At 36.3% G+C, this 43,649-nt stretch carries 37 protein-coding genes and 1 tRNA gene; 13 read left to right on the forward strand and 25 right to left on the reverse strand.

Annotation, left to right across the window (positions count from 1 at the left end):
- Positions 1-456: IS3 family transposase (locus SVZ03_09600; GenBank protein ID MDY6934461.1), on the forward strand; the 456-nt coding region annotated here is incomplete at its 5' end.
- A 405-nt stretch (positions 457-861) separates the two neighbouring features.
- Complete coding sequence (locus tag SVZ03_09605; GenBank protein ID MDY6934462.1) at positions 862-1,035, forward strand: hypothetical protein; 174 nt, start codon at positions 862-864, stop codon at positions 1,033-1,035.
- Positions 1,036-1,064: 29 nt separating this feature from the next.
- On the opposite strand, the gene SVZ03_09610 is transcribed toward SVZ03_09605, so the two are convergent.
- The 5 genes from SVZ03_09610 to rfaD all read right to left on the reverse strand — a co-directional run bounded on the left by SVZ03_09610 (position 1,065) and on the right by rfaD (position 4,899).
- Entirely contained in the window at positions 1,065-1,406 is a 342-nt protein-coding gene (locus SVZ03_09610; GenBank protein MDY6934463.1) for a hypothetical protein, read from the reverse strand.
- An 88-nt stretch (positions 1,407-1,494) separates the two neighbouring features.
- Entirely contained in the window at positions 1,495-2,355 is an 861-nt protein-coding gene (locus SVZ03_09615) for an HDOD domain-containing protein (GenBank protein MDY6934464.1), read from the reverse strand.
- A 140-nt stretch (positions 2,356-2,495) separates the two neighbouring features.
- Positions 2,496-2,981 carry a chemotaxis protein CheD gene (locus SVZ03_09620; protein ID MDY6934465.1) on the reverse strand — a complete coding sequence of 162 codons (486 nt, stop codon included), beginning with the start codon at positions 2,979-2,981 and terminating at the stop codon, positions 2,496-2,498.
- Between the two features lie 221 nt (positions 2,982-3,202).
- Positions 3,203-3,922, reverse strand: coding sequence for a lysophospholipid acyltransferase family protein (locus SVZ03_09625; GenBank protein ID MDY6934466.1), 720 nt, complete (start codon positions 3,920-3,922; stop codon positions 3,203-3,205).
- A gap of 11 nt (positions 3,923-3,933) precedes the next feature.
- Positions 3,934-4,899 carry an ADP-glyceromanno-heptose 6-epimerase gene (rfaD, locus tag SVZ03_09630; protein ID MDY6934467.1) on the reverse strand — a complete coding sequence of 322 codons (966 nt, stop codon included), beginning with the start codon at positions 4,897-4,899 and terminating at the stop codon, positions 3,934-3,936.
- Positions 4,900-5,296: 397 nt separating this feature from the next.
- Here rfaD and leuC point away from each other — a divergent pair, with 397 nt between their 5' ends.
- Positions 5,297-6,553 carry a 3-isopropylmalate dehydratase large subunit gene (gene leuC / locus SVZ03_09635; GenBank protein MDY6934468.1) on the forward strand — a complete coding sequence of 419 codons (1,257 nt, stop codon included), beginning with the start codon at positions 5,297-5,299 and terminating at the stop codon, positions 6,551-6,553.
- 12 nt (positions 6,554-6,565) lie between these two features.
- A complete protein-coding gene (leuD, locus tag SVZ03_09640; GenBank protein MDY6934469.1) occupies positions 6,566-7,060 on the forward strand; it encodes a 3-isopropylmalate dehydratase small subunit in 495 nt (164 codons plus the stop codon).
- An 87-nt stretch (positions 7,061-7,147) separates the two neighbouring features.
- Here the strand turns inward: leuD and SVZ03_09645 are convergent, their stop codons facing one another.
- Together SVZ03_09645 and SVZ03_09650 are read right to left on the reverse strand one after the other, a co-directional pair.
- Positions 7,148-9,217, reverse strand: coding sequence for an AsmA family protein (locus SVZ03_09645; protein MDY6934470.1), 2,070 nt, complete (start codon positions 9,215-9,217; stop codon positions 7,148-7,150).
- Positions 9,195-10,412 carry a cyclic nucleotide-binding domain-containing protein gene (locus tag SVZ03_09650; GenBank protein ID MDY6934471.1) on the reverse strand — a complete coding sequence of 406 codons (1,218 nt, stop codon included), beginning with the start codon at positions 10,410-10,412 and terminating at the stop codon, positions 9,195-9,197. The genes SVZ03_09645 and SVZ03_09650 overlap by 23 nt, the downstream gene beginning before the upstream one ends.
- An 815-nt stretch (positions 10,413-11,227) precedes the next feature.
- Here SVZ03_09650 and SVZ03_09655 point away from each other — a divergent pair.
- From SVZ03_09655 to SVZ03_09675, 5 genes are all read left to right on the forward strand, one after another.
- Positions 11,228-11,968, forward strand: a complete 741-nt coding sequence (locus SVZ03_09655) for an MBL fold metallo-hydrolase (GenBank protein ID MDY6934472.1) — start codon at positions 11,228-11,230, stop codon at positions 11,966-11,968.
- A gap of 156 nt (positions 11,969-12,124) precedes the next feature.
- A complete protein-coding gene (gene miaB, locus SVZ03_09660; protein ID MDY6934473.1) occupies positions 12,125-13,444 on the forward strand; it encodes a tRNA (N6-isopentenyl adenosine(37)-C2)-methylthiotransferase MiaB in 1,320 nt (439 codons plus the stop codon).
- Positions 13,425-14,570, forward strand: a complete 1,146-nt coding sequence (locus SVZ03_09665) for a hypothetical protein (protein MDY6934474.1) — start codon at positions 13,425-13,427, stop codon at positions 14,568-14,570. The genes miaB and SVZ03_09665 overlap by 20 nt, the downstream gene beginning before the upstream one ends.
- The gene (gene mutS / locus SVZ03_09670; GenBank protein ID MDY6934475.1) at positions 14,563-17,151 is read left to right on the forward strand and encodes a DNA mismatch repair protein MutS; all 2,589 of its coding nucleotides are present in this window, start codon (positions 14,563-14,565) and stop codon (positions 17,149-17,151) included. Before SVZ03_09665 ends, mutS begins: the two co-directional genes overlap by 8 nt.
- Before the next feature lie 516 nt (positions 17,152-17,667).
- Positions 17,668-17,880, forward strand: a complete 213-nt coding sequence (locus tag SVZ03_09675; protein MDY6934476.1) for a cold shock domain-containing protein — start codon at positions 17,668-17,670, stop codon at positions 17,878-17,880.
- A gap of 390 nt (positions 17,881-18,270) precedes the next feature.
- On the opposite strand, the gene SVZ03_09680 is transcribed toward SVZ03_09675, so the two are convergent.
- From SVZ03_09680 to ispE, 10 genes are all read right to left on the reverse strand, one after another.
- Positions 18,271-19,626, reverse strand: a complete 1,356-nt coding sequence (locus SVZ03_09680) for an FAD-dependent oxidoreductase (protein MDY6934477.1) — start codon at positions 19,624-19,626, stop codon at positions 18,271-18,273.
- 144 nt (positions 19,627-19,770) lie between these two features.
- Positions 19,771-20,361 carry a Holliday junction branch migration protein RuvA gene (ruvA, locus tag SVZ03_09685; protein MDY6934478.1) on the reverse strand — a complete coding sequence of 197 codons (591 nt, stop codon included), beginning with the start codon at positions 20,359-20,361 and terminating at the stop codon, positions 19,771-19,773.
- 120 nt (positions 20,362-20,481) lie between these two features.
- Positions 20,482-20,967, reverse strand: a complete 486-nt coding sequence (ruvC, locus tag SVZ03_09690; GenBank protein ID MDY6934479.1) for a crossover junction endodeoxyribonuclease RuvC — start codon at positions 20,965-20,967, stop codon at positions 20,482-20,484.
- Complete coding sequence (locus SVZ03_09695; protein ID MDY6934480.1) at positions 20,964-21,719, reverse strand: YebC/PmpR family DNA-binding transcriptional regulator; 756 nt, start codon at positions 21,717-21,719, stop codon at positions 20,964-20,966. Before SVZ03_09695 ends, ruvC begins: the two co-directional genes overlap by 4 nt.
- 105 nt (positions 21,720-21,824) lie before the next feature.
- Entirely contained in the window at positions 21,825-23,111 is a 1,287-nt protein-coding gene (locus SVZ03_09700; GenBank protein ID MDY6934481.1) for a hypothetical protein, read from the reverse strand.
- Positions 23,112-23,509: 398 nt separating this feature from the next.
- On the reverse strand, positions 23,510-24,124 hold the full coding sequence (pth, locus tag SVZ03_09705; protein ID MDY6934482.1) for an aminoacyl-tRNA hydrolase: 615 nt from the start codon (positions 24,122-24,124) through the stop codon (positions 23,510-23,512).
- 52 nt (positions 24,125-24,176) lie between these two features.
- On the reverse strand, positions 24,177-24,854 hold the full coding sequence (locus SVZ03_09710; protein ID MDY6934483.1) for a 50S ribosomal protein L25/general stress protein Ctc: 678 nt from the start codon (positions 24,852-24,854) through the stop codon (positions 24,177-24,179).
- Between the two features lie 58 nt (positions 24,855-24,912).
- On the reverse strand, positions 24,913-25,635 hold the full coding sequence (locus SVZ03_09715) for an NTP transferase domain-containing protein (GenBank protein ID MDY6934484.1): 723 nt from the start codon (positions 25,633-25,635) through the stop codon (positions 24,913-24,915).
- A 29-nt stretch (positions 25,636-25,664) separates the two neighbouring features.
- Positions 25,665-25,736, reverse strand: a tRNA-Gln gene (locus SVZ03_09720).
- 136 nt (positions 25,737-25,872) lie between these two features.
- Positions 25,873-26,778: a 4-(cytidine 5'-diphospho)-2-C-methyl-D-erythritol kinase gene (gene ispE, locus SVZ03_09725; protein ID MDY6934485.1), complete on the reverse strand. Its 906-nt coding sequence runs from the start codon at positions 26,776-26,778 to the stop codon at positions 25,873-25,875.
- A gap of 570 nt (positions 26,779-27,348) precedes the next feature.
- On the opposite strand from ispE, the gene SVZ03_09730 reads away from it, so the two are divergent.
- The 3 genes from SVZ03_09730 to SVZ03_09740 all read left to right on the forward strand — a co-directional run bounded on the left by SVZ03_09730 (position 27,349) and on the right by SVZ03_09740 (position 33,650).
- Positions 27,349-30,120: a response regulator gene (locus SVZ03_09730; GenBank protein ID MDY6934486.1), complete on the forward strand. Its 2,772-nt coding sequence runs from the start codon at positions 27,349-27,351 to the stop codon at positions 30,118-30,120.
- A gap of 41 nt (positions 30,121-30,161) precedes the next feature.
- On the forward strand, positions 30,162-32,150 hold the full coding sequence (locus SVZ03_09735; protein ID MDY6934487.1) for a PAS domain S-box protein: 1,989 nt from the start codon (positions 30,162-30,164) through the stop codon (positions 32,148-32,150).
- 243 nt (positions 32,151-32,393) lie between these two features.
- Complete coding sequence (locus tag SVZ03_09740; GenBank protein ID MDY6934488.1) at positions 32,394-33,650, forward strand: response regulator; 1,257 nt, start codon at positions 32,394-32,396, stop codon at positions 33,648-33,650.
- 115 nt (positions 33,651-33,765) lie between these two features.
- Here the strand turns inward: SVZ03_09740 and ccsA (SVZ03_09745) are convergent, their stop codons facing one another.
- From ccsA (SVZ03_09745) to SVZ03_09770, 6 genes are read right to left on the reverse strand one after another with little or no spacing between them, the layout of a single operon-like run.
- On the reverse strand, positions 33,766-35,952 hold the full coding sequence (gene ccsA, locus SVZ03_09745) for a cytochrome c biogenesis protein CcsA (protein MDY6934489.1): 2,187 nt from the start codon (positions 35,950-35,952) through the stop codon (positions 33,766-33,768).
- Complete coding sequence (locus tag SVZ03_09750; GenBank protein ID MDY6934490.1) at positions 35,952-36,323, reverse strand: cytochrome c maturation protein CcmE; 372 nt, start codon at positions 36,321-36,323, stop codon at positions 35,952-35,954. The genes ccsA (SVZ03_09745) and SVZ03_09750 overlap by 1 nt, the downstream gene beginning before the upstream one ends.
- Complete coding sequence (locus SVZ03_09755) at positions 36,313-36,729, reverse strand: CcmD family protein (protein ID MDY6934491.1); 417 nt, start codon at positions 36,727-36,729, stop codon at positions 36,313-36,315. The genes SVZ03_09750 and SVZ03_09755 overlap by 11 nt, the downstream gene beginning before the upstream one ends.
- A complete protein-coding gene (gene ccsA, locus SVZ03_09760; protein ID MDY6934492.1) occupies positions 36,719-37,387 on the reverse strand; it encodes a cytochrome c biogenesis protein CcsA in 669 nt (222 codons plus the stop codon). The genes SVZ03_09755 and ccsA (SVZ03_09760) overlap by 11 nt, the downstream gene beginning before the upstream one ends.
- A 5-nt stretch (positions 37,388-37,392) precedes the next feature.
- The gene (locus tag SVZ03_09765; protein ID MDY6934493.1) at positions 37,393-38,070 is read right to left on the reverse strand and encodes a heme exporter protein CcmB; all 678 of its coding nucleotides are present in this window, start codon (positions 38,068-38,070) and stop codon (positions 37,393-37,395) included.
- Positions 38,045-38,671: an ABC transporter ATP-binding protein gene (locus tag SVZ03_09770; GenBank protein ID MDY6934494.1), complete on the reverse strand. Its 627-nt coding sequence runs from the start codon at positions 38,669-38,671 to the stop codon at positions 38,045-38,047. Before SVZ03_09770 ends, SVZ03_09765 begins: the two co-directional genes overlap by 26 nt.
- A gap of 768 nt (positions 38,672-39,439) precedes the next feature.
- Here SVZ03_09770 and SVZ03_09775 point away from each other — a divergent pair.
- Complete coding sequence (locus tag SVZ03_09775; protein ID MDY6934495.1) at positions 39,440-41,392, forward strand: hypothetical protein; 1,953 nt, start codon at positions 39,440-39,442, stop codon at positions 41,390-41,392.
- A gap of 231 nt (positions 41,393-41,623) precedes the next feature.
- On the opposite strand, the gene SVZ03_09780 is transcribed toward SVZ03_09775, so the two are convergent.
- Both SVZ03_09780 and SVZ03_09785 read right to left on the reverse strand, forming a co-directional pair.
- Positions 41,624-42,751 carry an SEC-C metal-binding domain-containing protein gene (locus SVZ03_09780; GenBank protein MDY6934496.1) on the reverse strand — a complete coding sequence of 376 codons (1,128 nt, stop codon included), beginning with the start codon at positions 42,749-42,751 and terminating at the stop codon, positions 41,624-41,626.
- 140 nt (positions 42,752-42,891) lie between these two features.
- The gene (locus SVZ03_09785; GenBank protein ID MDY6934497.1) at positions 42,892-43,332 is read right to left on the reverse strand and encodes a hypothetical protein; all 441 of its coding nucleotides are present in this window, start codon (positions 43,330-43,332) and stop codon (positions 42,892-42,894) included.
- Positions 43,333-43,649 lie beyond the last annotated feature (317 nt).

Below are 43,649 nucleotides of genomic sequence, written 5' to 3' on the forward strand. Positions count from 1 at the left end.
TGGACAAATGAAGGTTGGCTTTACCTGTGTGTTGTAATAGATCTATATTCCCGGAAAGTAGTCGGTTATTCGCTTGATACTCATATTAGGGCTGAACTGGCAATGGATGCACTTAAGATGGTTGTAGCTCATAGAAATCCAGATGACAATTTAATATTCCATTCAGATCGTGGTGTACAATATGCTTCCCATGATTTCAGAAAAATAATAACTGAGTATAAAATGATTCAGAGTATGAGCCGTAAAGGAGACTGCTGGGATAATGCATGTGCTGAAAGTTTTTTCTCAACTTTAAAAATGGAAGAGGTATTTCATAAAAGATATAAAACGAGAGATGAAGCACGGCTTGCTATTTTTGAATACATTTCAGTATTCTATAATAGACAGAGAATTCATTCTTTTCTTGACTATAAAAGTCCGGAAGAATATGAATCATCTAATTCAATAATTAAATAAGTTGCTTAACTATGTGTCCGTAATTGCGGGGCAAGCCCAAAATGATCAGATCATTTACGGCTAATTAGCATATTAAAAACCGGACGAACTCAGTTACAATGCCAAAAATCTAAGATGTTATTAGGAAAGATTTTACCTATGGTGAGCGTCTTGTGCTGAGCGAAATCGAATTACATTTGCAAACAAGAAGCTTGTTGTTCGCAAGTTGGTAAAGACCAATAGCCTTATTGAGCGAGTTTGGCACTTAGCCCTTTTTTGTTGTACACCTGTCACAAACTTGTTGACAAGCAACATGCAAATATTTGAAAATATCATATCATTTTTGGTAAAATGCTATTAACAAGGATTGTTTTGTATCAATATAAATATTCCTGATCATATTACTAATATAAAATCGAGGTTAACATGGCGGAAGAGGAAATCCCTCAGAGTGAAGAGACATCTAAGAAGAATAAAAAGATAAATAAATTTACAATTGATGAAATAAATCAAAAAATTGAGGACCTGGAAAAATCAAATCAGGTTGGCTCTAAATATTATAAACATCTTCAGCTAAGAAAGAAGGAATTGCAGTCCTAGAGTTTTGATAAATCCTTTATCTTCTTATGCTAAATTATTGCTCCCTCATTATTGCTTTTAGGAGAGAGAAGAAGGTAGGCGATTAGGATTATCAAAAATGCTATAAAGATGAAAATTATTATTATTTTTTTCTGCTCTGATGATGGGAGGAGCTTATAGTTCTGAATCTTATATTTACCATCATATAAGATATTAATGCATCTTGTAAGTATTCCTTTTGCATCTATATCTGATATGATATTCTTGAGATTGGTTAATCTTTTTGATATGTGTGTTTTGTCATTATGTGGATGAAGATCAAATTCTGCGCTATTATATAAATTAGGGTCATCTGGGTCTGCAATAAAACTATAACCACAATTACATTTCACTCTGATATTCCCTCTGTTGATCGGGAATCGTAATTTTTTTTTGCAGGAGGGACATCGTTTTAATAAATACATATAAAGTAGTGGGGTATCATAGAATCTCAGCAGCCTGCCCCAAAACATCAGGTAAGTATGAATATAACTGTTCAAGTTCACGGTCATTCAGCCCGGCACGCTTTATGGCCGTCTCATTCATTTCATGATACAGCCCATCACTGCCGATTCCTATTCCTGCCATAAGGCATATTACATTAGCAATATGCACAATTGAGACAATAAGCTTGAATTCTTCAGGGGCATCATTTGGATTGTGATGATATCTAACAATAGCATTTAGGACAGGAGGGAACTGCCATTTTGTTAATATATTTTCACCAATTATCTGATGATCGTAGCCCATGATCTCCTTTTCTGCTTCCTGGAATGTTACACCAGTATTTTCAACAAAGCTTAGAATATCTTGAAAAGTCTTTTGTACAAACATAGCGAGAACGGTTTTCCCAACATCATGAATGATTCCGCCAGTAAAGGTTATGTCAGCAATTTCTTTCTTTTTTTTCATCAAAGCTATTCTCTTTGAGAGAATTGCTACGGCCAGGCCATGCTTCCAAAGTTCACCCTTCTCGAGGCTATACCCCATAATTTCCTTATCTAATATAGTCTTCGTGGTTACTACCATTACTATATCTTTCACTTCCTTCAATCCAAGAGTAACCACTGCCCTTTCAATTGATGATATCTCCTTGCCTCTGTTAAAATATGCTGAATTGCACAGTTTAAGTATGTTAGTTGTAATTGCTTGATCCTTTGCAATTTCCTCTGCAACAGACTTGAATGGTACATCAGGATCGCTTACCATCCTTACCACTTGACTTGCCACAACTGGTATTGAAGGTAAACTTTCAATATTATTGATTACTGATTCAATTCTCTGTTGAATAGTTGTTTGCATTTATTTACTCATTGGTTTTTATTTTCTTTTCGGTATTTCTAATATTTATATAAAAGTAATTATTAGAAATTAGAGTTTTTCTCCTAAAAAACATTCTATACATGATTAAATAACCGCTATAATGTTTAATAAAAAATCATTTAAGTTTTATAATAAACCTTCTCCTTGCCTGAAGCCTTTATCTTCAACCTCCCATCCTCAAGAAAAAAATCGATTACTCTGCCGGTATTTCCACCCAAATCTTCTATAGTAATTGGGATGCTATTCTCTTGAAGTACTTTTTTTGTCATCTCAATGTTCCTTTCCCCAATCTGAGCAAGGTGTGTATTGGATTTAAATTTGAACATGGATGCTCCGCCCGCTATTTTTGCTGACATGGATCCTTTATTGCACCCCTCTTTTTCTAACATCTGTATCAGTAGTGGAATTGCGGTGTTAGCATATTTTTCTGGTTTACCATCATTACTGCCGGAATCCTGCGGTAAGAGGACATGAGCTAGCCCACCAATTTTTTTTGTCTTATCATATATGCAGATGCCAACGCAACTCCCTAAGATTGTACGTAGTACACTGGGGGTAGATGAAATCTTTAATTGTGCAACACCAACATTTACTAATGTTTGCATATTATTCACTCTGTTATTGTATGATCCTGTACTTTATTATTAAGGAAAATTTTGAATATGTCAAGAAAAATGATATTTTTTTCTGTTGTTATGTACCTTACATTTTTGGAGTTATGCTGTTCATTGTAAAACAGCATCAATAGCTATAATACTTGCCTCCTCAAAATAAGGTAGAACATAATTCTTCCTCTGAGTAGAGGTAATACTCGCTTATGCGATTCTCATCTCCTTTTATGAAAAGATGAGATGTTCTGATTCCTTAATTTTTCATATCCTGTGAAGGATTCACGTTGTAACCAAATGCTATCAGTTTCTCTATACAGTTCATCTAATCTGCATTCCATTTGATTAATCATCTCTTCTAACCTTTCCTGATTGATGTCCTTGGGTATGTATACTTCTCTATCAAACCTTACAATAATTTTAGAAAAAGGTTTTGGGATAATAAAATTATCCCAACTGTTAAATGTCCATTTTTTCTCAGATGATACAATGGTTGGTAATAGCGGCATCCCCGAATGTTTTGCCATTGCAAAAAGTCCCGGCTTAATCTTGCCAAAGGGACCCCTAGGCCCATCAACGATGTGTCCAACTGCATACCCTTCCTTTAATAGCCTTTTTAATTTAATTAGGGCCCTCCCACCTCCCCTAGATGATGAACCCCTTACTGTGCGCCATCCGAGGATCTCTACAATTTTTGATATCAACTCACCATCAGTACTCTGACTAATCATAATTGCTATAGGACTTCGTTTTGCCATTAAGCATATTCCAGGGAAAAATCTCTGATGCCATGAGATGTAGATTGGTGATTCTCCTCTCTTGTAGATGGTTTCTTCAATTTTGGGGTCAATTATCCTGATTCGATATGATAAAAAAATCAACTTAATAAAGAAAAAAGCAAGATAGGGAAGTATGTATCTATAAAAAAAACTTTTCATGCTTTTCAATTCTATAGATGCTGATTGTCTTTTGTTAAATAGTTTGAGACATAATCTAGCACAGCCTCCTCTAATGTGCGAAACTGCGTGGTGTAGCCTGTATCCCTTAGCTTGTCCATCTGTGCCTTTGTGAAATATTGATAGCGATTTTTAATAGAGTCCGGCATGTCGATATACTCAATTGACAGATCATGTCCCATAGCAGAGAATATCGCAGCGGAAAGATCATTCCATGTTCGGGCTGTCCCAGTGCCAAGATTAAAAATTCCGTTTATTTCCGGATTCAGATAAAGCCACCACATAACGTCCGCACAGTCCTTGACATAGATGAAATCACGCAACTGCTCCCCATCCTGATATTCTTCCCGCAAGGATTTGAAGAGCTGAATTCGTCCTGTCCTGATAATCTGATGGTATGCCTTGAATACGATGCTAGCCATATTCCCTTTGTGATACTCATTGGGGCCAAAGACATTGAAAAACTTGATGCCCGCTATTTTATCATTTACCCTGTTACGAATTGCCCAGAGGTCAAAGATATGCTTTGAATATCCATAGATATTAAGGGGTTGAAGCGTTAATGTGTCCGCTTCATCATCAGAGAATCCTTGAGAGCCGTCGCCATATGTTGCAGCGCTGCTTGCATAAATAAATCGAATGTTATTGCTCAGCGACCACTCGGCTAACGTTTTCGTATAACGGTAGTTGTTTTGCATTAAATAATCTGCGTCAAGTTCGGTTGTGGATGAGCATGCGCCCATATGGATTATTGCGTTAATGTTAAGGGATATGTTGTTGATAATCTTTATGAATTCATCTTTATGAATGTAATCTTGAAAATTTTTATTAACAAGGTTTTTCCATTTATATGAACTTCCAAGCTCATCAACAATTAGTATATCGCTGATTCCCATGGTGTTCAACTTCCAGACAAAAGCGCTGCCAATAAATCCAGCTCCACCGGTTACAACAATCAACATTTACCCCCTGAATTATTTAGGATATTTTAAACTATATATTTTATCCTTTGTCAAGAAAAAGAGGGAGGGCGAATTGCAATAATTAAACAAATTGCATTATGTTTATTATTTGAGAATACCTCACAAACCCTTAATAATCAATTTAATCAAATTGAGTAGTTATTATATTTGTTTTTTCATTCTTTGAATATCATAATAGGCATATCCTTTGATCTCATATTTAAGATGGAGAAGACAAATAAGATCACGGATTAAATGGTGTTAACAAATTTATTTTTGTTGATATTATTCCTAATCTAACATTAATGGTTTAATAAATTTACAAAATCAATATTCAATATGATGAATAAATATAATCCTTTTTAGGAATGACTATGAATTAAAGGATATGCTAATGGGAAAGACAATTACAGAGAAAATTCTCGCTGCGCATACTGATCATGAGGCTGTTACACCGGGGGAACTCATTGAGGCTGATGTTGATATCATTCTTGGAAACGATATCACAGCACCCATTGCAATTCAGGAACTCAAAAAAAATGGTATTAAAAGGTTATTTAATAAGGATAGTATAGTCTTAACCGCAGATCATTTTACTCCTAATAAGGATATCAAATCAGCTGAACAGGTTAAAATTCTTAGAGATTATGCAAAAGAGAATGATATTGTTCATTTTTATGATGTGGGCAGGGTGGGAATAGAGCATGCATTTCTTCCTGAACTTGGTCTTGTTAGACCAGGAATGCTTATAATCGGAGCAGATTCTCACACATGCACTTATGGGGCCCTGGGGGCCTTCTCTACTGGGATCGGTTCAACAGATATGGCCGCTGCTATGGCTACAGGGAAAACATGGTTCAAGGTGCCTGAATCCATGAGGTTCGTTTTTGAGGGGAAATTCAATCCCTTTGTCACGGGTAAGGATCTTATTCTATATACTATCGGCGACATCGGCGTTGACGGAGCGCTGTATATGGCAATGGAGTTTACAGGAAGCGCAATCAAAGAGCTTTCAATTGAGGGACGATTAACCATGACTAACATGGCTATTGAGGCTGGGGGCAAGAATGGGATAATTGAACCTGATGAAAAGACCGTTAAATATATAGAACAAAGAAGCGATCAAGGTTATGATATTTTTACCAGCGATACAGATGCCAAATATATAACAATTAAAGAATATGATGTTTCCCGAATAGAACCCCTGGTTGCCTTCCCGCATTTGCCGGAGAATGTGAAGCCTGCCAGAGAGAGCGGTGTGGAAATAGATCAGGTGGTAATTGGGTCCTGCACTAATGGACGAATTGAAGATTTAAGGCAGGCAGCAAAGGTTTTAATTGGGAAAAAGGCTCATAGAGACGTTAGGCTAATTGTTATTCCTGCAACTCAAGAGGTATACAGACAGGCGCTAGATGAGGGATTATTAGAGGTCTTTATTGACGCACAAGGGATTGTATCAGCCCCAACCTGTGGCCCCTGCCTCGGCGGTCATATGGGAATATTGGCTCAAAGTGAGAGGTGCATAGCAACTACTAACAGAAATTTTGTTGGTAGGATGGGACATCCGAAGAGTGAAGTATATCTATCCAATCCTGCAATCGCCGCAGCCTCAGCAGTCGCTGGGAGGATTTGTCATCCTGATGAGTTATAATAAAGGTGAATTATGCAAGTAATAGGAAAAGCCTGGAAGTTTGGTAATGATATAAATACTGATGAGATAATACCTGCAAGATATCTGAATGTTTCTGATCCAAAGGAATTGGCAAGGCATTGCATGGAAGATGCTGATCCGGAATTTATCAATAAGATATCCAAGGGTGATATAATTGTTGCAGGAAGCAACTTTGGATGCGGTTCTTCCAGAGAGCATGCCCCTATATCTATTCTGGCTGCAGAAATTTCATGTGTAATAGCATCTTCATTTGCTAGGATCTTCTATCGCAATTGTATAAATATTGGGCTTCCGATTTTAGAGTCTCCTGATGCCGCGAAAGACATAGGGGAGGGGGATGAGATCGAAGTGGATTTTGATAGGGGTGAGATAACAAACATTTCAAAATCAAGGATATATGCGGTCACGCCCTTCCCCCCATTTATGCAGGAGATAATAAAAAAGGGCGGGCTTATGAATAAGATTAAAAGCGAGTATCAAGATTAGTAGTTTATAGATATAGGTCTGGTGAATATTATGTTGGTGTATTGGGGATTGATGTGCGAAGTAATAGATTATCCCTTAAGAATGTATTCAAAGTCTCTTGATACTTCTGCTATCAGCAATGTTTTCGCCAGTTGATTCAAATGGAATAATATACCAGTTCCCCTGCCTGTATTTCCTCAGTTGAAGAAAAAAGGCTGGATTTGGAAGATCCTGAACAAAATCCGGTGTGAACTCAAGGAGGATCTTTGTGCTTCCTGCCAGCTTTCTATTAAAATAACCGCTAACATTAAGCCTGATGTGGGGGGCATTAAATATAAAGGAATTAATATATAGATTTGAGCCTAAAATCTTACAATTGCCGTAGATCTTGTTAAATTCAAGGTCTCTTAGCTTATATTTAAGTTCCGAGAGCCACATGCCAAGCCCCTCTTGAATACCGGTATCAACAATTTTTCCTTTTTCTATAAAGAACTCCATTTCTCCACTGAGAGAATTGAGAATATTCATATTTTCTTCGATTCTACACTCTAGGTTCGCACTCCCATTAAGGACCCCAAAAAATTTATTATTCAATTTTTCATAATACCGCGACATGTTTTGTAGTTTCATGCTGTCGAAGGTTGTTGATATCTTGAGGGAAGGTATGCTTCTCGATAAATATACGATGCCTTTTCCATTTATATTACCTTGTGCAAATTGAGAGTATAATTTATTTAAGGAAAGATCATTATTTAATAATGAATAATTAAGTGATAGATTTGACAATTGATACATGTTATAGGTAAGGTTATCAATAGTAATTTTGCCATTAATTTCAAAGGGCAGGTTGATTTTTGAATAACGTGTTCCCTTTCTATTACCCCTCATCCTTTTTAAATTAATTTCCTCTGAATGAAGGTTTAGGAATATTTTTTTAAAATTTCCATCAGTTGTAGCGATTGAAGCCTTGCAGGGTTGTTTCCATAGCTTTAAGGGTACATCCTCATTTTGAAAAGTATTATTCTTTATTAATATGTTGGCGTTTATGTCACTAAGAAGCCCTGCCTTATAGATAACATTTTTCAAATTAAATTTTCCATTATATATTTCATTTAATCTATAAAAATCAGCCGAGACTCTTCCATTTAATTCAGCTGGCAGGATCTTTATAAAAGGCTTGAGATCATTTATAAGAATATCATTTCCAGCTACCCTAAGTTTTAATAGTTTTCCCTTGAATGACAATAGTATTTCGCTAATATTGATATTTGAATTCTTGGTAGACGCTTTTATGTCACTGATTAAAACACGCTTTTCTGGGATTTTAACGCTGCAGGCGCCATTAGCGTTAAGCGTTATGTCGCTTTTCGCGATAGACGATTTTCCTATTACATATCCATTAACTGATTTCTTAGTAATTTTGAGTCTTTTTATCTTTCCTGAAAAATCGTTGTAGGGTAAAGGGATTCCCCTATTCCATTGATAAACCCATTTTAGTGAGCAGTTGTATAATTTGACATCCCCTAACAATTCAAAGTCATCGTCAAATAATGCTAATCTCATATCGGACGATAACCTACCCCTATTCTCAGGAAGAATAATGTTACAATCTGAAATTCGAAATTCTCTTTTACCCTCCATCTCAATGGTACCATGAAGGATATACCTGCCTTCAAGGGGTTTTAGTCTCTTTGGGGGATTCTGAAGGGTTATCTCTGTATCCCTAAGAGAAATGCTCGATATCGTGGTAGAAATTGACGATTCGCCTTGGTTGTCCTTTAAATCACCTATTAGATTCTGTAGATTGAATTTGCCATTGTTATAGATTAAATTTAATTTTAATTGATTAATGATAATTTTATTAATATCCAATTGCCTTTGCAGAAGGGGGAGTAATGAGAATCGGATTATTGCAGTTTGAGCAACTGCCAAGATCTCATCCTCATCAGATAGACCATTATAGATAGATAAATCATTAAGAATAAGTCCACGGTAATTATAGTTTAATCCACCAATTTCAACTTTTCTTGTAAGGGAGTCTTCAGCTTTTATTGTTATTATTTGTAATAGTTTATCCTTGGGAAAATAATATATAATTAAGGCTGAGCCCAGGACTATAAGGAATATTACACTGAGGAATATGATGGAGATATATTTAAATACTTTTCCCTTCTTCACGCTTTCTTTCCAAGGCTGATTTTTTTTTGTAGAAATGAACGGTCTTCTCTAATTCGAACATGTCAGTGCAGATGATCTTCCCCTCTTCAAGCGTGATGTGTTTATCCTCCAATAGCTGATTAATCAGCACATTCCCCTTGTTCTGAGGTAAACCGACCATATTCAATAATTCCTTTGCTCCAAACTCAAAATTATAGGATTCTTTTGAGACAATCTTGATCTTTTTTTTCTCTATTTGAATGAGGAGGGTGTCATATATTCTGCCAAGTAGATCCTTTATCATAAGATTTTCGAGTTGACGATAGGCTGTCCAAATCCTTTCACTTAATAACTGAATTATTTTTGTAATGAGTTGTGGTTGAGAGGAGACCATTTCTTCAAAATTGGCCTTATTGATAGCAAGTAGCGTTACCTTGCCAAAGGTAATAGCAGAGGCGCTTCGTGGTCTGTTATCAAGCAGGGCCATCTCTCCGAAGATGTCTCCAGGATTTAAGACTGCAAGTAGAACCTCTTCATCAACGATCTTGGTAATCTTTACCTTTCCTGACTGTATAATATAGAGTTCGTCTCCTGGCTCGTTCTCACAGAAGATCATAGTGTTGTCATTATAAGTTCTATGAATATCATTCAATTGGTTTCCCTTAACCATAAAAGGGGATTTCATGGATTTTAACCTTGATAAGGCAGCATCTCTATTTGGTCCATTAGGGGAGTAATGAATATATTTTTGATATGCGTAGATTGAATGATTTTGCACATTCTTTCTATAATAATATTCCCCAATATTAAATAGATGCTCCGGGTCCTCTTCCACTGTATTTTTTAGGGTAAGTCGAGTAATTGCTTGGTTGAAATCCCTTAACTTCCTGCTAAAGAAACGAATTATCTTCAACGCAACAATGGGATTTTTCTGGATTAGAATACCAAACTGATCTTTTTCCACTGATATTAAGGATAGGTTTGATAAGGCTACAACAGACTCCATTCTTGCATGGCCACTCATACAGGAAATGACACCAAAAAAATCTCCTGGGCCAAGGATAGAATGTGCTTCCTCATTAACTACGGGATCATCTTTTATGATCTTAACCTTGCCATTTCGGATTATGAAAAAGGTTTGTGCATTCTTTTTCCCTTCAACAATGATAAAGGAATTTTGCGGGTAATTCTCAACTTTAAATTGAATTGATGCCATTGTCCCCTTTTATACTCTTGAAAAGATAAACAACTCTCCAGTTGATATGGGATCAAAGATTCTGGATTTTAAGGGTGAAGCTTTAATCTTAATACTGACGAATATGCCTTTGGTTTTACTCGAGTGCATCCATTCGCTTCTAGCTAGAAATCCTTGACTAAACGTATTCTCAAAATAATTCATTAGAAGTTAAAATATGCATTGATAGAATACTGTTTTAGAGGAAAGATATATCCTCATCTCTCATCCACATATTTAGGGATTAACGATCCAAATGGCTGGATTTGCCCTTTAATGAGAATTCATTTTCTATAAAAGAATCTCACTCTACTTAATAGAATTGGGGAACGACATTCCAACCTCTAATACCATATTTCATTTAGGGTAGCTTGAATCCTTTAATAAGTCTATTATTAGATTATCTTGTGTAAATCTATATATATCAACAAAAAAACTAATATAAATTCATATTCTTTTAATGATAAACGCATCATTACATGTGCATAGAAAAAATGAAAAATTTCTAAGCTTCTGGATAGTTTTAATATTGTAAAAAAGTTTTCTATTGTGCATTTTTTGCTATGTATAAGCGGTGCATAGAGATAATTGTATCTTTTTAGATGAATCAGAAAATATTGTAAAATATGTAACTTGGTAGAATAAAATTCAACTATTTTTGTAATTCAATCAGTCCTAATATACATTATCTGGATATATTTTTCACTTTTTATAAAAATAGCTATTGGATTTGACTTTATTTATCTTTAACCAAAAACTCTATTTATTGATCAAATATTTATCATAGGGAGGATATAATGAAAATTAAAATATTAGGTAATGGTGGGGCTATCAATGATGGTCTGCCCTATAATGCCTTTATGATTGATGAAGAGGTTCTTATTGAGTTGCCACCAGACATTATGTTATCTCTAGCAAGGGAGGATATTTCAATCAACAATATCCGAGAGATATTCATATCACACCTGCATGGAGATCATTGTTTTGGATTTCCATTTCTAACATTATACCTATTTGTTAAGGTACCAAAAGATCAAAAAGAAAAAAGGATAAAACTATTTGCGCCTGGTAATGCTAAAGATTTTTTAATTGATCTAACAGAAAAAGCCTTTTCTAAGGAACATCCATTGATTAGTTGGGTTAGGGAGACTATAGAATTTATAAATATTTCTGATCGTACAGAGATTACACTTAATGATCATACTGCAAGGCTTTTCAAGATGGAACACATGGTGGAAACCTATGGATTTATTCTAAAAGAAGAAAATGAGAATGTTTTTTCTTACATAGCAGATACAAAATGGTCGCAGGGCATTACAGATTTATTAAAGGAAAAACCCCAAATAGTGATTTTAGACTTAAACGGCGAGCCTGATGATCCTGTGCCGATACATCTACATGAGGATGAAATAATCGAGAAAGCTATTAATCTTGTTAGCGATGAAACAGTATTTTATGGAACACATTTAAAATGCGACAAAATAAGCACAAATAAAAGAATCCATTATGTTAAGGCGGGTATGGAGATTGAGATATGATTGTTATGAACTGAAACATGTTCAGGGCCTTTATTGGCAATCATCCAAGTTTCCAATTTATAGAAATGCATTTTTTGTTTGATTTTTCTATACTTTTTATTCTCATTATATTGAAGATGTAAATCCTTGCTAAATAGACAGTCTATATAAAATATCATGCCAAAAGTATATATTAAAACCTTCGGATGCCAGATGAACAAGAGCGACTCAGAGTTAATGGAATGTTCATTGCTCAAATCCGGATTTAGGGTATCCAATGATCCGCATTCTGCGGATATTCATATATTCAACACTTGCTCAGTAAGAGAGCATGCAGAGGATAGAGCTATCTCACATATCAAATCTATTAGAGACACTGTAAGGATTAAGGGAGGGGTAATCGTTGTTGCAGGGTGCATGGCTCAGCGAATTGGTAAGGAGTTGATAGACAAAGAGATTGCTGATCTTGCTGTTGGACCCTATCAGTCGCCTAGGGTTGGTGAAATCTTAAATATCTTTCTTAAAGAGAGAGCAAAATGCCTATACACTTCTCTAGAGTATGAGGATTTTGAGAGCAGGATAAATCATGTACTTGATTACAGCAAAGATGTCCCCACCTGGCATAAGTGGATAGCTATAACTCATGGATGCAACAACTTCTGTTCATACTGCATTGTGCCCTATGTGAGGGGACCCCTGATATCATTTCCGTCAGATTCAATAATTGAAAACATAAAGAGTCTCGTCACAATCGGGATAAAGGAGATATCCCTCCTGGGTCAGAATGTAAATCAATTCGGTATGGATACTGGAGACATCCCCTTTCATAAACTGCTGGAGAGAGCGGCTAGGATTGTAGGTCTTGCTAGAATCAATTTTTTGACATCCCATCCCAAAGACTTTAATGAGGATATAATCTCAGTAATTAGGGATTACAAAAATATATCAAGATCCATTCATCTCCCACTACAGAGTGGCTCAAACAGAATATTGAAACTCATGAACAGAGGGTATAGTATGGAGGACTATCTTGATATTGTTGAAAGGATAGATGGAGAGTTAGATAATTATTCAATCTCAACCGATTTTATTGTCGGATTCCCGGGAGAGACGGAGGATGATTTTGAGGCTACTTTGAGAGCGGTAGATATTGTGAGGTTTGATGAGGCATTTACCTATGTATACTCTCCTCGGAAAGATACTCCAGCATACAGTATAAAGGAGACCTTATCAAGGGCCATGAAACTCGATAGGCTAAATACACTCATAGCTAAACAGAGAGAGATATCTTGTGAGAGGCTTTCAGAGAGGCTGAACTGCATTGAAGAGATGATAGTGGAGAGATTGAGCAAGAGATCAGAGTATGAAGTGATGGGAAAGACATCTTTTAACCATCCTGTGGTGATACCAGGAAGCGCTGAAGATGTGGGGAGGGTGATAAAAATCAGGGTATCATCTTTGAGGGGGGCCACACTTTATGGCGAAAGGCTTGCATAGGTGGATAAAATACCTTTATATTATAATAACTCTGCTTATTAGTATCCATCCGTTATTCGCAATTACAGAGAAGGGATATCTATATCGAATTGAGGCCTTAGCTCGTTCTGGTAGTGTTGATGATCTTACAGCCTTATCTAAAAAGTTTTTTAAGCAATTTCCAAAGAGCAAATATATTCCAGATGTAAGGTTCATCCTTGCACAAAATGAGAGGGAAACTGATAAGGCGATACGCCAATATAGAATTATTGTTGATAAATATAGATTTTATCTCAAAAGGGATTATGCACAACATAAACTCTGTCAGATACTATACCTCCTCTCAAGATGGAGCGATCTCAGGGATGAATCCTTAAAGGGAATAGGGTTATTTAAAAAGAGCAGGTATCTCACAGAGTTTCAATTATTACTTGTTAAGGCATACCTTCAGTTAGAAATGTATGAAGAGGCAGAGAAGGCCAGTTTGGCGATTATGCAACAAGATCACAGTTATGAAAACCTCGCTGAATCGCTTCTATTACTATCCTACACACAAAAAAAAATTTATGGCTTTTCGCGAAGATATATACAGAAATTGAGTGAAATTATTACAGGCTTTAGCGCTTCACCAAAAGCGCCTACAGCGATCTATCTTTTGGGCAGGTATTATGAAGCGAAGGAGGACTATAATAGAGCCTATTCTGCCTATATGGATGTGTTAAATAAATATTCCAAATCTCCTGAATCCTTCTTTACAAAGAGGAGACTTGACTCTATTCATAGACACAATCCCTCAATGACTGATTATGCACCAGATAATGATAGTATAAAGGCCATCGATAATTTGGATATAGAGCCAGACCTAAAATATTCAGATCAGAATGATGAAGATGGTGTATTATATGCTATTTGTCTTGGACGTTTCAACAACCTGAAAGATGCAAGAGAGATAAAGGCATTAATAAACAGAGATTTCGCTCCAATATCGATTATTAAAGCAAAAAATAGTTTTTTTATATATGCATCGAGGTTACGGGATCGTGAATCTGCAATATTCACTAAGATCAGACTGGCGGAAGAATTTGGACTTAATGGCAAAATTGTTAGGATCTTGAGAGACGAGAAGAGGCAATATATTTATGAATAAACCCATGGATTCCAAATTAACGCCAATGATGAAGCAATACTTTTCAATTAAGAAAAGACATCCCAATGAAATACTTTTTTTTAGGATGGGAGATTTCTACGAGATGTTCCATGAGGATGCTCATGTGGCCTCAAAGATACTTAACATCGCGCTTACCTCCCGTCAGGATAATATCCCTATGTGCGGCCTGCCCTATCATGCGAGTGAGAGTTACATCGCTAGACTCCTTAAGGCCGGTCACAGGGTGGCAATCTGCGAACAGATGGAGACCGTTCCAACAAGCGGAAATGTAGTAAAACGGGAGGTTGTAAGGATCGTAACTCCTGGGACAGTTGTTGAATCCAATCTTCTTCAATCCGACGATAACAACTTCCTCGCTTCGATAGTGTTGAATGAAAAGGAGATTGGTCTGGCTTTTATTGATATATCTACAGGGGATTTCTTTCTCTCTTCGATTGAGAAATCCTTTGATGTTTTCAGGGGCGAAATTGTAAAATATGGTCCAAGAGAATTGGTGTTGAGGGAGGGTAATGACTTAAGTGATAAGATTTTTTCAGAGTATATAATAAATAATGACATTCCTATTTACAGAATAAATGACTGGTTCTATGATATTGAGTTTTCAACAGAAACAATAAAGGATACCTTTGGTCTGGCAAGCATCAAGGGATTTGGTATCACAACAGAGATCGAGATTTTAGCTGCAGGTTCTATTCTGCAATATCTCAAGGACACTCATAAAAAGACCTTTGACCATCTGAAAAGTCCAAGGCGTTTTGTTTCCTCAGATTATATGATACTTGACGAGGAGACGATCTCCAATATGGAGCTTGTTCAGAACCAACATGACAGATCAAAGAATTATACCCTCTTCTCGGTGCTCGATTGCACCAAAACCGCAATTGGTAGAAGGACTCTTGAGAGAAACATCCTCAATCCGCTCCTTCAACAGCAGGAGATCGAGAAGAGATTGGATATTGTTGAATTTTTTTTTGGGCGATATGATCTAATTTCAAATCTTCAAAAAGTTTTATATCAATTTCACGATACAGAACGATTGATCTCACGATTTAATCTCGGAAGGTCATTCCCAAAGGATTACATCACCCTTATGAATTCTATTGATGCGGCAAGGGAGATCGGAGGGGTTTTGATTGAGGAGTCACACCCACTGATCATAGAGATGTTGAAGGATTTGCCGGATTTATCAGATCTTTCAAAGAGGATAGAATGTACAATTACAGATGATCCTGCATTATCCCCTGAACGCGGAAGGGTAATTAAGGAGGGATGTAATGATGAGCTTGATCATCTCTATAAATTAAAAATGGATGCCAAGAAATGGATGCTTGAATATGAGAGGGAGGAGAAAAACAGGATTCAAGTTCCAACCCTGAGGGTAAAATACAATAAGGTCTTGGGATACTTTATTGAGGTGAGCAAGGGTCAAACATCAAAGGTGCCGGATGAATATTATAGAAAACAAACTCTGGTCAGCTCAGAAAGGTACTCCACTGAAAAGCTTCAGAAATTTGAATCAGACATCCTAACAGCTTCTGATAGAATTATTACAATAGAGAATACAGAATTAGAGAACCTGCTCGCTGAGGTTTTACAATTCAGGAATGATCTACAGATCATGGCGGATATAATCGGCGAGATCGATTTTTACTGTTCAATGGCACAATCTGCCATTGAAAACAAGTATAGGAGGCCAACCTTTAATTCTGAAGGCATTTCAATTGTTAAAGAGGGTAGACATCCTGTTGTGGAAAAATATTATTCAAATTCGTCATTTGTCCCGAATGATATAATTCTCGACACAAGTGAAAATATCATAGTCATAATCACTGGACCGAATATGTCAGGCAAATCGACCTATATTAGAATGACAGCAATGATTCAACTCATGGCTCAAATAGGTTCATTTGTCCCTGCTGATGAAGCATATATATCGTTAGTAGACAGAATATTCACTCGAATCGGCGCTTCTGATAATATATCCAGGGGTGAATCAACCTTTCTGGTGGAGATGAACGAGACTGCAGTTATTCTCAATAATGCAACGGATAAAAGTTTGATTATTATGGATGAAATTGGAAGAGGCACAAGCACATACGATGGCTTATCAATTGCATGGGCAGTTGTTGAGTATCTATTAAAGTATGTAAAGGCAAGAACCCTCTTTGCTACGCATTATCATGAACTCACCAGACTCGGTAATAAAAAGGGTATTGTGAACTACAATGTTTTAGTAAGAGAGCATATCAATGGGATAGATTTTTTGCATAAGGTTGCTCCAGGTTCTGCGGATAAATCTTACGGGATTCATGTCGCAAAACTTGCTGGTATTCCAAAGGAGGTTAGTGCAAACGCCGCTATAATTCTTGATAGGATGGAAAAGGGATCGAGAGGTAATAATTCAAAAATAACAGAAGAGCAGAGATCCAATGAACAGTTAGAGATATTCAATGCATCAAATCATCATGTTATAAAAGCGATCAAAAACATTAATCTTGATAATATTACCCCACTTAACGCTCTGAATGAACTTAACAGACTCAAAAAACTAATAGATTAGTCCAGACTTTCGAGATTCATATTTTTGCATCAGTTGTTTGTTTATTACATCGGTCTAATGTAATATTTCGGTATTGAGAAAATCATGCATAAAAAAGTAAAAAAATCAAAAGTATTAGACAGAATTAATCCGTTAATATAATTAGGATAGTATATATTTATTTCGTTATTAAATATTTCTCCTTTTATATTATAAGATTGATCAAGGTTTATTCCAATCCGCAAAATAGGAAATAACGGTACGGATAATGATAGTTATTTGCAATTATTCTAATCTATCCCACCCTGTATGTGCTTTGTTCACTAATATGATGATTGGGATTTGTATATAAAGGGACTCTATCAGGATTTGAAGTCTGTCCTTGGGGTGAGGGCTTTTAATAGCATTTTGTATTGCTAAATAATGCAGATTATTGGCAGTTGGTCCTGCGTCAATATGGCCATTAATGTCTCTTATTTTATTGCTTAGGACGCTCTGCCATTGAAGTATTAATTGTAGAAAGGAGGTGAAGTTAACGTGGCAGAGCGTGAAACTGGCACTGTAAAGTGGTTCAATACCAGTAAGGGATATGGCTTTATCGTACGCGATCAGGGTGGAGATATTTTTGTGCATTATAGCGCAATCTCTGGTGAGGGTTTTCGTTCACTTGAAGAAGGCCAACGGGTAGAATTCACAATCGGTGAAGGCAAGAAGGGCCCGCAAGCGCTTGAAGTGCTTGTTATTACTTAATTTAAATAGCATTTGTGAAATAGTGCTGCGTGCATAAGATGTACGTGGCACATTCATTGATATGGCATGCTTAATGCCTTCTTCTTGTTGTTTAAGCAAATTGATTTCTCCTGATTGTAATGTTTAGATATCCTATATTTCAGCGTATAAAAAATTAAAACGATTTATTGTAACTGTTTAGACCAATGGTACTTAGCCTTATGTAGCCATCTTGCTTGTGTTGAGCTATTATCTACAGTACTATTCCTCTTTTTCCTGTACTTTCATCTGAATCCCTTCAGCTTCGCTCAGGACAGGTCTCGAATCCTTGAATGCTACTATAGTATAAAATTGATATTATCCTATATAAAGATCATCAAAAATGATTAAAGCTCCGATATGCTAAATTATCTACTCCCATTTTATCTCTTTGCCCATCTCAATAATATTTGAAATTAAAATATCAATTCCATTTGTAATAATATCGTAGGCATTACTCAATGGCGGGCTGAAAATCGTTTCGTATTGTGATATCTTTGCTAAAGGAATTTCTTCACCTACCATTAATATTATCCTTTCTCCAATTCTACTGACCTCCCGTGGCCCGATCAATTGTGCACCGATAAGCGTCTGTTTTTCAGGATCCGCAAATAGCTTGATCCTGATATCCTCTCCATTGAACATTTTTTTCCTTGTTTTACTTGTTCTCTTCACAGAAATAGCATCCAATCCTTCTTCGCTGGATTTTCGTTCTGTTAAGCCCACTGAGACCACAGTCTTTCCAAATATCTCAGCGCCGAATGTATGCAAAGCACCTGCAAAAGGGACAACATTACCAAAATGTATATTCCTTGCGATAACCCTGCCATTTCTGTTAGAATTTGTCGCCAAGCCGTTAATAAATTTTTTACCGCTCAGCATATGCCAACCTTCAACGCAGTCTCCTGCGGCATAGATGGATGGATCAGATGTCTGAAGATACTTATTTACCTCAATGCCCCCTGTTTTCCCTATCTTCAAACCCGCGTTCATTGCAAGATCTGTATCTGGAACGATGCCTTTGGATATGAACGCCCAGTCTGCTTCAATTAGTTTATCGCCTGAAAGGAATATTTTCACATTTTCATCAGTTAAAATCGCTTTTTTTATAGAAGTTGAAAGATAAAGTGATACGCCTGCGTTAATAATATCCGGCTCAAGCCATTTTGCCATATCAGGATCAAGCTGTTGAGATAAAATATTCTCAGATGAGACTATAATAGAGACTTGAGAATAACTCTTTTTGATAAGCGTCTCTGCCATTTCAAGTCCAACTACCCCTCCTCCAATAATAACAGCGCTTTTCCCAATGGGCAAAATAGATTCTATCTGTTTAGCACTTTTTAAATCTGAAATCAGCGATAAAACTCTCTCACCCTTGAATCCGGGTACTGGCGGCATTTTGCTCTTAGCGCCTGTATTGATAAGGAGAATATCATAGGATATCTCCTCTCCATCTACCATAATAATCTTTCTTTCTCTATCAATAGTCTCAACATTCCTTTGAGTATAAAGTCCAATTTTTTTTGATGCAAACCATTCAAGATTTGCGTAAAACATCTCATCAAATGTTAAAACATTTCTTAAAAAAAAGGGTTGTTCGCATGGAGTATAAGCGGTTCTCTCCCTTCGTGTATAAATATCGATCTGGGCATGATTCCTCAATAATCTAAGTGTATTCGCGCATACAATTGAGGCTCCTCCTCCTCCAACCATTATTATCTTCATTTTATTCCTCTTTTTATTAATTGTTAAAGCTCTTTCGGAAATATTGAAAATATGCTTCATGTACCACAATGACTCCTTTGCTGCGAAGCTCCATATCTTGTTGTAGCTATCTCGACCAAGAATATCTTTTTAAGAAAAAGCGCTTCATGTTGATAGATTTTGTAATGCAGTCTTGATTACCATTTCAATAGGTATTTCCGGGGTCTCTTTTAAAATTGCTTCAACAACTTTTGTTGATTTTGATTCCTCAAATCCTAATGAAACAAGGGCTTCAATTGCATCATTTCTAAGTGAGGGTTTAGATGGGGCGGTGAGGGAGGAGTCTTCCAGTTTTTTCATCCTTCTCTTTAGTTCAAATACCAACTTTTCTGCCTTATTTTTCCCCACACCTGGAATTTTTGTAAGTAAAGCAGCATTATCGCTTCTAACTGCTTGAATAAGCATATCTGTATCTATTCCGGATAATATTGATAGCGCCATAATAGGGCCGATTCCGCTAATACTTAATAGTATTGAAAATAGTGTCTTCTCCTCTACGGTAAAAAAACCAAATAATCGAAACTGGTCCTCTCTATGAAGGGTATAAACATGAAGGAGAATCTCATCCATGTTGTGATTATGTATTTTCTCATAGGTGGTAAAGGGTATAGATAGTTGATAACCAACCCCATTAACATCAAGAACCAATTCAGTCGGTTTAATCTCGTTAATAATGCCCTTTAATTTTGCTATCATAGTATAAATCCTATGAGGATTTTAGCCTAACAAGGATAGGGGAATATTGATTATTGATAAAGATTTACCAAGGATGATGTAATTATATTAAATGTGTGAATTTGAAATTCTTTTATTAGTCTAATGGATTACATTTCTTCTGTTATTTCCAAAATTAAAGGAATGGCAAGCTGCAATAGCGAGAGCATCGGCTGCATCATCAGGCTCTGGTAACTCCTCTATTCTGAATATCTTCATAACCATCTTTTGCATCTGCTCTTTTGTGGCGCGGCCATAACCTGTTAATGCATGTTTTATTTGAGATGGGCTGTATTCTGAGTATTCTATCCCCAAAAGTCTGGTCGTAAGCATAATTACTCCAATGCATTTGGCAACATCCATGGCAGTCTTAGTATTTTTTGAAAAATATAACCTTTCAACCGCCATGCAATCAGGTTGCAATCTCTCTATTATTTCAATGATGTCAACATGTATTCTAAGCAGTCTTTGAGCAATATCATCATCTTTACTGGTTTGAATAGCTCCATATTCAATGATCCTCAGGTTGTGTTCAATTATTGCCCAACCGAGTGTGCCAAATCCTGGATCAATACCCAATATTCTCACTGTTCCTCGCTTATTTTTGTCATGATTTCATCCGGGATATCATAATTTGAATAGATATGCTGCACATCTTCAAGGTCTTCAAGCTCGCCGATTAGCTTAAGGCATTGTGAAGCCTTTTTTTCATCCAATTTTGTTAGGCTTTGCGGTATATGAGTGATCTCACTAAGTGTTGTCTTGATGTTATTCTCGTGTACAATTTCATATATATCATTGTAATTATCTGGGGGTGTGATTATAATAATATTATCATCCTCTCTTTTTATATCGTCCACTCCGTGATCTATGAGTAGTTCCATAATCTCATCTTCAGTGGAATCCTCGCCATCAATAATTATTAATCCCTTTCTTTCAAAAATGTAGGATACGCATCCCGTTTCACCGAGATTCCCTCCACCCTTTGAGAACAGAGACCTGATGTTTGGCGTTGTTCTATTCCTGTTATCGGTTAAACAATCAATCATTATGGCAACCCCGCCGGGACCATATCCCTCATACCTTATCTCCTGGTAATTTGTGCCCTCAACGCCTCCGATTCCCTTTTTAATCGCTCTCTCAATATTATCGGAAGGCATATTATTCTCCCTTGCCTTTGCAACAGCAGTTCGGAGTCTTGGATTGGAGTTTATATCCTCACCTCCGTTTCTGGCAGAAACGGTTATTTCGCGTGATAATTTTGAAAATATTGCGCCCCTCTTGGAATCGATGGCGCCCTTCTTCCTCTTAATTGTAGACCATTTGGAGTGTCCTGACATATTTTACTCCTCTCAATTAATAAACAGATTTGATTCTAATTGTGGACGAAGATAAGTTATTAATCTAGTATTCTCAAGTTTATCAATTATAACGCTATCAATAGTCTAATAACCTCTCTTTATTTTCAACTGTATTTTTTTTATCCTTTCCCTTGCAGCTTCAGAATTATAATTCAATGAGACAGCATCCCTGTAAAACTTAATTGCATCATTCAAATTTCCAACATTTTCATAAATTCGCGCTAAGTTCCATCTAACCTTGCCTGCATTCAGCTTTTTATACTGGTATTCAATTTCCCTATTAGCCAATTCAATCTCCCCCTTTTTTTCTCTGAGGAGATTATATTCTTCATATTTATCATTTTCCCTTGTCTTGATTATTAAGGATTTTATATTATTTATTCGATTTTCAATATTTTGAGCCTCCTTTGCACTCTGTTCCATCTTAGATTTAATCATATCCTGATATTTAATGGTTTCAAGATAATATCCGGCAGCCTCTTCAAACTCCAACTCCTTCATGTAGATATTACCCTTATATTCATTGGCTTTTGATCTTCGAAAAACGCTGTTTTCTGGTAGGAATTCTAATGATCTATTAAAGCATTCCATAGCAAGGTTAAAATCGCCAATCCTTTTATAGGCAAGATACCCTAGGGCAAAGAATATATATCCGTCGTCATCCTTTTGGGTAATGTATTTCTTATAATACTTTACTGTTTCAAGATACCTTCCAATATCCTCATTTAGATTCGCTATCATCAAATAGAGTTTCAGATCAATTGCTGTATCGCCCATTGATTGGATATATCTTTCTAAATGATAGATAGCCTTTTTATTCTCACCTGTTCCATATAGAGCCTTCCCAAGTTCAAGGGAATAATTAAAATTGCTAGGTTTTAATGTATATGCCGTTTCAAGTGAATCCAAATATGCTTTATAGTGATTATTGTTACGATAAACCTGTGAAATCTCGTAAAATATGACATCATCCTTATTAAACTCAATGGACTTAAACCTTAGAGCCTGATAATAGTGATTCAATGCAGTGCTATATTCTGAGAGCTTGGAGTGACACCTTGCTGAGTATAGATGAAGTTGGAAGAGCCTATCGTTTTTCTCAATAAAGAACATCTTTGCCCTTCTTGTTCTAAAAAGCTCATTTAGATCCATGCCTTCTTCTATCTTCTTTATTGCAATAACGTCCAGTGGTACTCTCTTGTCATGAACCCTTTTGCTGTATATAAGATTTATTTCACCTTTCAGTATTTGAAGAGCTTTTTTATACTCACTATTATTATAATATGTAATATAGTCATTCTTATCTGATTGCTGGGCAAATAGGGCTGATAGGGATATGAATAATATAATGGTTATTATTGGGATTTTCATTATTCTCCAGAATAATTCAGGATAGTGTATTAAATCGATGAGTCTTACCTCAATAACTAAAGGGATTGATGAGAGTATGACATCTCTTTAGTTATATCGGATAGAGAGTATCTATCCCTTTATTATTTTGGATTGAGAGCTTTTTGAAAGAAGTAACCTGGATGCTGTATAGTCATAGGAGCAGTAGAATATATGGATTAGAATCTACGAATCGGCAACTATAATGATAATATAATTGGCCTCTATCACTGAAGTTTGAAGGAAAGGACAGCTAAATCCCATCATATTATACATATTGATCTCCTGTCTAGGTTAAAGCGTTTGCCTTGATGGGGTCAAGGGAAATATTTTTGGGTTCTTATATAAATAAAGTTGGTGATGTGCGGTTTAATGAATTTTTATGTAGGAATCCGAATCTTCCTTACCTTTCTTTTGATTATCTTTGGCGCTCCTTCAGGATTATACTTGTTTTGAACAGTTTCAACATTATACTTAATTAACATTTTCACAGCTTTTTCAGCCTTATTCAAAACGTCAATCAATATAAGATTTTCCTCATCAGTAAAATCCTTCATTAAATACTCCTCTAAACTCATACCCTCTGGGGGGTAGCCTACACCAACCCTAACCTTGACAAACCTATCAGACTTTAAGGCCTTTGTCATAGAGTCAATGCTTGGATGACTAAAAGCAGATAGAATATAATCTATACGTAGTTCACCTAAGGGAAGTGATGTATCTTCAATGATTGAGATAATATCTCGGACATTTATTCTGACAAAGGATGCAATGTATAAGACTGATTCTCCTATAAGATTAATAAATGTCTGGGGTTTTAGTAAAATTACTTCACAATTATTGATATCACCTCTTCCGATTAGGGATTTCTTCTTTCGTACTTTAACTTCAACATTTTCGTTATTCGCGATTATATCTATTACTTTAAACCCAATATTTTGTCTGTTATTAAGATATTTTTCCCCAGGATTCCCACAACCAATTATTAGTTTCAAATATCTATTCTCCCTCCCTTTATCAAAATATTATAAAGAAAGAAAAATCTTATTACTCTTTTGACTCCTGATCTTTGTCTCCCTTCTTTGGCTCTTCTACCACCGCATCTTCTTCTCCCGCTGCTTTAACCTCTTCTTCCACTTCTTCCACAACTTCTTCCTCAATCTTATGAGGAGCAAGAAGTGTAACAATAACCCTATCACAAGCTTGTAGAAATTGTATAGTGTCCGGAAATTGGATATCCTCAATATGTATAGAGTCGCCTATTTGGAGATCTGTTACATCAATTGGAATTTTTTCAGGCATGTCCACTGGCAGACATTCAACTTCTAGTTCCCGTTCCAATAACTCAAGTATTCCACCCATTTTGACGCCTGCTGCTGTACCATTAATTTCTATTGGCACCATTGTGTGAATCTTCTCTCCCTCTTTGACCTTGTAAAAGTCAAGATGTAACAGATTGTCAGTAATGGGATCTCGTTGATAATCCTTTATAAAGACCTGATGAGTAGAATCCTCTTCCTTATTTATTATGTTCAGATCTATAAGAACGCTTTCTGAGATTCTTTTTTTAAATAGCTTTAGAAAATCCTTTTTCTGCACCTTGATAGCCTCAGATATGCCGTGTGAATATATCACAGCAGGAATGTACCCTATATCCCTCAACCTGTGACAGGCATTCTTGCCCCTCTCTGTTCTTATCTCTACATTTAAACTATAGTCCTGCATTTTTTCTCCTTATTCATTATTATCATTGATATAGTAAACATAAACGCAATAGATGTTATTATGCCATCTTTAAATAGTTCCCAAGACTTGAGAGTTCTTCCTGTGAATTTATTCCACTTCCTTCCATGAAGTCATTGAGAAGAATCCTTCCAATTGAATATCCCGATGACTTTATATAATCAAAAACATCTGGAAGATAATACTCACCCTGTGCATTATCTGTATTTATTGTCTTTAATCCTGCAAAAAGAAGATCTTTATCAAATGCATAGGTCCCGGAATTTACTTCTTTTATTCGCTTCTCCTCCAGGTTTGCATCCCTCTCTTCAATTATTTTATTAACATTACCCCTTTCATCCGTAATAATCCTTCCATAACCTCTAGGATTGTCCATTATCATCGTAAGCACAGTTGCCATTATTCCATCTTTTTGAAATTCTTCCTGTAAACGCTTAAAGGTTGAGGGCTTAATTAATGGAACATCGCCACAAGCAAGTACAATCGGTCCATGATAATCATTTAAGGAACTCTCAACCTGCATCACAGCATGCCCTGTCCCGAGTTGATCATGCTGCCAAACATATTCAACTGAATTGCCTAACGTCTCAATTACCATTTTCCCCTTGTAGCCCACAACTGTTATTATATCATTGATTCCTGAATTACGTAAACTCTCAATTACATAGAGTATTAGTGGTTTTCCACATAGGGGGTGAAGCACCTTCGGGAGATCTGATTTCATTCGAACTCCCTTACCAGCGGCTAGTACTATAGCTTTTATATTATATCTCCTTAGGTTATGTTAGTCATCTGAGGTGCCAGGATTCGAACCTGGGAGTGCCGAGACCAAAACCCGGTGCCTTACCGCTTGGCTACACCTCAATGGCGATAATACTAAAATTATTAGTTTCTATAATCATCTGCAAGAAGGGGATAAAACCTTACTTGAAGTATATATTAGTTATTAGCAATCTATTCTATTTCAGATTCAAGATGAAGTATTTAACATCAATCAAATCTAACAAAATTTTGTGATACATGCCTCTCGTCCTATTTTCCTTAAGCTTCTCTCAGATAACTCAGCCTTATGATAATCGCGAAACAATGCTATAAGGCTTGATCCACTTCCGGTCATGGTAACATAGTCTGGGTTATTGCTCATAATCTCTTCTTTTATTACTCTGATCTCAGGGTATTTTTCAAAGACTGGCTTTTCAAAATCATTTAATAATACTGGTTTAATATAATCTAAATTGTAATTTCTGATACCTTCGAGGATTATCAGCCGTTTGTCATCTAATTTTTCTTTATTATATGGCAATTTATGAGTTCTACCTAATGCCAAATAGGCACTCCTTGTATCCACATGTATGCCCGTGTTTACGAAAAGTACAGAATTACTCAAGCCCCCTTGGATCTTCTCTATCTTTTCGCCTATCCCTTCACATATTGCAAATCCTCCAGTGAGGCAATAGGGGACATCAGCGCCTAATTCTAATCCAATTTTAAGTAAATCACTCTCATCAATCCCTTGAAAATAATCATTCAATAATCTTAATATTGCCGCAGCATCACTGCTTCCACCTCCAAAACCTGCCCCAGCAGGTATATTCTTTTCAATCGATACTGATATTCGACCCTTCCTCCCAATTCTATTTAAATATAATTCAACTGATCTTGATATTAGATTTTCCTTCTCTGATATCGAATGAATTACATTTTCATGCCTTCCTCCATCAGGGATTATCTTTATTAATCCTTCCAGATTTGGATTAGTAAAGATATCAATTATGTTCAGTTTTAAAAGATCAAATATATCTATATTAGCATTGAGGCTAAAAATGTTATGAAAACCATCTATCCTCCTGTTTAGGACCTGGAGGTGCAAATTTACTTTTGCATAGGCTTTAGATATAAGTTCCAATTAATATTTTAGCCATTATTATTTGCTTTTTTGGTAGATTTTCTACACTGTTATGGTGTATATACTGAACCAGTCAAAGCACCTTACATCTCTTTGGCTTCAGGTTCGCCAAGGTTGTTTAATGATGTTCCTTAACCTTTTGGAGAAGTAGTGTAAACAGGTCAAGTATTTTCTTGAGTAGAATGTTTATTATTGATTAGCTAAAATAATAAATATATTCATATTTGTCAAGGAAATATTTAGTAATGCCAATTCAAATAGCGCTATAAATAATTTTCTTTGACTTTTTTCATTTTATGGTATAGGCTGAATTTGATATTTTAGGGATTGTATGTGTCTAATCTGTAATTCAGTCCCCTTGCCAATTGGTGAAAACTTAAGAATAGCATTTAATATGTATTGATAGTATTTATATCACCACGAATTGTATGCCATAATGAATGATAGTATTATTGATTGAGTGACTTTTTCTAGCAATCCCATTCTCCCCCTTATCCCTCCCCCTTGTTGGGGAGGGAATTAAATATATTTTATGATCGAAGTTAGTACTGACATAAGGAGAAAATATAGATGAAGGGGAAATCTTCAACTAATTCCAATATCTATAAAATTTTGCTAATCGAAAATAATCCCTTGGATATTCAACATATAAGGGATATAATAGCTGACGTTAGCTGTTATGAGATAGAGTTATCTATACTAGATCTGGTGAATATAGGACAGGAGCGCTTATATAAATCAGATATTGATATAATTCTGCACGATATCTCACCTCCTCCCGTAAAGGGATTGGATACATTCATCAAAATACAAAGCCAGTTCCCTGATATTCCTATCATAGTATTAACCTCACAGGATGAGGAAGAACTAGCTATAACTGCATTGAGAAAGGGCGCTCAGGATTATCTTGTTAAAGAACATATAAACGGATATTTGCTGACACACGCCTTTCGTCATGTAATTGAGATCAATAAGACGAAGAAGGAGATAGAGAATAGCCAAAGGCGTTACCAACTTCTTGCAGAGAATTCAACCGATGTGATATTTACTATGGATATGAATTTTAATCTTACATATATAAGTCCTTCTATTACACGCCTGCTCGGTTATAGTGTTGATGAGATGATGAATCGGATGGCCAAGGAATTATTGACAACATCCTCTTTTGAGACTGCAGCAAAGGTATTATTTAAGGAAAGGGATGAAGGGTCGGAGAAGAGAGATGAACCAATAACACTTGAACTCGAGCTGATTCGTCGGGATAGAACCACAGTCATGACTGAAGTAGTGATTGCTTTGCCTAGGGATAATAAGGCTGATCCAGTCTGTATCACTGGAGTAATACGCGATATTGAAGAGAGAAAGCAGACAAATAGGGCATTATTACAGACTGAAAAGCATTATCAGATGCTTATTGAAAACATGTCAGATCTCATTACAATTATTGATTATGATGGCATTGTGCTATATGAGAGTCCTTCAATAGAACGTTTGCTGGGATATAAGCCCTATGACCTTATAGGTGAGGATATTTTTGAATTCGTACATCCTGATGAAAAAAAATATTTAATAAATGCAATTCAAGGGGTTGCAGGTACTAATGGGCTAGGTACAACAATAGTATATCGTTTTAGGCATAAAGATGGTTTATGGTGTGTTCTTGAGTCTATGATATCAATTGTATACGATAATTCGGCCAAGGTAGCTTGTTATATTGTAAATTCGCGTGATATCACCTATAATAAGCGAATTGAAAATGAGAAGGATGCTTTTCGAGAAATGCTATCTGATCGAATTCGGGAACTGAACTGTCTATTTCAAGTTTCAAAACTTATCGAGGATCCAAACAATTCACTGATAAAAATTTTTCATGAAACACTTCAGTATATACCTCAGGGTTGGAAATATCCTGAAATTACCTGTGCCAGAATAGTATATAGGGGACAAGAATATAAAACTAACAATTTTATAGAAACAATTTGGATGCAATCCTCAGATATAATAATAGCTGAGAAGAAGGAGGGTGCTATTGATGTCTGTTATCTTGAGGAAAAACCTGATTTGGATGTTGGTCCATTCATGAACGAAGAGATGCAATTGCTTGAAGCTCTAGCCAGGTCTTTGAGCATGGCCGTTGAGAGCAAAAGGATTGAAGAGGAGCTTAAGAGACATAGCGAATATTTGGAAAAATTGATTGAAGTTCGCACAATGGAGTTACAAAGGGCAAAGGAACAGGCTGAAGCTGCTAATAGAGCAAAGAGTGGGTTTTTAGCAAATATGACCCATGAACTGAGAACCCCACTGAATTCGATCATAGGTTTCTCGAAACTCATGAAAATAGATTTTGATGAAGATATTTATGAGGAGTATATTGACAACATTCTTAGTTCAGGGACACATCTTCTGAAACTCATAAACGACATTCTTGATCTTTCAAAGATTGAGGCAGGCAAGATACCATTTGCAAGTAATCCTATCAATATTCCCGATCTTATTTTATCTTGTATCTCATTGGTGTCAGTTCAGGCTGATGACAAAAAAATATCAATAAAAAATTTTACCAACGACAAAAATATAATTGTAAAGGGTGATGAGAATAGGCTGCAGCAGGTTATTCTAAACCTGTTATCCAATGCCATTAAGTTTACAGGAGAGGGCGGTTGTATTCAAATAGTATGGCGTGTTAGTGATGGATTTGTTGAGGTGGATCTGATTGATAACGGAGTCGGCATAAAGGAAAAGCATCTGGAGTATATCTTTGGAGAGTTCAATCAAACAGAATATAGTATGGGACAGGTAAAGGAAGGAGCCGGACTGGGGCTTGCCATTGCGCGATCAATTATTGAGGCTCATAATGGCACAATCACTGTCAAAAGCAAGGAGGGTTTTGGAAGTACATTCAGCATCAGGCTGCCTCTTATGCAGCATGAAGATATAAATGTAATTTACAAGCAATCTGGGAGCATAACCTATCCCCATTGGGTGAAGGATAAATGTATCCTAATTGTGGATGATGATGAGAAGAATCGCTTTCTTTTGAGTAGTTTTTTTAAATTAAATAATCAGAGACATATAACGGCTGGAAGTGGGAAGGAAGGTGTATACCTATTGGAAAGAAATCCCATCTCATTTGTTCTTATGGATATTAGAATGGATGAACTAAACGGTATTGACGCAATGAAGGCTATAAAAATTAAACATAACATACCTGTTATTGCCCTTACTGCCTATTCGATGGAGGGGGTAGAGGAGGAATTATTGAAAAATGGATTTGATGGATATATATCAAAACCCATAGATTTTGATAGATTGAGCGATTGTTTAAGGAGTAATTTAAGCTGAAAATTTTAGTTTAAAAACAATCCCAAGTTGAGGTGAGAAAATTGAAAGAAATTGCTGACAATTCGATTAAAGTGCTTATAGTAGATGACAGCATAACGAGTATCGAGTTTTATAAATATATGTTATCTAAATCTACTACAACCCTCTTTCAAACAGAATCGGTTGCCTCTCTCTTTGATTCGCTAAATATTTTAGATAATAATCATTATGATGTTATCCTGTTGGATCTAAATTTGACAGATAGTATGAACTTGAATACTCTGCTAAAGATTAAGGAAAAAAGTTCCCACCTTCCGATTATTGTTATTACTGGAGAACATGAGGATGATCTCGGCGCAGAGGCAATAGCCAATGGCGCTCAAGATTATTTAATTAAGGGAAAACATGATATATATTTGCTGGAAAAATCAATAAAATATGCTATTGAGCGCAAAAAGATTGAAGATAATCTCCGCTGGAAAGAGGTCACTATTCGTGTGCTTTTAAATGCTCCTACGGAGTCTATGTCTCTGCTTGATCTTCATGGGAATATCATTGAGATGAACAGGACTGCTGCAATAAAATTAGGAAAAGATGTTGATGAGATGATAGGTAAATGTATTTGGGATTTCTTTCCGTCAAATTTAGCCGAATTAAGAAAAAAATTGACATCCGAGGTAATTGAAACTAAAAAATCAGTACATTATTTGGATGAACGATCAGGATTTATCTTTGAGAACAGCCTGTACCCTGTCTTTGATGAACAGAGGAGAGTCACGCAGATTGCAACCTTCAGCAAAGACATCACCGCACGCAGACGAGCTGAGGAGTCATTGAAGAAAAGTGAAGAGCAATTTCGAATGATGATCGAAAATGGTTCAGATATTATTTCACTTTTAGATGACGAGGGAATAATTTTATATGAAAGTCCTTCAATTGACCGCTTACTCGGTTATAATCCTATAGATATAATTGGTATGAAATTCCTTGATTTCATACATCCCGATGATCTAGAGATTTTGACCAATACCCTTAATGAATTGCTTCACAATGGAGTGGAGAGTAAGTCCGATACCCCATTATTGAGGGTGAATCGATTTCATCACAAAAATGGCTCATGGCGAATATTAGAATCCATATTCAATCCATATATTGATAATAAGAATAGAGTATCATGTTTAATAGTCAATTCACGTGATATCACTGATCGTAAGCGAATAGAAGCGGAACTGCTAAAGCATAAGGAACACCTTGAAGAACTTGTTGAAGAACGCACCATTGAGCTTATTAAGGCTAAGGATTTGGCAGAGTCTGCTAATAGGGCAAAGAGCGAATTTCTCTCCACTATGAGTCATGAACTCAGGACTCCTCTAAACTCAATTTTAGGATTTTCGAAACTGATGATTATGGGTTATGATGAAGAGACCTACAATACACATGCCAATAATATACTCTCTTCAGGAAAGCGTCTTTTGAATACTATTAACGATATTTTGGAATACACAAGCATTGATGCTGGCAGAATAGAGCTTAATCGTGGATTCATCCATTTACAGGATATTCTTTCGAGATGTGTTTCGTCATTTTCATATGAAGCTGACAGCAAGGAGATATCAATTGAGAATAGGGTAAGTGATGGGAAGCCACTCAGGATTTTAGGCGATAGAGATAAAATAGAGCAAGTCTTTAGAATTCTGCTATCCAATGCAATAAAATATAGTGCCACTGGCGAGAAGATAAAAATATTATCACATGTACAGAATAACCATATTGAAATAGATATAATTGATAGGGGCATTGGGATAAGGAAAGAGGATCAAGATCTTATATTTAGAGATTTTACACAGGTGGAATCAGGATTGACACGTGAAACCGAGGGTGCTGGATTAGGCCTTACAATTGCGCAGGGAATCATAAAAGCTCATAAAGGCACAATCTCTCTAAAAAGCGAAGTGGGGAAGGGAAGCATCTTTACAGTTAGGTTGCCTCTGGCTATATATTCAAAGCCAGCGACAATTGATAATTTTAATAGTAAGGTCAGATTAGAGTAGGGGTGATTTTATTCTTCTTGATTAATAAAATCTCTGTTATTTGTATCAAATTAGCATTCACTCAATATAAACCAAGTAATAGATCATTTGTACGTTATAATATAATTTTCGGGTGGTTTCTATATGATAACATGGTTTAGAGATCATTCTACAATGAAAAAATATATTATATACAACGAACTCAAAGGTGATTGAATATAAACGGTTAAGTTTCTGATATGTAAATCATACAGGAGGTTTTACATGAGCAAGATTCAGACTATGTCCCCAGAGCTTAAACCTAGAAATCCGATTTTAATCCTTGAGGATGTAAAGGAAAATCAGGATCTCCTGAAGGGAATATGCAAAAAAATGGGCATCCCTTGCGAGATTGCTGAGAACGGAGAGGTGGGATTGCAATTACTTGAAAAGAATACCTTCTCTATCTATATTGTTGATTTAATAATGCCGGTTATGGATGGTCGAATCTTTATCCAGAATCTGAAGAAAAAGCACCCTGAGTCCGTAGTATTAGTACAAACAGCCCTGGATACTGCAGATACAATTATCGATATAATGAAATTGGATGTCTTTGATTATATTGTAAAGCCGATTGATCTTGAAGTATTTCAAAAAGCTATTCATAAGAGCCTGGAGTATAAATATCTCAAGGATATGGAAAGAAATCTGAACCTTAATGCCGGTGCTAAAATACGAAACCAAATAGAATGGCTAAATTACAAGGAAGATAGAAGGGTATCGGAGAAGGATGATACTGATATAAAATCGATATACAATTTAAAGACTTCCATCACTCAGGGAACAGGTTTTGGATCCCTATTAACTTTGATCGATTTAGTCAAAGGAAGCAAAGTGGATGCAGGGGATGTTTATAAAATTGACAAACAGATTATAGATTTGCTCATTAATAATTACGATATATGTAATGCACAACTTGAGGGACTGCATTCCATTTCAAAACTGCTCGAAATAAAGTGCTCTTTAAATCAAATTGACGCAACGGAGCTTGTGGCTGCCATTCCTAATATGGTAGTTGATGTCATTTCGTTTTTATCCCTAAAGGATTTGCGGGTAACCTATCCTGAGTTAAAGACAAACTGTAAGATAAATGTTGATATGGAAAAGCTGTCACTTATAATTGAAGAGTTGTTCATTAACGCATACAAATATGCAGTTCATAAGAGCGCTATAAATATATTCTCCCAAATAAAAGAGGGTTATTTTTGGCTCTCCTTTATGAACGAAGTATATGAAGAGCCATATGGAGGGGTCCCGCCAGAGTATGAGAAGCTTGTCTTGGAGCCATTTTTTAGGCTTCTACCTCCAGATGAAACGATTGGCATGGTTGAGAAATATGGTCTTGGGCTTGGTCTGTCAGTAGTTGATAATATAATCAGAAAACACAACGGAATGTTTATGATACATGATGTTAAGGATCATACACACGATAGTATAAAGAGCAGCGTGCTTGCTGAAATCCTGCTACCAGTAATTCCATAATTGGAACTTAACCATTAATAAAACCTCAAGCCTTTATTAAACCTCAAAATAAGGTAAGAGTAGCCCAAAACTATCGCAAACTTATAGCAGCAATATGAAATCGAGATCCAGAGATCTATTGTTTTTCCAATGATCTCCTAATTGCAAAGAAACTGCCAAAGGATATCAGAATTGTACCGAGCCATACTAACCATATGAGACGCTTGAAAGAGACCTCCACTATTGCTGAATCAGGCTGTATTGGGGCGTCCTTTCCCGGGTCTACAAAGATGAGCACCTTTTTGTGTTTGATATCAAACCTCATCATGGATATTTTTCTATTTGTATGAGGAATTTTTACATCAATCGGCACTTTCATGTCTTTGTTTATTATTTTTAGTCCGGGCTTGAGAAAATAGTTCTTCCCCATACTATTGACACTTAGCTTTGCGAAGAGTTCAGGGGTTCCGGCCTTCATATGCTGTTTGTTGATTTCAAATCCAATAAATTTTATTTTTAGGTCTTGAATCTCTTTTTCCTCGCCCTTTAGGAGTATTATTTCCCCTCTGCCCTCTAAACCCGATTTATATTCCACGGGTGAGACATAGACGTCCCTAAAGAAACCGTAGTCTACATATGGCTCTCTGTAGAGCGAGTTTGTCTTTCTATTGATGTAATACTCAGTCTCAATTTCCATCGTCTCTCCTCCATCGCTGTATAGAAACCGCAGGCTGGCTCTCATTGATTTGGTGATATCCTTGAATGTCAGCTTTACAGAGTCTATCTCCTCCTCTACTTCTTGGATAAGATTCTTCTGAATTGAATAGGAATGAAGATTTGACGTTATTATGCCAATGACTAATATAGCTACTCCGATATGGGATAGACGCGATGATGTAATAACCCTTAGTTTATACTTACGCAAGTCAACAATATTTTGCAATACTACGAACAGCGCAGCGACTGCAAAAGTATAGGCGAAAACATTATGGGTATGCTGTAGATTAATTAGAATGGCAAGGATTAGGGATATGACAGATATTGTAATTATACCTTTAATGTTTATGCTCTTAGAGAAATTGAAAATTGAGGAAAGGGCTATAAATGCGAGAATAAGTAAACCCAAGGGTATAGATATATTGTTGTAGAATGTTGCTTTAACGGATGTTGGATTGGATAAAAATACTTTTGATAAAATGGGCATGGATGTTCCAATTAGTATAAAGAGAGAATAGAATGAGAGGGTGATTATCCCATAGCTTATTATGTTGTCGGTTGTGAATATTTTGTTGCTGAGCGGACTTGACTCAATATCGGAGAAACGCTTAATCAAGAGCACTGCCCCCAATAATAAGAAGAAGACGATGAATAATATTAAGTAAATTGATATCCCGAGATCACTGAATGAATGTACGGAGAAATCTGAGAGTATGCCGCTCCTTGTGAGAAAGGTGCTGTATAGAACAGTTATAAAAGATATTATGGCAAGGAATAGGTTTGTTTTGATCAGGGCCCCCTTTCTCTTCTGGATATTCATCCCATGCATTAGCGCAACAATGAAGAGCCATGGTATGAGGGATGAGTTTTCCACTGGATCCCATCCCCAGTATCCACCCCAGCCCAACACCTTATATGCCCAGTAACCCCCTAAGAATATCCCCATCCCTAGTGATGCCATGCAGAATAGAATCCATTTATAGGATCTGTTTATCCATGATTTATAATCATTCTTGAAAAGACCCGCTATTGCATAGCCAAAGGGTATTACTGCGGATGCATATCCAACAAAGAGAACAGGGGGATGGATTACCATCCAGGGGTCCTGCAACAGCGGATTAAGACCGGAGCCGTCTTGCGGGATCATGTTGGGTTTAAAGCGATTGGGGAAGCGTTCCCATACATATTCGAAGGGTCCGTGAATGCAAAGAATTAATAGTATAAATAATTGAGCTAAAATGATGATGCCGAGGAGTATGTTTTCGTTTTCATCCTTAGATCTAATGATAATAAGGCCAAAGATAAAGAGCAGGAATATCCAAAGAAGAAATGTTCCCTCCTGGCCTGCCCATAGGGCTGTTATCTTATATACAAGCGGAAGGTCATTTGATGAATAATTATATACATAGTTAAAGTTGAAGCTATTAGTTAAAAATGCAAAGAGGAGCAGAATCAATGTTAGGGTTATGGATATTCCCGATAGATAAAACAACCTCTCTGCCTTGATTATGTCGGACTCGCCGCCCTTATGGCTCTTTGCTAAAAAAAAGATCGAGATAATGGATGTTGCAAATGTAAAGTATATCAGTATTGTTCCTATATTCATTATTGGTTTTCCTTTATATATTTTGATGGACATTTAACAAGAATCTTTTCCGCCTCAAATATCTTCTGTTGAATGTTAAAAGATCCCAGTGCTACTATCTGATTGGCATGATCAAAATTTAATGGTTTCGTGCCTCTGTAGATTATATTCATTGGAGTGCCATCTTTATCATCCAGTTTAAAGGTAAAGTAGCCTTCATAATGTTCTGCGGCAACGGACTTGTCCAGTTTGCCGATTACCTGAACATAGCTGCCCGAATCCATTGCGCTTTGAAAGGAAACATAGGGTGTAAGCACACCACTCAATGAATAGAGGGCTATGACGATAAAGATTATTATAAAAGCAAATATAATTATCTTCTTATAGTTCATCTATCTTTTTCTCCAGTTTTTTGATTTTTTTGTCTATTAAATAGATATAAAGGCTCAATCCAAACCATATTATAAGCGTTATGAGCATCACCTTAATGAGAATGCTCCATCTGCGATTTTCATCCTCATAGGCAGCGCTATAAGAACTATTCTCGATCATCTGTATGTTGTTATCCGATTTTTCATCCGCATAGAGGTTGTTTCCGTTTGAGGTAACAGAATGGACATAGATGCTATTTGTATAATATCGGGATTTAGATACATTATAGTGATCGCTATAGCTTAAGGGATATGTGAAATGTGCTGATGCGATTATCTGTTTTGGGGACATTAAGGGACGAGTTATAGAAGTGAAGCTGATAAAGAGCAGTGCGCCTATAATGATAATCGCGTATTTATTCCTCATGATATTTTTCCTCGGTCTTTAGCATTATTTTTGATAACCTGTTTTGTATTGAAAAGATGTAAAGATAAACAAGTGTGAAAGAGACAAGGGATACTAAAAGGGTAATCTGCATCTTTTCATCCAGATGAATTTTTTCATCAGGATTTATTATAGGATCAGGATGCAATGAAGGGTATAATCTAGGTATAATAAAGACAAAGAAGGGCACAGTGATCATAGCGAAGATAAGGAATGAAGAAGCGAGCCTCCCCTTATTGGGATTATCCGCAAGAGCCGATCTAAGACTAAAATATGCGATATAGATTAGTAGTAAGATTACGATAGATGTTTGACGTGGATCCCAATTCCAGTAGGCTCCCCAGCTTATCTTTGACCAGATTGATCCAGTGATAATAGTCAAGATGGTAAATAGCATCCCCAATCTGGCGGAGTTATAGGCTTTTTCCTCAATTAAAATGAATTTTTTTTCTCTATCATAAAGAAATATTATTGAAGCGATTCCAGAAACTAAAAAGGCTAGCGTTGAAACCCATGCTAAAGGAACGTGGAAATAGAGTATTCTGCTGGATTCTCCCAAAATCTCAGCAGGGGGAGCCCAGAGATAGGCGAGGCTAATGGTGATGGGCATAATGATATAGACGATTTTGAGTATTTTCATTTATTCTATTCATCCATCCAGATATATTCAAATATTATAAAGGATAAGGCAATGATTGCTGCTGAAAATGCAAGCAAAAAAACCAGATTCTCATATCCTGTGTATTTAGCCACTTCCAGACTCCTGGTTGTTGAGTTAATGGATATCCATAGTATGGGAAGCACAATGGGGAAGGAGATGATAGTAAAAAGGGAGCCCCTGCCCCCGGCCTTTGCGACAATCGCTGCTAAGATGGTAGTGCTTGAGGATATTGCAAACCCTCCGGCGCCTATAGTAAAAACAAAGGTTATCGGTGATAGTATATTCATCTGCAGGAAGAATATAAATAGAGGAGTAACAACAACCTGCAGAAGAAAAAAAAGGGAAATGTTGAAGAGCAGCTTTGATGTGAGAACTACTTCTGGCTTCGCGTTTAGTCTCAAAAAGAGGGAGGTTCCTTGCTCCTCCTCCCTTATGAAGATGTGAGAAAGCCCATTCATTGCGCTGAAGAATAGTATTATCCAGAACAGGACTGATTGCATCTTGTTGGAAATCGGGATGCCACCTGAAGAAAGGCTGATAGCGAGGGTCGAAATAATCGCAAAGGATATTGAAACATTCAGCGCATAACGATTTCTGAACTCTATTCGAAAGTCTTTCTGTAAATTGCTAACAACGCTACTTGCCAAGATCGATTCTATCATTGCAGATGCAGGCCTCCTCCTCTTCGTTTGTTGCAATAATTATTAATTTTTTTTCCTTCATGTATTCAAGAAATGAATATATTGTCTCCTTCCCCTTAGCGTCAAGATTAGATCCCGGCTCATCTAAAAGCAGGACTGTTGGATTCCTAATAATTGCCAGCAACAACTTTAATCGCTGTTTCATCCCTGAAGAATAGTATTTCACGCTTTTGTCCTGATCTATATGTAGATCAAATCGTTTTAGAAGATTGTCAACATTCACATAAGCGCTTTTATCCGATTCTAAAACAAATTGAATGTTTTCTAATCCAGTAAGCTCGTTATAGAGATTCATCTTAGGGCTTGCAAATCCAATATGTGTAATAAGGTCATTATGAGTAATCTCTTGTCCATTATATTGGTATTCTATTCTTCCCTTTGTGGGTTTCTGTATTCCTGCAATAATCTCAAGCAGGGTTGACTTGCCAGAGCCATTTGCTCCAGTTATTGCAAGTGAATTTCCAGCGCTTATATAGAAAGAGATATCCTTGAAAACAGTGTAACTATTGAATCTTTTAATTATGCCTTTTGCGTTGATTGAAAAAGGATTATTCGGTGTCAATTTTTTCTGCTCTTTTGTTAGTGTACTGGAACTTAGCTGACTAAAAATTTAATTTTTGTTATACATTTAGGTTTGTTAATAATCCAAGAAATTGGCAGCATTATTGCGATTCAACATCTCAAAGTTTATGACATAATTATTCATTATAATATTTATAAAGTGCTATCAATAACCCTGTATGACTCATTACATAGTAACAAATTAATGTTTCCGGTGTTGTAGAAATGAATCCCCATCCTAACCGAATGCAGGTGGGGAGAACCTATTATTAATATTTCTGCATAAATCGGATTTGATCGGAAAGAACTAAATGTAATTCTGGTTGTAAATACCAATCTTCATCTATGATAACAGATTATATAGGGAATATAATTCTATTTCAAGCCTTTTATATCGCCCCTATCAAAAGGATGTATTAAAATGTCATTTTAGGATTATTCTTCCATCATCAATAGGGAGAACCGAATAGGGTATTGTTACAATTATTTGAGAATGTACACAATTATCCCAGAAGAATTAAATTACAATGAGTTAAGGTATTGTAATATCTGATATACCTAGAATAAGGTAAATCAGATATTCTCAATTCATAGACACAAATGTATTGATTTCTATATAGAGTAATGTTAAAGTATAGCAGCGGTTAAAGTTAGAATTGAATTGCTCTTCTCTCGCCTTTCGTTAGCAAGAGCTATAAAATTATTGAGATAAAAGCATACAAGAATAATATACTTGCAAGGATAAATTACCTTATATTATAGAGAAACAATGAATTCTATATTAGTAATCAGCATTATAATTATTTTAGCCATACTCTTCTGGGCCCTTTTTAGCAAGGAGGAATCCTCAGAAAGGGAAATAAATAATGAATTGCCTGAACAAATATTCCGTAGAAGAATTGCTGACAAAGAGATTGAGGAAAGATACCCTGATTCAAAGGATCAACCTGCACATAGAAGAAAGAGCGATATTTCGAGGGAGGATAAGTATGGAGTTGTGGATGATGAGTTCTCGCTTCCACATTTAATTGATGAAATAATCCCTGAGACATCAAGATTTAGGATCTATAGAAGGACCCTTCTCAACGGGGAGATATATGCGAGAAAGGGTGATTCTGCCACTGCCATTTCGCTATATGAGGGTGTTAATGAGAGGATAAGGGATACTGATGTTAATACAAAGATTTTAGAAAATATTGAATACATACAGAAGTATGAAGAAAATCAGCAAAGGAAGAAGAGGGAGGATCTGGAAAGACGACAAAGAGAAGCGAGATCTAATGAGATTAAATTGTCAATTGATGGCCCTTTCTCAATACCTGAAAAAATTCGAATAGGTGTTGATACGCCTGTTCCACCACCCAAGACAGATGTTGAACCACAAATTGATACAAACAAGATAGCTGAAGAGATAACAAAGAAGATCGTTGATGCTAAGGTTATTGATATTGAAAGGGAGAGGGAGAGGTTAGTAGAGGAACATAAAACGGAGATAGATGAGTTAAAGAATAAGATTAGTCAATTGATTGAGTCTAGGGATGAGGCTGATGTTGAGGACAAAAATAAGAAAGAAATACAAAAATATGAATCAGAGATCGAAGCGCTGAAAGATGAAATCAATCAGCTTGTCACATTCAAGGAAGAGAGTCAGCGGCTACGTGATGAAGCTCGCATGGAAGAAGAGATTCAGCGGCAAAAGGAAGCTGAACTCTCAAAGCTAAGGGAGGAGATGCAGAATATCAGCGATGCAATAACACAATTGTCAAAAGATGAGAAAAAAACACAGGAAGATTTGCATGAACTCAAGTTGTTAAAGGATAAGCAGGAATCAGAAGCGCAAGCAGCAAAATTAAAAAAGGATATATATAATGATATCAGGAGAGAAATTGAGAGAGAGATAAACAACAAACTCGTCTCTCAAGTTATTGAGAGTGAGAAGAAGCCAACATTAACAGAGGTTAAATTCGATTCCCCTGGCCCAGCGGAACCCGAGGTTAAGACAGATCTGGACAAGTTGGGGGCCATGCCGTCATTAGCGCCACCTGAACCGGAGACCATAGAATTTAAAGACAATAAACAGGATGAGATAGACGCTACAACCAAGAGTGAAGCAACACCTAAAGAAGCGAGAATTGATGAGAACAAAAGTGATGCTGAGGCTAATAATTACATAAAAACGACAGAGGATGAGGAAAATTATGATTTTGAGCTTTTAAGTGAATATGGGAGGGATGATGATACTGATAGGGTTTCTGATGAGGATATTTTCAGAAAGATTATGGCGGATGACAAGAAGAGAGAGAGAGATGCTTTTGAAATAATTGGTGATAAGAGAGAAGATGATGACTTGATGTATGATATTACTGATAGCGAGTTGGAGAAGAAGCAAAGTGAGGAAGAGAAATTCTATAAGAAATTCCTTCAGCATGAGAGGAGAAAGAAAAAAGAGCTGCCGATTCTAAAGGTGAGTTACGACTTTACCAAGCTGCCAGATGAATTTAGTCTATCACGAGAACAAAATATTTTAGAGCACTCCTTCTACAAATTTAAGCCAATGCTCGAAAAGGCTAATGGTTTTATTCAAAGGCGAAGGGTGAGGGATGCCATAAACTACTATAAGGTTGTAATGTCTCAAAACATTCCGCCGGAATTTAAATCAATGATAAGAAAAAATATAAATGATCTCACTGAATATCTTGAGAAATATTTAACTACTGATTGAACATTCTTCTATTATTTTTTACATCTTACAAGATGGTCTACTGTCATTTATAGCTCCATGGCTATACTATGCTTAACAAGCGGAATATAATTATCTATTGCTCACGAAATGGAGCTTGTCCGTGCATCGGCTTTGCTCAGCACAGGGGTTGTTGGTGCTTTGTCTTCGCTCAGCATTCGGTTTTTCTCTTGATGTTCATTAAGCAAACCCCAGTCGTTCCCCGAGTATTCCCTAAGCGGAGCCGATGGGCAGCTTCCATATAATAAGTTTATTAAAGAGTTCAGTGGTCTTGAATTGAAACTCCCTTCTATATAATAAATCTTTTTTTTTTTTCATATCCATAAGACCTAGATAACATGCAAATTCTTCACAGAAAAGATAACAAAATCCGCTTAGAACCATGGTTTCTCCATAATTAGAGTCTATATCTTCTATAAGTTTAGGGAATGCATTCAGGTATGTTTGCGCCAGTTTGTCACCAGCAATAAAAGAATTCGCCTTTGACTTTATCAAATAAAGGCAAAATAGGAATGAACGCTGAAGAAATTCCATTGTATCAGGGAAATAGGTTCCATAGAGCCAGTTATAAGTCTCTGCAAAGTAGTTAAATAAAAGCAGATAAAATCCAACTGCGTCAAAGTATTTGAGCAGTTTCCTGCCATTATGTGTTAGACTGTATTTCCCTTTCTGTAACTTGATAAAGCCAGTATCATTTAGAAAGTACTTTGACCTCTGAATATCCTTAACATCATCCTCCTTCATCGGTTTACTGTGGCTTGTGGAATTGTCTTTTACGAAGGTTTCATAAAAGTCCTGAACAATGGCCCTTGGAAGATTCCCTCTTTGTGTGGCCTTTAAACCCTTCTCCTGCTCCCCAATCTTATTAAGAATATAATGACATTGCTTTAAGGCAGGAACATCTTGTACTGACAATGCAGGGAGATTTCTATTAATCTTAAGAATATGACCATTCCCGTCAATGTCATTGTTTAACATTGAATTCATCTGGATAGGGGAAAGGCCAAGAAATTCCTTTAAAGGAGCATTGTTTCTTGCCTTCATATGTTCATTTATAGATGCCTGAAGCTCTTCTTTAGACTGAAACTCCCGCCCTTCAGCAAGTTTATTCATATCATGAATGGCCTTTGTCGCAAGGTTAGGATTGTCCATATATTCCATGAAGGTTGGTGATGGACTTTTTTCATGATCCCAGTTATCCATCATATCCTGATAGTCTTTCAACGCATCCTCATTGAACATCTCCCCTGAGACAATGGTATCTTTCAAAAGACAGCACTTCTTATATTTCTTCCCGCTTCCGCATGGACATGGTTCATTTCTTCCGAACTTTTCTGTCATTTATACTTCCTCCCTTACATCGATTTTACCTGTTACTGCATTGGAGATTAGGGTTTGGCGGAGTTCTTACAGTTTTGTCACTTCCTATTTTATTAACAATATGTTTTATTTTCATAACCTACCAGTACTCAGGTATCTCCTCAGTCAATTCCACTCATGAATCCTTCATGCATCGGCTTCCTATGCATAACAGTCATTGTCAGTGCATCTATAGCAAGATCAACTTTAATATGAGATGCCATTGACCAGCCTACAATCATTTTTGAAAACAAATCAAAAATTATACAGAGATAGAGCCACCCTTTCCTTGTAGATATATAATTTATATCGCTTACACAACAAACAGTAGCTGTATCAACTGTGAAATTACGATTAATAAGATTCGGAGATACTGGATAATTATGTGCGGAATCTGTAGTAATCCTATATTTATGTTTCTTCCGGGCTATTATATTGTTCTCTCGCATAATTCTCACTATTCGTCTCCTTGAACAGGAATATTTTGTGCCTTTCAAGTTTCTCTTTAGTAAAGAGATTGTATCAATTATAAATTGTCTATCGTATTTTCTTCTTGAACTCATTACTTACTCCTTTAAGCTTATTATCGGTAATAAGCTTAAAGGAGTGTCCGGAAGAGCGAGGCAACTGCAGTCTATATCCTGATCCCAAATGGTTTACCCGATTTTTGTTTAATAAAAATATACTTAAGTCAAGGACTAATGAAAACTTGTATCGCTTCAATGAAAACGAAAATTTTTTCACTAAAAATTAAGCGGGTATTTCCTCTCTTAATAATCTAAATAATCCTTTATTCTTTTCTATTCTTTGTAATTTTGCTTTATTAAGCTTCCTCTTTCTTTCAGCAATAATAAGACCATCATTACCAAGGAAAACATCA

The sequence above is a fragment of the Spirochaetota bacterium genome, assembly GCA_034190085.1.
Taxonomy (GTDB): domain Bacteria; phylum Spirochaetota; class UBA4802; order UBA4802; family JAFGDQ01; genus JAXHTS01.

Coding starts and splice junctions, on each gene's coding strand:
- SVZ03_09605 (MDY6934462.1), top strand. CDS start 862: ATGGCGGAAGAGGAAATCCCTCAGAGTGAAGAGACATCTAAGAAGAAT.
- SVZ03_09615 (MDY6934464.1), bottom strand. CDS start 2,355: ATGCAAACAACTATTCAACAGAGAATTGAATCAGTAATCAATAATATT.
- SVZ03_09620 (MDY6934465.1), bottom strand. CDS start 2,981: ATGCAAACATTAGTAAATGTTGGTGTTGCACAATTAAAGATTTCATCT.
- SVZ03_09625 (MDY6934466.1), bottom strand. CDS start 3,922: ATGAAAAGTTTTTTTTATAGATACATACTTCCCTATCTTGCTTTTTTC.
- leuC (MDY6934468.1), top strand. CDS start 5,297: ATGGGAAAGACAATTACAGAGAAAATTCTCGCTGCGCATACTGATCAT.
- leuD (MDY6934469.1), top strand. CDS start 6,566: ATGCAAGTAATAGGAAAAGCCTGGAAGTTTGGTAATGATATAAATACT.
- SVZ03_09650 (MDY6934471.1), bottom strand. CDS start 10,412: ATGGCATCAATTCAATTTAAAGTTGAGAATTACCCGCAAAATTCCTTT.
- SVZ03_09655 (MDY6934472.1), top strand. CDS start 11,228: ATGAAAATTAAAATATTAGGTAATGGTGGGGCTATCAATGATGGTCTG.
- miaB (MDY6934473.1), top strand. CDS start 12,125: ATGCCAAAAGTATATATTAAAACCTTCGGATGCCAGATGAACAAGAGC.
- SVZ03_09665 (MDY6934474.1), top strand. CDS start 13,425: ATGGCGAAAGGCTTGCATAGGTGGATAAAATACCTTTATATTATAATA.
- mutS (MDY6934475.1), top strand. CDS start 14,563: ATGAATAAACCCATGGATTCCAAATTAACGCCAATGATGAAGCAATAC.
- SVZ03_09680 (MDY6934477.1), bottom strand. CDS start 19,626: ATGAAGATAATAATGGTTGGAGGAGGAGGAGCCTCAATTGTATGCGCG.
- ruvA (MDY6934478.1), bottom strand. CDS start 20,361: ATGATAGCAAAATTAAAGGGCATTATTAACGAGATTAAACCGACTGAA.
- SVZ03_09695 (MDY6934480.1), bottom strand. CDS start 21,719: ATGTCAGGACACTCCAAATGGTCTACAATTAAGAGGAAGAAGGGCGCC.
- SVZ03_09700 (MDY6934481.1), bottom strand. CDS start 23,111: ATGAAAATCCCAATAATAACCATTATATTATTCATATCCCTATCAGCC.
- SVZ03_09710 (MDY6934483.1), bottom strand. CDS start 24,854: ATGCAGGACTATAGTTTAAATGTAGAGATAAGAACAGAGAGGGGCAAG.
- SVZ03_09730 (MDY6934486.1), top strand. CDS start 27,349: ATGAAGGGGAAATCTTCAACTAATTCCAATATCTATAAAATTTTGCTA.
- SVZ03_09740 (MDY6934488.1), top strand. CDS start 32,394: ATGAGCAAGATTCAGACTATGTCCCCAGAGCTTAAACCTAGAAATCCG.
- ccsA (MDY6934489.1), bottom strand. CDS start 35,952: ATGAATATAGGAACAATACTGATATACTTTACATTTGCAACATCCATT.
- SVZ03_09750 (MDY6934490.1), bottom strand. CDS start 36,323: ATGAACTATAAGAAGATAATTATATTTGCTTTTATAATAATCTTTATC.
- SVZ03_09755 (MDY6934491.1), bottom strand. CDS start 36,729: ATGAGGAATAAATACGCGATTATCATTATAGGCGCACTGCTCTTTATC.
- ccsA (MDY6934492.1), bottom strand. CDS start 37,387: ATGAAAATACTCAAAATCGTCTATATCATTATGCCCATCACCATTAGC.
- SVZ03_09765 (MDY6934493.1), bottom strand. CDS start 38,070: ATGATAGAATCGATCTTGGCAAGTAGCGTTGTTAGCAATTTACAGAAA.
- SVZ03_09775 (MDY6934495.1), top strand. CDS start 39,440: ATGAATTCTATATTAGTAATCAGCATTATAATTATTTTAGCCATACTC.
- SVZ03_09780 (MDY6934496.1), bottom strand. CDS start 42,751: ATGACAGAAAAGTTCGGAAGAAATGAACCATGTCCATGCGGAAGCGGG.
- SVZ03_09785 (MDY6934497.1), bottom strand. CDS start 43,332: ATGAGTTCAAGAAGAAAATACGATAGACAATTTATAATTGATACAATC.